The 56,993-nt window shown below is 61.5% G+C and carries 53 protein-coding genes and 1 tRNA gene (1 of these 54 running past the window's edge); 34 read left to right on the forward strand and 20 right to left on the reverse strand.

Annotation, left to right across the window (positions count from 1 at the left end):
• On the reverse strand, positions 1-1,672 hold the 5' portion of the coding sequence (locus IEV38_RS01850; RefSeq protein ID WP_188394461.1) for an NADP-dependent malic enzyme. It extends 647 nt beyond the left edge of the window; 1,672 of the gene's 2,319 nt are visible here — the first part of the coding sequence; the start codon lies at positions 1,670-1,672; its stop codon lies off the left edge, out of view.
• Positions 1,673-2,018: 346 nt separating this feature from the next.
• Here IEV38_RS01850 and IEV38_RS01855 point away from each other — a divergent pair, with 346 nt between their 5' ends.
• The 4 genes from IEV38_RS01855 (at position 2,019) to IEV38_RS01870 (ending at position 5,296) form a co-directional block, all read left to right on the forward strand.
• Complete coding sequence (locus IEV38_RS01855; protein ID WP_188394462.1) at positions 2,019-3,206, forward strand: NAD(P)/FAD-dependent oxidoreductase; 1,188 nt, start codon at positions 2,019-2,021, stop codon at positions 3,204-3,206.
• 84 nt (positions 3,207-3,290) lie between these two features.
• Positions 3,291-4,253: a thiamine-phosphate kinase gene (gene thiL, locus IEV38_RS01860; protein WP_188394463.1), complete on the forward strand. Its 963-nt coding sequence runs from the start codon at positions 3,291-3,293 to the stop codon at positions 4,251-4,253.
• Between the two features lie 4 nt (positions 4,254-4,257).
• Entirely contained in the window at positions 4,258-4,794 is a 537-nt protein-coding gene (locus IEV38_RS01865; RefSeq protein ID WP_229728499.1) for a phosphatidylglycerophosphatase A family protein, read from the forward strand.
• Between the two features lie 13 nt (positions 4,795-4,807).
• A complete protein-coding gene (locus IEV38_RS01870; protein WP_188394464.1) occupies positions 4,808-5,296 on the forward strand; it encodes a CinA family protein in 489 nt (162 codons plus the stop codon).
• A 57-nt stretch (positions 5,297-5,353) separates the two neighbouring features.
• Here the strand turns inward: IEV38_RS01870 and pyrF are convergent, their stop codons facing one another.
• Positions 5,354-6,181 (reverse strand): orotidine-5'-phosphate decarboxylase, encoded by an 828-nt coding sequence (gene pyrF, locus IEV38_RS01875; protein WP_188394465.1) that lies wholly within the window; start codon positions 6,179-6,181, stop codon positions 5,354-5,356.
• 169 nt (positions 6,182-6,350) lie between these two features.
• Here pyrF and IEV38_RS01880 point away from each other — a divergent pair, with 169 nt between their 5' ends.
• From IEV38_RS01880 to IEV38_RS01890, 3 genes are read left to right on the forward strand one after another with little or no spacing between them, the layout of a single operon-like run.
• Complete coding sequence (locus IEV38_RS01880) at positions 6,351-6,944, forward strand: LemA family protein (RefSeq protein ID WP_188394466.1); 594 nt, start codon at positions 6,351-6,353, stop codon at positions 6,942-6,944.
• A gap of 24 nt (positions 6,945-6,968) precedes the next feature.
• Positions 6,969-7,790, forward strand: a complete 822-nt coding sequence (locus IEV38_RS01885) for a TPM domain-containing protein (RefSeq protein ID WP_229728568.1) — start codon at positions 6,969-6,971, stop codon at positions 7,788-7,790.
• Entirely contained in the window at positions 7,790-8,290 is a 501-nt protein-coding gene (locus tag IEV38_RS01890; RefSeq protein WP_188394468.1) for a TPM domain-containing protein, read from the forward strand. Before IEV38_RS01885 ends, IEV38_RS01890 begins: the two co-directional genes overlap by 1 nt.
• 137 nt (positions 8,291-8,427) lie before the next feature.
• Here IEV38_RS01890 and ggt read toward each other — a convergent pair whose 3' ends face one another.
• The 5 genes from ggt to IEV38_RS01915 all read right to left on the reverse strand — a co-directional run bounded on the left by ggt (position 8,428) and on the right by IEV38_RS01915 (position 16,858).
• Positions 8,428-10,029 carry a gamma-glutamyltransferase gene (gene ggt, locus IEV38_RS01895; protein WP_371869829.1) on the reverse strand — a complete coding sequence of 534 codons (1,602 nt, stop codon included), beginning with the start codon at positions 10,027-10,029 and terminating at the stop codon, positions 8,428-8,430.
• Positions 10,030-10,531: 502 nt separating this feature from the next.
• A complete protein-coding gene (gene dacB / locus IEV38_RS01900; RefSeq protein WP_188394469.1) occupies positions 10,532-11,968 on the reverse strand; it encodes a D-alanyl-D-alanine carboxypeptidase/D-alanyl-D-alanine endopeptidase in 1,437 nt (478 codons plus the stop codon).
• Between the two features lie 71 nt (positions 11,969-12,039).
• A complete protein-coding gene (locus tag IEV38_RS01905; protein ID WP_229728572.1) occupies positions 12,040-14,889 on the reverse strand; it encodes a bifunctional diguanylate cyclase/phosphodiesterase in 2,850 nt (949 codons plus the stop codon).
• 253 nt (positions 14,890-15,142) lie between these two features.
• Complete coding sequence (locus IEV38_RS01910) at positions 15,143-16,102, reverse strand: CobD/CbiB family protein (RefSeq protein ID WP_188394471.1); 960 nt, start codon at positions 16,100-16,102, stop codon at positions 15,143-15,145.
• Between the two features lie 90 nt (positions 16,103-16,192).
• Positions 16,193-16,858, reverse strand: a complete 666-nt coding sequence (locus IEV38_RS01915) for a CoA pyrophosphatase (RefSeq protein ID WP_188394472.1) — start codon at positions 16,856-16,858, stop codon at positions 16,193-16,195.
• Between the two features lie 372 nt (positions 16,859-17,230).
• Between IEV38_RS01915 and IEV38_RS01920 the strand changes: the two genes are divergently transcribed.
• The 16 genes from IEV38_RS01920 to IEV38_RS01995 all read left to right on the forward strand — a co-directional run bounded on the left by IEV38_RS01920 (position 17,231) and on the right by IEV38_RS01995 (position 33,819).
• Entirely contained in the window at positions 17,231-18,766 is a 1,536-nt protein-coding gene (locus IEV38_RS01920) for a collagen-like triple helix repeat-containing protein (protein ID WP_229728501.1), read from the forward strand.
• Between the two features lie 256 nt (positions 18,767-19,022).
• Positions 19,023-20,708: a ShlB/FhaC/HecB family hemolysin secretion/activation protein gene (locus IEV38_RS01925; RefSeq protein WP_188394473.1), complete on the forward strand. Its 1,686-nt coding sequence runs from the start codon at positions 19,023-19,025 to the stop codon at positions 20,706-20,708.
• 122 nt (positions 20,709-20,830) lie between these two features.
• Positions 20,831-21,013 carry a Flp family type IVb pilin gene (locus IEV38_RS01930; protein ID WP_188394474.1) on the forward strand — a complete coding sequence of 61 codons (183 nt, stop codon included), beginning with the start codon at positions 20,831-20,833 and terminating at the stop codon, positions 21,011-21,013.
• 31 nt (positions 21,014-21,044) lie between these two features.
• Positions 21,045-21,569, forward strand: a complete 525-nt coding sequence (locus IEV38_RS01935) for an A24 family peptidase (RefSeq protein ID WP_188394475.1) — start codon at positions 21,045-21,047, stop codon at positions 21,567-21,569.
• A gap of 4 nt (positions 21,570-21,573) precedes the next feature.
• Entirely contained in the window at positions 21,574-22,098 is a 525-nt protein-coding gene (locus IEV38_RS01940) for a TadE/TadG family type IV pilus assembly protein (RefSeq protein ID WP_188394476.1), read from the forward strand.
• 24 nt (positions 22,099-22,122) lie between these two features.
• Positions 22,123-23,061, forward strand: a complete 939-nt coding sequence (cpaB, locus tag IEV38_RS01945; protein WP_188394477.1) for a Flp pilus assembly protein CpaB — start codon at positions 22,123-22,125, stop codon at positions 23,059-23,061.
• A 67-nt stretch (positions 23,062-23,128) separates the two neighbouring features.
• Entirely contained in the window at positions 23,129-24,433 is a 1,305-nt protein-coding gene (locus tag IEV38_RS01950; protein ID WP_188394478.1) for a type II and III secretion system protein family protein, read from the forward strand.
• 24 nt (positions 24,434-24,457) lie between these two features.
• Positions 24,458-25,720, forward strand: a complete 1,263-nt coding sequence (locus tag IEV38_RS01955) for a CpaE/TadZ family protein (RefSeq protein WP_188394479.1) — start codon at positions 24,458-24,460, stop codon at positions 25,718-25,720.
• Between the two features lie 12 nt (positions 25,721-25,732).
• Positions 25,733-27,046, forward strand: coding sequence for a TadA family conjugal transfer-associated ATPase (locus IEV38_RS01960; RefSeq protein WP_188394480.1), 1,314 nt, complete (start codon positions 25,733-25,735; stop codon positions 27,044-27,046).
• Complete coding sequence (locus IEV38_RS01965) at positions 27,046-27,975, forward strand: type II secretion system F family protein (protein WP_188394481.1); 930 nt, start codon at positions 27,046-27,048, stop codon at positions 27,973-27,975. Before IEV38_RS01960 ends, IEV38_RS01965 begins: the two co-directional genes overlap by 1 nt.
• A gap of 7 nt (positions 27,976-27,982) precedes the next feature.
• The gene (locus IEV38_RS01970; protein ID WP_188394482.1) at positions 27,983-28,921 is read left to right on the forward strand and encodes a type II secretion system F family protein; all 939 of its coding nucleotides are present in this window, start codon (positions 27,983-27,985) and stop codon (positions 28,919-28,921) included.
• Positions 28,922-28,923: 2 nt separating this feature from the next.
• Positions 28,924-29,754 (forward strand): tetratricopeptide repeat protein, encoded by an 831-nt coding sequence (locus tag IEV38_RS01975; protein WP_188394483.1) that lies wholly within the window; start codon positions 28,924-28,926, stop codon positions 29,752-29,754.
• Positions 29,751-30,110 carry a DUF3613 domain-containing protein gene (locus IEV38_RS01980; RefSeq protein WP_188394484.1) on the forward strand — a complete coding sequence of 120 codons (360 nt, stop codon included), beginning with the start codon at positions 29,751-29,753 and terminating at the stop codon, positions 30,108-30,110. The genes IEV38_RS01975 and IEV38_RS01980 overlap by 4 nt, the downstream gene beginning before the upstream one ends.
• Positions 30,111-30,131: 21 nt before the next feature.
• Positions 30,132-32,015, forward strand: coding sequence for a TadG family pilus assembly protein (locus IEV38_RS01985; protein WP_268234696.1), 1,884 nt, complete (start codon positions 30,132-30,134; stop codon positions 32,013-32,015).
• A gap of 27 nt (positions 32,016-32,042) precedes the next feature.
• The gene (locus IEV38_RS01990) at positions 32,043-32,426 is read left to right on the forward strand and encodes a DUF4282 domain-containing protein (RefSeq protein ID WP_188394486.1); all 384 of its coding nucleotides are present in this window, start codon (positions 32,043-32,045) and stop codon (positions 32,424-32,426) included.
• Positions 32,419-33,819 (forward strand): sigma 54-interacting transcriptional regulator, encoded by a 1,401-nt coding sequence (locus IEV38_RS01995; RefSeq protein WP_188394487.1) that lies wholly within the window; start codon positions 32,419-32,421, stop codon positions 33,817-33,819. Before IEV38_RS01990 ends, IEV38_RS01995 begins: the two co-directional genes overlap by 8 nt.
• Before the next feature lie 96 nt (positions 33,820-33,915).
• Here the strand turns inward: IEV38_RS01995 and rplS are convergent, their stop codons facing one another.
• The 4 genes from rplS to rpsP form a co-directional block, all read right to left on the reverse strand.
• Positions 33,916-34,299 (reverse strand): 50S ribosomal protein L19, encoded by a 384-nt coding sequence (gene rplS / locus IEV38_RS02000; RefSeq protein WP_188394488.1) that lies wholly within the window; start codon positions 34,297-34,299, stop codon positions 33,916-33,918.
• A 108-nt stretch (positions 34,300-34,407) separates the two neighbouring features.
• The gene (trmD, locus tag IEV38_RS02005) at positions 34,408-35,160 is read right to left on the reverse strand and encodes a tRNA (guanosine(37)-N1)-methyltransferase TrmD (RefSeq protein WP_188394489.1); all 753 of its coding nucleotides are present in this window, start codon (positions 35,158-35,160) and stop codon (positions 34,408-34,410) included.
• 26 nt (positions 35,161-35,186) lie between these two features.
• The gene (gene rimM / locus IEV38_RS02010; RefSeq protein ID WP_188394490.1) at positions 35,187-35,711 is read right to left on the reverse strand and encodes a ribosome maturation factor RimM; all 525 of its coding nucleotides are present in this window, start codon (positions 35,709-35,711) and stop codon (positions 35,187-35,189) included.
• A 27-nt stretch (positions 35,712-35,738) separates the two neighbouring features.
• Positions 35,739-35,990, reverse strand: coding sequence for a 30S ribosomal protein S16 (gene rpsP / locus IEV38_RS02015; protein ID WP_188394491.1), 252 nt, complete (start codon positions 35,988-35,990; stop codon positions 35,739-35,741).
• 333 nt (positions 35,991-36,323) lie between these two features.
• Between rpsP and IEV38_RS02020 the strand changes: the two genes are divergently transcribed.
• Both IEV38_RS02020 and IEV38_RS02025 read left to right on the forward strand, forming a co-directional pair.
• Positions 36,324-37,757: an ammonium transporter gene (locus IEV38_RS02020; RefSeq protein WP_188394492.1), complete on the forward strand. Its 1,434-nt coding sequence runs from the start codon at positions 36,324-36,326 to the stop codon at positions 37,755-37,757.
• Positions 37,754-38,155: a hypothetical protein gene (locus tag IEV38_RS02025; RefSeq protein ID WP_188394493.1), complete on the forward strand. Its 402-nt coding sequence runs from the start codon at positions 37,754-37,756 to the stop codon at positions 38,153-38,155. The genes IEV38_RS02020 and IEV38_RS02025 overlap by 4 nt, the downstream gene beginning before the upstream one ends.
• A gap of 20 nt (positions 38,156-38,175) precedes the next feature.
• Here IEV38_RS02025 and IEV38_RS02030 read toward each other — a convergent pair whose 3' ends face one another.
• The 6 genes from IEV38_RS02030 to ugpQ form a co-directional block, all read right to left on the reverse strand.
• Positions 38,176-39,966, reverse strand: coding sequence for an acyl-CoA dehydrogenase (locus tag IEV38_RS02030; RefSeq protein WP_188394494.1), 1,791 nt, complete (start codon positions 39,964-39,966; stop codon positions 38,176-38,178).
• A gap of 112 nt (positions 39,967-40,078) precedes the next feature.
• A complete protein-coding gene (locus IEV38_RS02035; protein WP_188394495.1) occupies positions 40,079-41,008 on the reverse strand; it encodes an electron transfer flavoprotein subunit alpha/FixB family protein in 930 nt (309 codons plus the stop codon).
• A gap of 66 nt (positions 41,009-41,074) precedes the next feature.
• Positions 41,075-41,824, reverse strand: a complete 750-nt coding sequence (locus IEV38_RS02040; RefSeq protein WP_188394496.1) for an electron transfer flavoprotein subunit beta/FixA family protein — start codon at positions 41,822-41,824, stop codon at positions 41,075-41,077.
• 189 nt (positions 41,825-42,013) lie between these two features.
• Positions 42,014-42,241, reverse strand: coding sequence for a sulfurtransferase TusA family protein (locus tag IEV38_RS02045; protein WP_188394788.1), 228 nt, complete (start codon positions 42,239-42,241; stop codon positions 42,014-42,016).
• 137 nt (positions 42,242-42,378) lie between these two features.
• On the reverse strand, positions 42,379-44,988 hold the full coding sequence (alaS, locus tag IEV38_RS02050; RefSeq protein ID WP_188394497.1) for an alanine--tRNA ligase: 2,610 nt from the start codon (positions 44,986-44,988) through the stop codon (positions 42,379-42,381).
• Positions 44,989-45,363: 375 nt separating this feature from the next.
• Positions 45,364-46,131: a glycerophosphodiester phosphodiesterase gene (gene ugpQ / locus IEV38_RS02055; protein ID WP_188394498.1), complete on the reverse strand. Its 768-nt coding sequence runs from the start codon at positions 46,129-46,131 to the stop codon at positions 45,364-45,366.
• A 119-nt stretch (positions 46,132-46,250) separates the two neighbouring features.
• On the opposite strand from ugpQ, the gene IEV38_RS02060 reads away from it, so the two are divergent.
• The 4 genes from IEV38_RS02060 (at position 46,251) to IEV38_RS02075 (ending at position 51,612) form a co-directional block, all read left to right on the forward strand.
• Positions 46,251-47,849, forward strand: coding sequence for a gamma-glutamyltransferase family protein (locus tag IEV38_RS02060; protein WP_188394499.1), 1,599 nt, complete (start codon positions 46,251-46,253; stop codon positions 47,847-47,849).
• A gap of 326 nt (positions 47,850-48,175) precedes the next feature.
• On the forward strand, positions 48,176-48,940 hold the full coding sequence (locus tag IEV38_RS02065; RefSeq protein WP_188394500.1) for a YoaK family protein: 765 nt from the start codon (positions 48,176-48,178) through the stop codon (positions 48,938-48,940).
• A 185-nt stretch (positions 48,941-49,125) separates the two neighbouring features.
• Positions 49,126-49,644: a DUF1499 domain-containing protein gene (locus tag IEV38_RS02070; RefSeq protein ID WP_188394501.1), complete on the forward strand. Its 519-nt coding sequence runs from the start codon at positions 49,126-49,128 to the stop codon at positions 49,642-49,644.
• 207 nt (positions 49,645-49,851) lie between these two features.
• The gene (locus tag IEV38_RS02075) at positions 49,852-51,612 is read left to right on the forward strand and encodes a glutamine--tRNA ligase/YqeY domain fusion protein (RefSeq protein WP_188394502.1); all 1,761 of its coding nucleotides are present in this window, start codon (positions 49,852-49,854) and stop codon (positions 51,610-51,612) included.
• 173 nt (positions 51,613-51,785) lie between these two features.
• Here the strand turns inward: IEV38_RS02075 and IEV38_RS02080 are convergent, their stop codons facing one another.
• Entirely contained in the window at positions 51,786-52,094 is a 309-nt protein-coding gene (locus IEV38_RS02080) for a helix-turn-helix domain-containing protein (protein WP_188394503.1), read from the reverse strand.
• A 94-nt stretch (positions 52,095-52,188) separates the two neighbouring features.
• Between IEV38_RS02080 and IEV38_RS02085 the strand changes: the two genes are divergently transcribed.
• From IEV38_RS02085 to IEV38_RS02095, 3 genes are all read left to right on the forward strand, one after another.
• Complete coding sequence (locus IEV38_RS02085) at positions 52,189-52,821, forward strand: hypothetical protein (RefSeq protein WP_188394504.1); 633 nt, start codon at positions 52,189-52,191, stop codon at positions 52,819-52,821.
• A gap of 116 nt (positions 52,822-52,937) precedes the next feature.
• Entirely contained in the window at positions 52,938-53,471 is a 534-nt protein-coding gene (locus IEV38_RS02090; protein ID WP_229728502.1) for a DUF2214 family protein, read from the forward strand.
• A 46-nt stretch (positions 53,472-53,517) separates the two neighbouring features.
• On the forward strand, positions 53,518-53,901 hold the full coding sequence (locus IEV38_RS02095; RefSeq protein ID WP_188394505.1) for a VOC family protein: 384 nt from the start codon (positions 53,518-53,520) through the stop codon (positions 53,899-53,901).
• 72 nt (positions 53,902-53,973) lie between these two features.
• Here IEV38_RS02095 and IEV38_RS02100 read toward each other — a convergent pair whose 3' ends face one another.
• On the reverse strand, positions 53,974-54,900 hold the full coding sequence (locus tag IEV38_RS02100) for a LysR family transcriptional regulator (protein WP_188394506.1): 927 nt from the start codon (positions 54,898-54,900) through the stop codon (positions 53,974-53,976).
• Between the two features lie 95 nt (positions 54,901-54,995).
• Between IEV38_RS02100 and IEV38_RS02105 the strand changes: the two genes are divergently transcribed.
• Both IEV38_RS02105 and IEV38_RS02110 read left to right on the forward strand, forming a co-directional pair.
• Positions 54,996-56,213: an MFS transporter gene (locus tag IEV38_RS02105; protein ID WP_188394507.1), complete on the forward strand. Its 1,218-nt coding sequence runs from the start codon at positions 54,996-54,998 to the stop codon at positions 56,211-56,213.
• A 136-nt stretch (positions 56,214-56,349) separates the two neighbouring features.
• Positions 56,350-56,739: a cupin domain-containing protein gene (locus IEV38_RS02110; protein ID WP_188394508.1), complete on the forward strand. Its 390-nt coding sequence runs from the start codon at positions 56,350-56,352 to the stop codon at positions 56,737-56,739.
• Between the two features lie 118 nt (positions 56,740-56,857).
• Here the strand turns inward: IEV38_RS02110 and IEV38_RS02115 are convergent.
• Positions 56,858-56,934 (reverse strand) — tRNA-Pro (locus tag IEV38_RS02115).
• Positions 56,935-56,993 lie beyond the last annotated feature (59 nt).

A 56,993-nucleotide genomic window follows, 5' to 3' on the forward strand; every position in this document is an offset into this window, starting at 1 on the left:
TGTGGATCGCCATGGCGCCGATCAGCGTGTGGCGGCGGCGCATCTCGAGCCGCGCGTACTGCTCGTTGACGCCCTTGCGGGAAGTCATCGCCAGATAGGTTTCCCAGAAATCGCGATAGCGCGTGTCGTATTCGGGATTGATGACGGTGAAGTCGATATCGGGCTTGATGCGCAAACCGTAACGCTCGATGCGCTGCGCCAGCACCGCCGGGCGGCCGATCAGGATCGGCGTTGCCAGCCGTTCGTCAACCACCACCTGCACCGCGCGCAGCACGCGCTCTTCCTCTCCTTCGGCAAAGACGATGCGCTTGCGCTCGGCCGGCGCGTTCTTCGCAAGCTGGAAGATCGGTTTCATGAAGGTGCCGCTGCGATAGACGAATTCCTGCAGGCGATCCGCATAGGCTTCCATGTCCTCGATCGGCCGCGCTGCCACGCCGCACTCCTCGGCCGATTTCGCAACCGCCATCGCGATGCGCGTCATCAGGCGCGGATCGAAGGGCATCGGGATGATGTAGTCGGGACCGAAGCTCAGGTTGGTGATGCCGTAGGTGGTGGCGACGATGTCCGACTGCTCGGCCTGCGCCAGTTCGGCGATTGCATGGACGGCGGCGATTTCCATCTCGCGCGTGATCGTCGTGGCGCCGCAGTCGAGCGCGCCGCGGAAGATGTACGGAAAGCACAGCACGTTGTTGACCTGGTTAGGGAAATCCGAACGGCCGGTGGCGATCACGGCGTCCGACCGCACGGCGCGCACTTCGTCCGGCAGGATCTCGGGTGTCGGGTTGGCGAGCGCCAGAATCACCGGGCGGTCGGCCATGGCGGCCACCATCTCGGGCTTGAGCACGCCGCCGGCCGACAGGCCGAGGAACACGTCGGCGCCGCCGATGACGTCGGCCAGCTTGCGCGCCTCGGTCTTCTGCGCGAACTGCGCCTTGTCCGGGTCCATCAGTTCGGTGCGGCCTTCATAGACCACGCCGGCCAGGTCGGTAACGAAGATGTTCTCGCGCGGAAAGCCCAGATCGACCAGCAGCTGCAGGCAGGCCAGCGCCGCCGCGCCCGCGCCCGAGGTCACGAGCCTGGCGTTCCCGATGTCCTTGCCGACCACCTTCAGGCCATTGAGGATGGCGGCCGCGACGATGATGGCGGTGCCGTGCTGGTCGTCGTGGAAGACCGGGATCTTCATGCGTTCGCGCAACTTGCGCTCGATGGTGAAGCACTCCGGTGCCTTGATGTCCTCGAGGTTGATGCCGCCGAAGGTCGGCTCGAGTGAAGCGATGATGTCGCACAGCTTGTCGGGATCGGTCTCGTCGATCTCGATGTCGAAGACGTCGATGCCGGCGAACTTCTTGAACAGCACGCCCTTGCCTTCCATCACCGGCTTGGCCGCCTGCGGACCGATGTTGCCGAGGCCGAGCACGGCGGTGCCGTTGGTGATGACCGCGACCAGGTTGCCGCGCGAGGTGTAGCGATAGGAATTGGCGGGATCGATGGCGATTTCCTCGCACGCCGCCGCCACGCCGGGCGTATAGGCCAGCGCCAGGTCGCGCTGGTTGGTGACCTGCTTGGTCGGGGTCACGCTGATCTTTCCCGGCTTGGGAAATTCGTGGTACTCCAGCGCCGCCTGCCTCAGTTTCTGGCGCGTCTCTTCCTTTTTGTCGAGGTTCGAATCCATCGGTCCAACCCTTTCTTGTCTTTATAAAATGGCGCAATTCATTCTAGCAGAGGCCACCATCGCCGATTTCGGCCCCGGTCCATCATTTCACGGCTTGCTTGCTGCTGCCTGACAAACCACGCCGTCCAGCCGCCATCATTGATCGATAATATGCATATCAACAGCATGATTATTGATAGGTAGTCGATTACAATCCTGCGCACCATGTCGATCCGCCCCGCTTCCCGCGCGCGGATCGCGGCAACGAAAAGACCCCACGGTCAAGCCCTGCAGGACTTGACCGCCCCCCCAGGGGACGCTTTTTTCCTTGGGGCGGCCCAGCGACAAAGAACGGAGAAGAAAGAGCATGAAACCCATCGTCATCATCGGCACCGGCATGGCCGGCTACACCGTCGCGCGCGAATTCCGCCGCCTCAACAAGGATGCGCCTCTGGTGCTGGTCACGGCCGACAGCGGCGGCTCCTACTCCAAGCCCATGCTGTCCAATGCCTTCGCGCAGAACAAGGATGCGCAGCAACTGGTGATGCAGAGCGCCGCCCAGATGAGCGAGCAACTGAATGCCGATATCCGAACCTCGACCACCGTCAGCGCCATCGATACCGCAGCCAGGACCATCGATACCAGCGGCGGCCGCATCGAGTACGACAAGCTGGTGCTGGCAGTCGGCGCGCAGCCGATCCGCCTGGAACTGAAGGGCGACGCCGCGCAGCACGTGCTGTCGGTCAACAACATCGACGACTACGCCGCCTTCCGCGCGCGCATCGCCTCGTCGTCCAATGCCTCGCCGGTGCGCGTGGCGATCATCGGCGCCGGCCTGATCGGCTGCGAATTCGCCGACGACCTCGCAGGTGCCGGCCATGCCGTCACCGTGATCGATCCCAACCACCGCCCGCTGGCGGCACTGGCGGCACCCGCCTTGTCGGAAGGATTGCAGACGGCGCTGCAGGCGCGCGGCGTGCAGTTCCGCTTCGGGACCGTGGCCGAGGCCGTGCATCAGGCCGGCCCCGAGCTTCAGGTACAGCTTGCCGACGGCAGCACCGTAGCGGCGGACATCGTGCTGTCGGCCGTCGGCCTGCGTCCCGATCTGCGCCTCGCGCATCTGGCCGGACTCAAGACCAACCGCGGCATCGTGGTTGACAACGCCGGCCAGACCAGCGCGGCCGACGTCTATGCGCTCGGCGACTGCGCCGAATACACGTTTGCCGACGGCAGCGGCCACACGCTGCCCTACATCGCGCCGATCATGACCGCCGGCCGCGCGATCGCACGCACGCTCAATGGCGAGCGCAGCGAGATCGACCTCAAGCCCTCGCCGGTCCTGATCAAGACGCCGAGCTATCCGCTCGCGCTGATCGCGCCGCTGCCGCACACGGTCGCCAGCGGAACGTGGTGCGTGGAAACCGCCGACAACCGCACCGTCTGCCGCTTCTACGATGCCGACGGCGTGCTGACCGGCTTCGGCACCTCGCCGCACGACAACGCGATCCGCCAGACGCTGCTCGGCGAACTGGGCAAGAAGGCCGAGACCGCCTGACATCGCACCACCGCATTGCCGCCTTTCAACGGCTGGCAATGCGGCAAATCACAGACAGCGCCGCGCTGTCTGTACAATCACGGCATGCTGTCCGAATTCGATCTCATCGCCCGTTACTTCAAGCGCCCCGCGCACCGCTCCCATGCGGCGCTCGGGATCGGCGACGACTGCGCGCTGCTGACGCAGGAAGCCGGCATGCAGCTGGCCATCTCGACCGACATCCTGGTCGAAGGACGCCATTTTTTCACCGATGCCGATCCCTTCATGCTCGGCCACAAGTCGCTGGCGGTGAACCTGTCCGATCTGGCCGCGATGGGCGCCGAACCGGTCGCCTTCACGCTCGCGTTCTCGCTGCCCGGCGTCGATGAACCGTGGCTCGAACGATTCTCCGCCGGTCTGTTCGCGCTGGCCGACGCGCACCGCTGCGAACTGGTCGGCGGCGACACCACCAAAGGCCCGCTCAACATCTGCATCACCGTATTCGGCCGCGTGCCGGTCGGCGAAGCATTGCAGCGCAACGCCGCCCTGCCCGGCGACGACGTCTGGGTCTCCGGCACGCTCGGCGACGCGCGGCTCGCGCTCGGTGCGCTCTACGAAGAATATGCGCTGCCGGCCGATGCGCTGGCCGCCGCTGCGCCGCGCCTGCACATGCCGCAGCCGCGCGTGGCGCTCGGGCTCGCGCTGCGCGGCATTGCGCACGCGGCGCTCGACCTGTCCGATGGGCTGGCCGGCGATCTCGGCCACATCCTCAAGGCATCCGGTGTCGGCGCCACGCTCGAGGTCGATGCGCTGCCGGCAGGTCCGGTGCTCGACGAGCAGCCGATCGAACGGCGCCGCCTGTTCACGCTGGCCGGCGGCGACGACTACGAACTCTGCTTCACCGCGCCGGCGACCAAACGCGATGCCGTGCTCGGCGCGGCGCTGATCGCCAACACGCCGGTCACGCGCGTCGGCCGCATCGACGCCTCGCCGGGCCTGCGCCTGCTCGACGCGCAGGGCCAGCCGCTGAACCTGCACGCTTCCTCCTACGATCATTTCACCTCCTGACCGCATGACCTCGTCCGCGCCGTCTGCCGCTTCCGCAGAAAAGAAACGCATCCATCCGACTTCGGTCTTCATGCGCGCGCATCCGGCGCACCTGCTCGCGCTCGGCTTCGGCAGCGGCCTGCCGCGCATCATGCCCGGCACCTTCGGCACGCTGTTCGGCTGGCTGTCGTTCAACGTGCTGACGTGGCGCTTTCCGGAAGTGTTCACGCCATGGACCTGGGCCTTCCTGATTTCCGTCGGCTTCATGCTCGGCATCTGGGCCTGCAACGTCACCGGCCGCAACCTCGGCGTGGCCGATCACGGCAGCATGGTGTGGGACGAGATCGTCGCGATCTGGCTGGTGCTGCTGTTCGTCACGCCGGCAAGTCCAAGCATGCAGCTCGCCGCCTTCCTGATCTTCCGCCTGTTCGACATGGCCAAGCCGCCGCCGATCAGGCAGATAGAGCGGCGCTTCAAGGATGGCTTCGGCGTCATGATCGACGACCTGATCGCCGCCTTCCTGACGCTGCTGGTGATCGCCATCTGGATTCGCATCGTCTGATCGAGGAGCCGCCATGTCCACGCCCGCCATCGTCGAACTCGCCGCTGAAGTCGGCGCCGCCCTGCGCCGGCGCGGGCTGATGCTCGCCACCGCCGAATCGTGCACGGGCGGCGGCGTGGCGCAGGCCGTCACCGAAATCGCCGGCTCGTCGGCATGGTTCGACTGCGGCTTCGTCACCTATTCGAACGCGGCCAAGATGGACCTGCTGCAGGTGCCGGAAGCCACGCTGGCGCAGCACGGCGCGGTCAGCGACGAAACCGCCGCCGCCATGTGCAGCGGCACGCTCGCCAACAGCCGCGCCCAGGTCGCGGTCTCGACCACCGGCATTGCGGGTCCGGACGGCGCAGTACCGGGCAAGCCAGTCGGCACCGTCTATTTCGGCTGGGCCGTGGATGGCAAGGTGGAAACCCAACGCATGGAATTCGCCGGCGACCGCCAGGCCGTGCGCGAACAGAGCGTGATCCACTCGCTGCGCGGATTGCTGCAAAGACTGCAGGCCTGAAAAAGAAACGGCGGGCACTAGCCCGCCGTTTCTCCTTGCCGCGATCAGATCGGCAGATTAGTTCCGATAAAGATTGATCGCATCGCGCGTTTCCTGTGCCACGCGGCGCGCGGCCTGCGCAAAGTCCTCGCCCTTTTCCTCGTCGGTCTTCGCATACAGGATCGCGCGCGAGGAATTGATCATCATGCCGCCGCCGGCTGCCGTGCGTCCGGCCTTGACCGTTGCCTCGATGTCGCCGCCCTGGGCGCCGATGCCCGGAATCAGCAGCGGCATGTCGCCGACGATCGCACGCACCTGCGCCAGTTCGTTCGGGAAGGTCGCGCCCACCACCAGGCCGCACTGGCCGTTGGTATTCCACTTGTCCGCCACCAGCTGCGCCACGTGCTGGTAGAGCGGCTTGCCGTCCACGTTCAGAAACTGCAGGTCGGAGCCACCGGCGTTCGAGGTGCGGCACAGGATGATGGCGCCGCGATCCTTCCATTCGAGGTAGGGCTGCACCGAATCGAAACCCATGTACGGGTTGACGGTCACGGCGTCCGCGCCATAGCGCTCGAAGGCTTCGCGCGCGTACTGCTCGGCAGTGGCGCCGATGTCGCCACGCTTGGCGTCGAGCACGATCGGAATCGCCGGGTAGTTGGCGCGCAGGTAGTTGCAGATTTCCTCCAGCTGTTCCTCGGCGCGCAGGGCCGCGAAATAGGCGATCTGCGGCTTGAAGGCGCAGGCGGTGTCGGCAGTGGCATCGATGATGCCCTTGCAGAACTGCACGATGGCGTCGGCCTTGCTGCGCAGGTGCGCCGGAAAGCGCGCGGGATCGGGATCGAGGCCGACGCACAGTTGCGAGCGGTTGGCGGCGGCGGCGGCGGAAAATTTGGCGATGAAGGTCACGATTGGCTTTCTCTTTCTGGTTGCCCGCTATTGTAGCGTGCGGCGGTCGTGCGCCGCCCCGTCATGCGCCTGCTGTCAGCCACTTTCGATATCAAATGGGCTACTATTGAGAACGCGCAACGCGCCACCACCTACCTTGCACTCTCGACCTTTCCAGGGATAAACAATCATGAAGAAACTGACCAAATGGCTGGGCATCGCCCTCTTCGCAAGCCTGCTCAGCGCCTGCGGCTACAACGATTTCCAGGTCAAGGACGAAGCCACCAAGGCTGCCTGGGGCGAGGTCGTCAACCAGTACCAGCGCCGTGCCGACCTGATTCCGAACCTGGTCAACACCGTCAAGGGCTATGCCTCGCACGAACGCGAAACGCTGGAAGCCGTGACCAAGGCGCGCGCCGCCGCCACCAGCTTCCAGATCACACCCGAGGTGCTGAACGATCCGCAGGCGTTCAGCAAATTCCAGCAGGTGCAGGGCGAGCTGTCGTCGGCGCTGTCGCGTCTGATGGCGATCTCGGAAAACTATCCGCAACTGAAGGCCGACACCTCCTTCCGCGACCTGCAGTCGCAGCTCGAGGGCACCGAGAACCGCATCGCCGTCGCGCGTCAGCGCTATATTGCGGCCGTGCAGGACTACAACGTGCTGGCGCGCAGCTTCCCGACCAACCTGACGGCGAAAGTGTTCGGCTACCCGGTCAAGCCGTCGTTCACGGTGGAAAACGAGAAAGCCATTTCGACTCCGCCGGCCGTCGATTTCAACAAGTAATCAGCGGATAACTACGCCATGCCCATGAAGCCTTTGCGCGTCCTGTTCGTGCTGTTCCTGCTATGCGCGTCACTGCTGGCGCGCGCGCAGGACTTCGTGCCGGTTCCCAAGCTCGAGGCGCGCGTGACCGACCAGATCGGCATGCTGCAAGCCGAGCAGCGCAACGCGCTCGAGAACGTGCTGGCCGAATACGAACAGCGCACCGGCAACCAGATCGCGATCCTGCTGATCAAGAGCACCGAGCCGGAAACCATCGAGCAGTACAGCATCCGCGTGGCCGATGCGTGGAAGCTCGGTCGCAAGGGCGTGGACGACGGCGTGCTGCTGCTGGTCGCGCGCGACAACTCGGCCGCCTCCGGCCGCCTGCGCATCGAGACCGGCCTCGGCACGCAGGGCGTGCTGACCGATGCGCAATCCAAGCGCATCCTGCAGGACGTGATCGCGCCGCACTTCCGCCAGGGCGATTTCTATGGCGGACTTGCATCCGGCGTCTCCGTCATCACCAGCCTGCTCGACGGCGAAGTCTTTCCCGAGCCGACGCGCCGCAACAACCAGGCGCAGGGCGCCGACGTGTTCGACTGGGCACCCTTCCTGTTCTTCCTGTTCCTGATCGTCATCACGCTCGCGCGCAGCCGCGGCGGACGGCCGCGCCACAGCAATAGCGACTGGGGCAACTCGGCCGGCGTGATCCTCGGCACCGCGATCGGCAACGAGATCGGACGGCGTTCGTCCTCGCGCGGCGGCTGGGGCGGCGGCTTCGGCGGTGGAGGCGGTTTTGGCGGAGGCGGCGGTTTCTCGGGCGGCGGTGGCGGCTTCAACGGCGGCGGCGCATCGGGGAACTGGTGATGAACAAGTTTTCACGCGCGCTGCGCCACCTGACGAGCACCCGCTTCAGCGGCCGCAAGGCGTTTCCATGCGAAGCGCTGCGCGCCATCCAGCACGCCATCGAAGCCGGCGAGGCCAGGCATCGCGCCGAGATCCGCCTGATCGTGGAGGCCGGGCTGTCGTTCTCCGACATCGTGGCCGGCATCGGCGCGCGCGACCGCGCGCACGAACTGTTCTCGCAGTACCGCATCTGGGATACCGAGGAAAACAGCGGCATCCTGATCTACATCGACCTTGCCGACCACCAGGTCGAGATCGTTGCCGATCGCGGCGTTACGCGGCTGATCTCCGAACAGCAGTGGCAATCGGTATGCCGCGCCATGACCGAAGGCTTCGCGCGCGGCGACTATCGCGACGGCGTGATCGCAGGCCTGCGCCAGCTCAACGACCTGCTGCAGGCCTGCCTGCCGGAAGGCGATCCGCAGCCGGATCAGCTGTCGAACAAACCGATCCTGCTGTAGCACGTTGCCGCGTGCAAAAGCGTCTTCCCGTCACCTGAATCCGCAGCCTGCAAGCGGAGTACGTTCTGCATGCGAACCATGCATGAAAAAAGCCGGCAGTCGAAGGACTGCCGGCTTTTTCTGTTTTCCCGTTTCGATCAATAGCCTGCTGCAGTACCGTCACCACGCGGATCGGTAGCGCCGTAACGCACACCGGAAGCCGGATCGATCCAGATCGCACCGGCATGTCCCATGGTGTCGGTGTAGTCGTCCACCACATTGATCGGATGACCGCGCTTCTTCAGTTCATCCGTCACTGCCGATGGCGTGCGTCCCTCGATCTTCAGGTCGTTGGATGCGGCGCCCCAGGTGCGGCCATGCAGCCAGCGCGGACCGTTGATCGCATCCTGCGGCGTCATGCCGAAATCCACCACGCGCGTCACGATCGCTGCCTGTGTTTGCGGCTGCCCTTCGCCGCCCATCGTGCCATAGACCAGCAGCGGTTTGCCGTTCTTGGTCAGCATCGCCGGATTCAGCGTGTGGAAGGTGCGCTTGCCCGGTTCGAGGTGGTTGATGTGGCTCTTGTCCAGCGAGAAGAAACTGCCGCGGTTCTGCAACAGCACACCGGTACCCTCAGGCACGATGGCCGAACCGAAGTCGTGATAGACGCTCTGGATCAGCGAGACCGCGTTGCCGTCCTTGTCGACCACACCGAGCCAGATCGTGTCACCCTTGGGATCGAGCGGCTTGACGGCTGTGGCAGCGGTCTCCATGCGGATGCGCTTGGCCTGATCGACACCATGCTGGCGCGACAGCAGGAAATCGACCGGGATCTGCACGAAGTCCGGATCGGACAGGTAACGGTCGCGATCGGCAAAGGCTTCCTTGGTCGCCTCGATGATCAGGTGGTAATAATCCGCCGTGCCCTCGCCGAGCTTCTTGACGTCGAAGTTGTTCAGCACGTTGAGGATTTCCAGCGCGGCCATGCCCTGCGTATTCGGCGGCAGGTTGTAGGCCACCGTATCGCGGTACGGCACCTTCAGCGGCGTCACCCAGTTCGCCTTGTGCGTGGCGAAATCCTTGCGCGTCAGCACGCCGCCGTTGCGCTGCAGGTCGTCGACGATCTTCTGCGCGATCGGGCCGTCATAGAAGGCTTTGGCGCCATCCTTGGCGATCGTGCGCAAGGTTGATGCGAGCGCCGGCTGACGCAGCACCTCGCCGACCTGGTAGGCACCACCGTCCGGTTTCAGATAGGTCTGACGGAAACCGTCGAAGCGCTGCAGGTTGCGAAATTCCTGATCGGCCGGATCGACGTTGATCTTGCTCCATTTCGCCAGCGAGGGCGTGACCGCGAAACCGTCCTGGGCATAACCGATCGCGCTGTCCAGCAATTGCGACCAGCCGACCTTGCCGCCCATGGATTGCTGGCCGTAGCGATAGGCTTCGTCCCAGCCCGAGATCGCGCCCGGCACCGTGTTGGCCGACAGGTAGCCGCGCGACGGAATCTTGCTCAAGCCCTTCTGCTTGTAGAAATCGATGGTCGCCTTTTCGCCGGCGCGGCCGCTGGCGTTGAGGGCGCGCATGTCGCCGGTCTTGGCGTTGTAGATGAGCCAGAAGTTGTCGCCGCCGATGGTCGTCATCTGCGGATAGACGACCGAGAGCGTGGCGGCCGCCGCGATGGCGGCATCGATGGCGTTGCCGCCATCGCGCAGCACCTTGAGACCGGCCTGCGTGGCCAGATAGTTGGACGTCGTGACCATGCCCTGGGTCGCGGCCGGATTCAGGCAACGCGAGGGCGTGTCGCAGTATTTGCCCGTGGTTTCGAATGCGCCGGCGCTGGAATACGCGAGCCCCAGCAGGATGGCGCCGGCAAGCCGGGCGTGGCGGAAGGTATGTCGCATCATGTCTCTCCTTTTGATGTTGATGATGACCGCTTGGAATCTTCGATTTTTATTCTTTTATAAATAACACGTTACTGACATGTCAGATAGCGCAAAGAAAAGATACCATCGAAATATGCGAATTGAAAAGAAAAATTTGGGGAGGAAGTAACAGTCGTGAAGACAACTCATTTGGACGGCCACTGACGCGCAACCTATCCGGCTTTCGGCCGAACAAACTGCTGTCGAAAAGGCTTCGACCAATGAAAAAGGACCGCATTGCGGCCCCTTTCATTGCACATCGCCCCACTGCTTTTTCGGCATCATCCGCAAAGGGGATGACCGGCAAGGCAAGCGGACATCAACCGGCCTTCAGCGACCGTCAACCGTTGTCATGGACCCAGCGCAGCAGTGCATCCTGCGCCGCGCGGCCCTGTTCCGCATGCGTGTCGTTGATGATGCAGACTACCGCATAGCGCTTGCCCGACAATGCCTGCACGTAGCCAGCCACCGCACGCACGCCGTCGAGCGAACCGGTCTTGATGTGCGCGCGGCCGGCGACGTCGTCATTGACGAGCCGGCGCCGCATGGTGCCGTCGAGCCCGACCACCGGCATCGACGAAATGAACTCGGGCATCATCGGCGACTGGTAAGCCGCCACCAGCATGCGTCCCATGGTGGCCGGCGTGATCTGCTCGATGCGCGACAGGCCAGAACCGTTCTCGACCACGAAGCGCTGGGTATCGATGCCCTTGCGGCTCAGCCACGCGCGCAACAGGTTGGCACCGAACTGCGGGGTGGCCGGCACGTCGCCGTGCTGAGCGGCGATCGTCAACAGCAGGTGACGCGCCATGACGTTATTGCTGAACTTGTTGATGTCGCGCACGATCTCGGGCAGCGGCGGCGATTGCCATTCCGCGATCTGCTGCGCATCGGCGGGCGTCACGCCATCGAGCACTGTGCCGCTGAACGTGCCGCCGATCTCCATCCACAGTTGGCGGAACACCAGACCGAAATAATCGGTGGCGGGCATCGTATAGGGATGCACGTACCAGCCGCGCTCGCCACAGGACGCGGGATAGCTGCCCTCGAACCACAGTCCCTGTGCACCGAACTGCGGGCGCAATGCGCTTTGCCAGTCGCCGCATGCACCGTTCGACAACAGGGGCGTGCGCACCTGGGCCGGCGACCATGCGACCGGCGGATCGAACTGCAGCGAGACGGTGCGCTGTGCCGCGTCCGGCCGGAAGCGCATGGTCAGCACGTTGTAGTTGAGCAGCAGCGCATCGGGACCGACGTTGTAGGGCTTGAACGGTTCGGCATCGAAAGCGCCGGCATCGTGCGCTTCTGCGCGATAGATGCTGCGATCGAGAATCAGGTTGCCCTGTATCTCGCGTATGCCGGCCGCGCGGATCTGTCGCAGAAACTGCCAGAACTTCTCGGTCACCAGCTTGGGATCGCCCTCGCCCCTGATGATCAGGTCTCCCTGTAGCACGTCGCCGTTGAGCGTGCCGCGCGTGTAGGCACGTGTCTTCCAGGTAAAGGCCGGCCCCAGCATCTCGAGCGCGGCGTCGGTGGTGACCAGTTTCATGGTCGAAGCGGGATTGAAGCCGGCTTCCGCATTCCACGCCATCAAGGGCAATGGGCCGTCAACCTGCTGCACATAGACACCGACCGATTGCATGGGAATGGCGTTGCGCACCAGCGCGTCGGCCACCGGAGGAGGCAGAGCTTCGGCTGCCGGCAATGCAGCTGGCGCAAGCCCGAGCATCAGAGGAAAAAAGATATTGGCTGCGGGAAAGAATCTGGAGAGGCGCATGTCTGTCTGGGAGTGTGAACAGACACGATTATTGCATGTGACATGCAGTCGGCGCAGCCGCCTGTTCGCACCTAGACAGGCAGATCGTCCTCCGCCAGAGTCAGGCGCACGCCGTCGCGCAGCATCTGGGTCATGGCATCTGCGGTCAGCGGCCGGCTGAAGAAATATCCCTGCATGTGATCGCAGCCATGCTGGCGCAGATAGCTGAGCTGTTCGGCGGTTTCCACGCCTTCGGCGATGACCTGCAAGCGCAGGCTGTGCGCAAGAGAAATGATGGAGCTGACGATGGCCGCGTCGTCCGGATCGATCGTGATGTCATTGACGAATGAACGATCGATCTTCAGCACATCGATGGGAAAACGCTTGAGATAGCTGAGGCTGGAGTAGCCGGTGCCGAAGTCGTCGATCGAAAGCTGCACGCCCAGCGTCTTCATTTCGCGCAGGATGCCGATCGCATGGTCAACATCCGCCATGACCAGGCTTTCGGTCAACTCGATCTCCAGGCTCGCGCTCGGCAGGCCGCTGCGCTCCAGCGCCGTGGCAATCGATTGCGCGAGGTCTTCCTGCGCAAACTGCCTTGCAGACAGATTGACGGCGGTACGCAAGGGACCGAAGCCCGCATCCAGCCACAATCGGGTCTGGCGGCACGCCTCGGCGATCACCCAGTTGCCGATCGGGACGATCAGGCCGGTTTCCTCGGCTAGGCTGATGAAGCGCACCGGCGGCACCATGCCGAGCTCTGGATGCTGCCATCGGATCAGCGCTTCGACACCCACGATCTCGCGCGTGTTCAGATCCACCTGCGGCTGGTAATAGAGCTGAAACTCGTTGCGCTCCAGCGCAAGCCGCAGATCGCCCTCCAGCCGCAGCCTTTCGAGCGCGCGCTCGTTCATTTCCGAGGTGTAGAACTGGAAGTTGTTGCGTCCCAGCTCCTTGGCGCGATACATCGCAATGTCGGCATGCTTGATCAGTGCCTCCGGCGTGTCGCCGTCAGCCGGATAGACGGCCACGCCGACACTGCAACTGATGAAAAACTCATGTCCCTCGATCGTCATCGGCTGCACGATCGCATCCATGATGCGCCTGACAATGCCGGTGGTCAGCCCGGCATCGGTACGCTCGGGCAGCACGATCACGAACTCGTCGCCGCTCATGCGCGAAATGGTGTCGGTATCGCGCACCGAATCGTTCATGCGCATCGCCACCGCTTTCAGCAACGCGTCGCCTGCCTGATGGCCGAGCGTATCGTTGACGAACTTGAAGCGGTCCAGATCGACGAACAGCACCCAGATCGGATGATCGTATCGGCAGGCATAGGAAATCGCCTGGCCCAGCCGGTCACGCAGCAACGTGCGGTTGGCAAGACCGGTCAGGGCATCGCGATTGGTCTGGAACTCGAGTTCCGACTCGTAGCGTTTGGTTGCGGTGATGTCATATTGCGCGATCACATAGTGACTGACCTGGCCGTGATCGTCGCGCACCGGCGCAATGTACATGTCGCTCCAGAACAGCATGCCGTCCTTGCGATAGGTACGCAGCATCGCATGTCCTTCACGCTGTTCGCCTGCACAGGCGCGAATCTCCTCGATGCCGGGCTGGGCATGGTCATGCCCCCACAGGAAACCGATGTTCCGTCCGATCACTTCGGCTTCTGCGTAACCGGTGATGCGTTCGAATGCCGGGTTGACGTACTCGATACCGTAATCCGGACCTTCGGCACTGGTGATGACAATGGCGTTGGCGCTGGCCTCGATCGCGCGCTCGCGCAGTTGCAAGGCCTGCTCTGCATGACGACGCGCGGCAATGTCGTCGATCAGGTCCTGATTGACGGAACGCAGCTGCATCGTGCGCTCGTTCACCAGCATCTGGATGCGATGCGAACGCGTGACGATGGTCTGCAGATACGTCGCCGCTCCCAGGCTGAACAGAACGCCGGCCAGCAATGCCCACAAGGCGTTGCTGTCGCGCGAGACGAAGAAACGGGCCGGCGTGGAGACGACGATGCTCCACGTCTGCCCGGCCACATCGAAAGTCCGTTCATATATCGCGGGCTGGTCGTAAAACAACCATGTGGGCAGCCCCAGGATCGGCTCCGGCACGGCAGGCAGGCTGCCGCCGCCGAACACCAGCACCTGCGTGTCCGGTTCCGGTGCCGCATAGACGCTGATATCGACATTCGACACGCCGTCATTGCCGACAACCGCCTCGTCGTCGGCTGCCAGCGCCAGCGACTCACGGATCATCGCATTGCCGCGAAATACCGCTGCCGTATCGCCGATCCTGGCCGCGTGGCGGGAAGCCGCATCATGCAGCGATGCACCAGGCCGATAGACCGGCATCGATACGATGAACCCGCGTCGGTCGCCTTCGTCCTGTACCAGCCGCAGCAGACCGGTCGCAGCCGGCTGGCCCGTCTCGACCGCGCGCTGCATGGTTTCGTTCTGCATGGGATGGGAGGCAACGTCGAAACCCAGCGCGGAGCGGTTGGGTTCCAGCGGTTCGATGTAGTCGACGACGTAATACTGGTCACGCTCGGCGGCCGGCACCAGCTTTCCTTCCTGGCGCTCCGTAATGGCGAAATCCGGAAAGATGGAGCGCATGCGGGCCTCATAGGCCGGCCGCTCCTCTCCCGCGATGAAGCGGCGGTATGCGATGGCCTGGATATGCGCATTGCGGGCCAGCAGCGGCGTGGCAAATTCCCGGAACTGCTGGCGGCTGACCTCGCCAAAGGTCGAGAACATCTGATTGATGTTCGCCAGCACATGCATCGAATTCTCGAGCCCGCTCTGGATCGCGCCGACATTCGCCTGGGCACGCTGCTGGAACTCGATATCCACGTTGTCGTGCGCAAGCCGACGCAACGATGTGAACAGGATCGCGCTGATCAGCAAGCCGATCAGCAGCGTCAGCACGGCTGCCATCGACACGGGGGAATGTCTGCAACGCATCAGTTGAATGACCTTGGACCGGCGGCTTACACCATGAAGGATGGAAGAAGAAACGATACGCACCACCTGCAATCACGATGGTGCATTGGCGATTTTGTTGCCGTAGGGTAACTTATTTAAGGCGCTTTGATAAGGAAAACAGTTTCCATGCGGAAACTAAAGACGACACAAAAACAACAATTGCCTTCGTGAAGTTCCTTTCATGGGACGGAAAAGCCGGCGATTCCTACCCCAGCCAGCTCGCGATGGACAACAGCAGAACCAGGAACATCCAGAGCAGAAGCGCGCGCCAGACCAGTCCCACCGTGCTCTGCAGGGCACGCACGGAGGCCTCTTCGCCCAGTGGCGCCTCGGTTTCGATATTGATGGAATCGACGATCCCGGCATCGGACGGGATGATGTCGGCCGCCACTTCCGCCGGTGCGCCCAGCCGTATGCCCATGGCGCCGCCGCCGGAGGACAGGATGATGCCGATGGCCTCGTCCTGCCAGCGTGCGGCGAAATTGCGCCACGCATAGATCGCGTCCTCGAAATTGCCGACCACCGCGAATGCCGCCGCGGTCAGCCGTACCGGGATCCAGTCGATCCAGTAAAAGGCCTTGGAGGCAAAGCGTCCAAACGCCTCGCGCTCGGCGGTCGCGCCCGGTTCGTTCCAGATGCGCGCCAGGTATTCGGCCACGCGATACATCACCGCGCCGATCGGTCCCAGCGGCGTCAGCATCCAGAAGAACACGCCGAACACATTGCGGTGCGTGGTGATCAGGGCCGTTTCCACCGCGATGCGCGCCACCTCGCTGGCATCCATGCCGGCCGTGTCGCGCCGCGTCCATTCGCCGAGCAGCGAACGCGCGGTGGCCTCGTCGCCGTTATTGAGCGCAAGCTGGATCGAGGTGAAGAAATGACTGTAATGACGAAATCCGAGGGTCAGATAGACCACCAGCACGTTCAGGATCAGGACGGCGAGGATGCCGATCTTGATGGCGATCCAGTACAGCAACGCCACCGGCACCGTGAACGCCAGAATCATCAAAAGCCATGCGAGCCGTCCCTGATGCGCCTGCCCCGCATTGAAGGATCGCTCGATCTGCGCCGCCAGTGCACGCGCACCCGCATAGACAGGATTGTCCGCACGCAGCGGTTTCAATTGTTCGATCAGCAGCGCAAAAAGAATGGAAAAAAATGTCATGGGTTGCCCTGCTCACGCGGAAATCGGTCAGGCCATACGATAGCGCAGGGCAAGACGGGAATCAAATCGGCATCGACGGCAAATCCCGTCTCACGCCCTCAGAAAATGGAACAGATTGCGCAGCATGCCGGCAGTCGCGCCCCATATGAAAAAACGTTCGTACGGCATCACATAGAAGGTGCGGCGACCGGTCTGGAATTCCGCAGTACGGCGCTGGTGATGCATGCCGTTCATCAGGAACGAAAGCGGCACTTCGAAAATCTCCGCCACCTCGAACGGCGCCGGCGTCACGTCGAACGGCGGCTCGATGATGCCCACCACCGGCGTCACGCGAAAGCCCGTGCCCGTGTGATATTCAGGCAGGCTGCCGAGCACATCGACATGCCGACGCGCCAGCCCCACCTCTTCCTCCGTCTCGCGCAGTGCCGTATCGATCGGCGAGACATCGTGCCGCTCCATGCGGCCGCCGGGAAAACTGATCTGCCCGGCGTGATCGTTCAGATGCGCAGTCCGCAGCGTGAACAGGAGCGTGGGCCCCTGCTCGCGCAATACCACCGGCACCAGTACAGCAGCCTCCGTCAATGGTCCCGCCATCGGGCGCACCAGACGCTCGGCCGTGATCTCGGGCGTCCACAACGGAGGATGCTGGAAACGACGGCGCAATGCATTCGCCTCCAGCCGGTCTGGCTCCACAGGCGCTTCCCCGCCCAGCGAATCGATCGGTAAAGCCTCAGGGTCGAAATGCAATCTGGCCACGACAGTTCTTTCGGATAAACAAGGAAAGGATCAACACCACACTTTACAGACAAGCGACAAGGCACACATCCGCGACAACCGCGTATTTCAGCTTGATCCGCACGGCCGCTATTCCTCGACAGCAAGACACACTTTCAGAAGAAAAACGAAACATTTTGTTCCCTGTGTAACGTTACAAGTAACACTTTCATGATCGTATCCGATCTTGGCAATTCGTATCAGACCACTCGCAAAAATGATCATAGGCCATTGATTTCAATCAATAATTTTTTCCTCCTCCGTGTCATTTCAAGCCTTTCAGAAAGATGGCACACGGCTTGCCATAGGGTAAGCAAGCATTCCCGCTTTTTGAACTGAACGAGGAGAATCGAGATGAACATCACGAGCAAGAAACTTTCCAGCACCCTGCTTTTGCTTGCAGCACTCTCGCTTGTCGGATGCGCCAGCGGTAGCGGTTCGGGCAGCCTGGCCGGAGGCGGCGGAAACGACGGCGGCGGAAACGGCAATGTTGACGGCGGTGGAGGCAATAACGGTGGCAATAACGGTGGGAACAACGGCGGCAACAATGGTGGAAATAATGGTGGCAACAACGGAGGCAATAACGGCGGCGGAGATGGCGATGGCGGAGGCACTCCCACGGTCCCAGCCACCACCACCGGCCAGCACGTCGATGGCCTGGGCAACATCATTTCCGCTACCGGCAACACCGTTTCTCAAATCGGCGAAACCGTAGGCGACCTCAATCTTCCCGTGGTGCCGGCGCAAGCACAGGACGACCTTTCCAATGTAGTGGTAGAAGCAGGGGGCATCGTCTCAACGCTCGGCGATGGCGTCAGCTCCGGTCTGGGTCAGATGGGCGTCATCGACAATCCCGTCGGCACCACGGTGGCAATCACCGACGACGTCATTGCTCAAACCGGCGTGACCGTCCAGAGCGCAGGCCAGCTTGTGTCAAATCTCGGCACCGGCCAGTTGAGCGTACTGCAGCCTGTCACCGCGCCCGTCGGCGGTCTTGTCAGCCAGGTTGGCGAAACGGTGGTGGGCCTGTCGGAGAAACTGCCCGCCGTCATCGAATCCACGCATGTCGAGCGGATCACGCAAAAGCTGAGCAATACCATCGTCCCGCTGACCAGCACGGTCACCACGCTGACCCAACAGGTCGGCGGCGCCACTGGTCTCGGTCAACCAGTCAACGGCTTGCTGACACGCGTGGGCAATAGCGTGGCTGGCCTTGGCGACAACCTGAGCGCAAGCGGTACGCCGGTCCTCGGCGATGCCGGCGGCCTGGTTACCTCTACCGGAAACATGGTAGCCACACTCGGAACGCTTGTGCACGGTGGCGATGGCACCGGCGCCAATAACGGACTCGGCGCCCTGCTGGCACCGGTCACCGGCATCCTCGGCGGTGGCAATGGCGCCGCCGGCCCGCTCGCTCCGGTAACCGGCCTGGTAGGCGGTCTGACCGGCAACGGCGGTAATGGCACGGGCCCGCTGGCACCCGTGACGAATCTGGTGGGCGGCCTGACCGGTGCCATCGGTGGCGGTAATACCGGCGGCCCCCTGGCTCCGGTAACCGGACTGGTCAGCGGCCTGACCGGCAACGGCAGCGGTCCGCTCGCTCCCGTGACTGGCGTCGTAGGCGGACTGACAGGCGCCCTCGGGAACGGCAATGGCGGCAACGGTGGCAATGGCGTGCTCGCCCCGGTGACCAATCTTGTGAACGGCGTGACCGGCGCGGTAAACGGTACTGTCGGCGGCAACACCGGCGGCCTGTTGGCGCCAGTGACCGTTACCGTTCAGGCACTGGTCGGCGTATCCACCGCGCAACCGGCCAATACCACGACCCAGACCGGCACCAACCCGGTAGGCAATCTCTTGGGCGGCCTGCTCGGCGCCAAGAAAAACTGACTCCTTGCACTTCAGAAACGGGACCTGATTCGTCAGGACCCGTTTTTCTTGGAATGTCGGATAAGCGCCAAAATTGTTAAATAATCTAAACAAATTTCCACTGCAATGTAATATTTGTTAAATTAGTTCATGAATGAAATTCAAATACCATATTTATGGTATGTGCACTTTTCCCACGAGAAGGCATGCTTCAAGACAACATACGCTAAAGCCTCTGATGGTGGAGAACCATCACAATTTTCGGGAAGACAGATTCATGCAGCGATCTACATGCCAGTGGATGCTCTACGTTTCGGCGATGCTCTGCTATCCCATGCTGCCGGGCTCGGCCCTTGCCGATGCGCGCAGTCCCGGCCAGGGCAATCCGCTCGATTCACTGCCTCGCCCCCAGGCGCAACCGACGCCCCCCATTGATATCGAGATCCAGACTCCCGCACCCGACGCCGCGCTGCAACGTCTGCTCACCACACGCATCCGGCCTGCCCGCTTTCAGATCGCCGGTGTGCAATCGATTCCGTTCGAACAGGTTTCCGCAGAGTTCGCAGGACTGGCCAATCGGGAAGTCACCGTTGCCGACATCCTGCGCGCAACCGAAAACGTCACGAAGATCTACCAGGACAAGGGCTACCCTCTGTCCTTTGCATTCGTCCCCAGCCAGACCTTCAAGGACAACATCGTCGTCATCAATGTTGTCGAAGGTTATGTCAGCAAGGTGCGCATAGAAGGCAATCCGGGACCGTCCGAAGAAAGGCTGCGGCAGATCGCAGCGCAACTCTCGGAAGACAGACCTTTGAGCCGGAAGAGCTTCGAACGCATTAGCGGCGTACTCGGCTTGCAGCCCGGCATGCGCATCAAGGCTTCGGTTCAACCGCCTGTCACGACCGACGGCGCCTGCGAAATGGTGCTGGAGGTCACGCGCAAGCCGGTCAGTGCGGCATTCGCTCTCGACACGGCGACCTCGAACCTGCGCGGCGTCTTCAGTGCCAGTACCAATGGTCTGACCTCGCTGGGCGAACAGGTCACCGTCAGCACGCTGCTGCCGCGCGGCCCGGATCGCGAAGAATATTACGCGGTCAATTATGCGCAACCGATTCGCTGGCAAGGCATGCTGCTGCAGGTCAATCTGTCGCGCTACAAGGCCGAACCGGAAAACCGCGCGCTTGAACAAAACCAGTTTCAGGCGCGTCATGAGACAGAAACGGAAAGAGCCAGCATCAATCTCAGTTATCCGCTGGTACTGACAGCCTCCCGCAGCCTGACCCTGAGCGGCGGCGTCTATGCCGTGCACAACGCGGCGCGCTATACCCGCTCCGTGCCGGCAGCCGTTCCTGTGGTCGAACTCAGTTCCGACATTCGCGCGCTCTCCCTCGAAATGACGTCCGTGACGGCAGGCGATGGCAACAACACGCAGTGGATGCTCGGCCTGTATCAGGGCGTGGATGGCGCCGGCGCCAAGCAATTCAACAACAATATCGACCTCGACTTCCTGCGCGCCCGCGGCAGTTTTTCCCATAGTCGTTCGCTTGGCAGCAGCGGTTATGGCCTGGCCGTTCGCGGCAGCGGGCAGTACAGCAGCAATCGCCTGCCGCTGTCGGAGCAGATCAGTTTTGGCGCGCAACAGTTCGGCAGCGCCTATCCGGCGGGGGAAATTGCCGGCGACAAGGGTTGGGGTGTTGCCCTCGAATTCAATCGCGTGTTTTCTTCGCAAGGAAAGTACTTCAAGCAGGTGCAGCCCTATGTGCTGGGTGACGCCGCGCGCACTTCGCTGAACGGCTACGACATTGCCGACAGCGAGATCGCCTCGCTCGGCTTCGGCGTGCGTTTCAGCGATCTGCAGCACTACTCGCTCGATCTCTCGGTAGCGCAACCCGTGGGCGACATTCCCGTCAATGCCCGCAAACGTTCGCCGCGACTGAACATGTCATACGCCTATCAGTTTTAAGAATACTGCCGGCCAGGTCGCAGACACGTCAGCCGGTTGTCATGCAGCAAGGCAGTAGAGCAGAAGTCATTCACAGAAATGACTTTTTTCAATCAGGAGTCTTTTAAGCAAGGAGAAGCGAAATGAAAGCGCAGATCGTTAAATTTATGAAGGATGAAGAGGGTGCGACGGCGATCGAGTATGGATTGATTGCAGGCCTAGTCTCGATCGCAATTATCGCTGGCCTGACTCTAATCAGCCCGGAACTGTCGCGGATCTTTAATGCGATTGCTGCAGCTCTTGCCGCTGCCGTTGCACCGACCTAATGGCTAAGACAGGCAGTCAAGCCAGCAATACATGATGACCGTTCTCGTCATCAGTTTGTGTGCTGCCGTGATTATCTATGACCTGCTATTCCGACGTGTCCCGAATTGGCTACTGCTGGCAGCCTTTATGTCACACGTCGGATGGCTGGTCGTGATGGGAAACGGACTGAATGGCATAGACATCTGGCAATCGCTGATCGGCGGCTTCGTCGGCCTTGTCTTGTTTCTGCCCTTTTACGCCTTGCACGCAATGGGGGCGGGCGACGTCAAGTTCTTTGCATTGCTGGGATTGATGATGGGCGTATCCGCGCTGCTGCCAATATGGCTGATCGGTAGTGTCATCGCAGGCCTGCATGCAGTGGCGTGGCACGTCGCAAGCAGACAGCTCGTCATGCTGCCCGCATGGAATCTGCTCACCGACAAGGTAACCGGAAATAGCTGGTATCAGGCGATGCTGAAGAACAGAAAAGGAAGACGCGGCATTCCGTATGCAGCCTATCTGGCCATCGGGGCCATTGCCATCAGCACAACCAGGACCGTTTTCGCACAAGGATGAAGTCATGCAGGCGAAATATCGGAAACCGACAACAGCAACATGCAAGGTCAAGGCTCTGTCATGCCTCTCCTTGCATACCCGTCTATTGGAAAATCGCTTCCGCATTCGCAGACAACAGGGTGCGTCAGCGATTGAATTCGCGCTCGTGTTTCCCCTGTTCTTCCTGATCTTTTACGCCATCATCACCTATGGCCTGATTCTCGTGGCACAGCAATCCGTCACACTCGCTGCCGCCGAGGGCGCACGTGCAGCACTACGGCATGCCGAAGCCGAGAATATTCGTGACGATCATGCAGAGGCCGCAGCCAAGGGACCCGCAAGCGTCGCAGCGTGGCTTGGGCTCAACAATCTCGACGTCACAAAAACTCTGCTGGATCCCTGCCCCTATACCAACTCAGCACGCTGTTACAGCGTCACTGTCAGTTACCCATACGCAGAACGGCCGTTGGTTCCATTACTGCTCGGACCACTGATGGAATTCGCGGTGCCCACGCAACTATCCAGCACCGCCATCGTGCAACTCGATTGATCACCTCAAGCGACGAGAATAACAATGAACAAGCTGACGAAGATTATCGCCGTACTACTGATTCTGCTGGCCGTCTGCCTGGCGGCACTCGCATGGTGGATGGGCCGCCAGATTCCGGAAAAGGCACCGGTCGCAGTGATGGAGCCAGCACCCGCCTACCCCGCCGTCATCGCCGCCGCACAGCTCGAGAACGGCAAGCGTATCGAGGAACAGAGTCTGCGGCTGATCGAGTCTCCCCGTCCGATCCCCGGCTCCTATCAATCCATCGCGAGCGTGGCGGGACGCATTGCCGCCAACGACATCGCGCCGGAAACCCTCATCACGGAAAGCAATCTGGTGCAGGGCATTGCCCTGCAACTGGCGGACGGCGAACGTGCGTTGGCGCTTCCCGTCGATGAAGTGGTCGGCGTCGGCAACAAGCTCAAACCCGGCGATTACGTCGATGTCTTCATGACCCTGAAAGAGGGATCGCATATCGAGAAGGGACAGGCACGCCTGCTGGCTTCGCGACTGCGCGTACTGTCCTATGGCGCGCTGGTGATCGGCAACAGCGAGTCGGCCGAAGAAAACACCTTGCGCAAATCCTCTTCGTCGTCGCAACCGCGAACCGCGGTACTGGCAACGCCGGTCGAAGAAGTCAATTCGCTGCTGCTGGCCGCCCAGAACGGCAAGCTGGCGCTGGCACTTCGCCATCCGGGAGACACCGGCATGGCCGATGCCGACCTGTTTCCACAAGCGGCGCTGGTCCTGCCTCCAAAGAACGGTCTCACCCAACGCGAGAAAGAAGCTCTGCTTGCGCCCGACAATCGTGCCTTTGCAGGCATCGATGCCGCCACCTGGAGCGCAGACAGGCAACGGCGCGACACGGTGGCACGACCTGCGCCCGTGGCGAAGACCGGCAACGTTCCCCATCGCACCCTGGAAGTGATCAAGGGCACGCAACGCGAGCAGGTTCGCTTCTGATGGCCATGTCCTGCATGACCATCGCATGCAGGCAGTTCAACACCATTTCACCGAGGGCTCCACCAAAATGAAAATAAGACAGCTCCTTGCCATCACCGCCCTGTTGGTCACGCTGCCCACTCTGGCGAACGAGCATCATCTGACCGTTGCGGTCAAGGAACAGCGTCCGCTTCCGGTTCCGGCCGATCTGGAACGCATCGCCGTGGCCGATCCCGACATTGCAGATGTCATGGTGATCGCCGGCAATCGCAACCGTCCCGGCAGCATTCTCCTGACCGGAAAGAGTCCAGGCTCCACCATCGTGACGGCCTGGTCGCGCAACCGCGTCGAAACCGTCTGGCAGATCGATGTGCAAAGCCAGCTGCATGGACAGTTGCCCGAAACCGGTGCCGATCTGCGCATCAGCGGCGGCAATGCCATTCTGCGCGGAGAATCACCATCGACCATTTCCCATGCAGGCACCGCCGCAGTCGCCACCGCTTCGGTCGGCAGCGGCAAGGTGCTCGATGCCGCAACAGTGCGGACCGGCGGCATGGTGCAGATCGACGTCAAGATCGTCGAATTCAGCAAGAACGTTCTGAAGGAAGCCGGTTTCGACTTTCTGATCAACAAGGGACATGGCGCCTTCAGCTTCGGTCTGCTGGAAGGCAACAACCTCGTGAGCCCAAATGCTGCGGGGCGCTACAACTTCGCCTCGCCGGCTTCACGCGCGTTCAACCTTCTCAACCGCGGCGCCATCAACACACGTGTCAGACTGCTCGAAACCAATGGCCTGGCACGCGTGCTGGCGCAGCCATCCCTGATCGCGCTGTCCGGACATACCGCGAGCTTCCTGGCCGGCGGTGAACTGCCGATTCCACAGGCGGGCGGCCTGGGCACCACAACCATTACCTACAAGCCATTCGGCATCGGCATGACGGTCACGCCAACCGTCTTGTCGGCCAACCGCATCGTGCTCAAGGTGGCGCCGGAAGCGAGCGACATCAACAACCAGGACAGCATCGAAGTCAACGGCACCCTTATCCCCGCGATCTCGACGCGCCGTGCGGAAACCACCATGGAACTGGGTGACGGCGAGAGCTTCATCATCGGCGGCCTCGTCTCGCGCGAAACGCGTTCCAATGCCAACAAGGTTCCGCTGCTCGGCGACCTTCCGATCATCGGCACCTTCTTCCGCAGCATGCAGTATTCCCAGGATGAGAAAGAGCTGACCATCATCGTCACGCCCCATCTGGTACGCCCGCTCGCAAAAGGCGTTCAACCTGCGCTGGCCGGCGAGGATCGCGAAAGAATCGACACGCCGGGCAACGCATGGGGCGCCTACCTGATGGGCGTTGCCTATCCGGATGAACTGCCGGGCTTCTCCAGATAGACAGGAAACAACTTGGACAGATACATGGGACACCAATCGTCAGGCAACATGCAGAAAGGCAGCAAGTTCGTGTTCTGCTCGTCGAACGAAGCCCACTTTCACTGGATCAGTGCAGCACTGCATACATGGCAGGTGGTGCAGCAGGAACTCGCGCCCATCGAAAGGCTGGCGGAACAGATCGGCCGCGCGCGGCCGCAACTCGTTCTGCTCGACTTCTCCGGAAATTGCCGCGGCACGGGCGAGGAGTGCGCCCAGGACATGCTGGCCCTGGCCCAAACGCTCAAGATCAGGCACCCCGGCATGCATCTGGTGGCCGTCGGTTCCAGCAGCCATCCGGAAGGAGCGGTAGCCGCCATCAATGCCGGCGTCCATCACTTCATCAACATGCAGGCCGACGGCGCAGAAGCGCGCGACGTGGTCGGCACCATGATTGCAGGACTGCCGTCGGCCGATGCCGACCCATGCAGTGTGATCGCGCTGCTCGGCGCACGCGCAGGTATCGGCACCACCACGCTGGCCGTTCATCTGGCGGATATCCTGCAGCGGCAGGACACCAGCCAAAGCAGCGGACAGCGCGTCGCGCTGCTCGACCTGGGCTGGCCGGCAGCCGATGGACAGCTTTATCTGAACATCAGCAACGGCGACTTCGATCTGCTCGACGCCATCCGAAATCGTCATCGCATGGATGCCACCCTGATCCAGACCGCGCTGGCGCACGACCAGCACGGACTGCGCGTGCTTTCCCTGCCCCATGCGAGTGAAAAAACGCACGCCATCTCCGGCACGGACGCGATCGGATTGCTGACGCACCTGCGCGCCTACTTCGATGTACTGATCGTCGATCTCGGCGGATTTCCGGATGGGGAATTGATCGCGCGCATCGCCAATGCCGCCGACCAGGCCTGGTTGCTGACGGACCAGAGCGTCGGTTCGCTGGTGTCGCTCGACGCACTGATCAAGATGCTCGACAACAGCCAGCTGGCGCGCAGCAAGCGCCATCTCATCGTGAATCGCTACGACGACCGTTCAGGCATGAGTGCCTTGCAGATATCGGAACGATTCAAGACCACATTGAAGACCACCATTCCGGAAAGCCGGGATGCCCTGGTCGCCGCTGCCAATGCCGGCAAACTGCTGCACGAAAACAGCCGTTCACATGCCTACATCAAGGCAGTGACCTCGCTAGCCAGCCAGATCCTTCACAGCGAAGAAGGCAGCCGGCAGCCGGGCGGCCTGTTCGACTGGCTGCAACGCCGCCTGACACGGCAGGCAAAACGACACGCTTAACCCGGGGCACATATGAGCGATCAGATCATGGAAGGCGAGCACGACAAATTCCTCACTTCGCAGGAATTCCAGGACATCAAGGCGGCGGCATACGACAACCTGCTGACGCGCATCGAGGAACTCGGTGCGGAATTCGGCCGCTGGTCGCGCACGGCCATCCAGCAATTCGTCAATCTCGATGTGGATGGCTTTGTGCGACTGCGCCGCATTCCGCTCAATGAGAACGAGGTGCGGCTGATCGCCGATGCGCTGACCAAGGAACTGGCCGGACTCGGTCCGCTGGAAGACCTGCTGGGCGATCCGGAAGTCGAAGACATCCTGATCAACGGTTACAACGACGTCTTCGTGTCACGCCACGGTATGCTGCAGCGCGAGACCTTGCGCTTTACCGACAACAATCACCTGCTGCGCATCGTGCGCCGCATCCTTGCGCCGCTTGGCAGACGTCTCGACGAATCCAATCCGATGGTTGACGCGCGACTGCCGGATGGCGGCCGTCTCAATGTCGTGATCGAACCGCTGGCCGTCGATGGCCCCATGGTCTCCATCCGCAAGTTTCGCAAGGACCCGCTCAAGCCCAGCGATCTGCAGGAGCTCGGCACCTTCAACGACGACCTGTTCACGCTGCTGGAAAGCGCGGTGAAGGCGCGCTGCAACATTCTCGTTTCCGGCGGCACCAGCTCCGGCAAGACCTCGCTGCTCAATGCGCTGGCCTTCTTTCTTCCCGAGAACGAGCGCGTCGTGACCGTCGAGGACACTGCCGAGCTTTCGCTCAATCACCCGCACGTGGTACGACTGGAATCGCGCGTCGGCAGTTTCGAGGGAACCGGCGTGGTCACCATCCGCGACCTGATCCGCAACAGCCTGCGCATGCGCCCCGACCGCATCATCGTTGGCGAGGTGCGTGGCGCCGAGGTACTGGAAATGCTGCAGGCCATGAACACCGGCCATGATGGCTCGATGGCGACCATCCACGCCAACAGTCCGCGCGAATGCCTGCATCGCATCGAAATGCTGGCCGGGTTCGCCGGGTTCCAGGGCAGCGAATCCAGCCTGCGTCGCCAGATTGCCGGCGCCATCGACTTCATCGTGCAGATCGGCCGCCTCTCCAACGGCAGACGGCGCATCGTTTCCGTTACCGAAGTCACCGGCGTGGGTGACAACATCATCACCACGCAGGAGCTGTATCGCCACGAAAGCTATCTGTCGCCCGAAGGGGAAGAGAAGGATCGCTGGGTCTCGCTCGGCATCCAGCCGCACACGCCCAAGCTGCAACGCCGCCGGCAGAATCCATCCACCGCCTTGCCACCACAGGGAAGATACTGATGAACGCCATGATCCTGCTGCTGGGCGCTTTCGCAATCCTGCTGATCGCGCTTGCCATCATTCTCTGGCATGGCGCAGAGGCGCGCATGCGGCAGCAGGCGGCGGGCAATCTGATCGATCGTCATCTGCAGGGAAGCGGCGCAGCGCCTGTCGTCCGCGAACGCGAGCGATCGGCCGCACCGTTCGGCGGACTCAAATCACGCGCATGGAAGAATTTTCTGCTGCGCGCCGGTATCACACCGAACAGGACCTTTCACATCATGCTGGTGCTGCCGGGGCTCGTCCTGACCGCACTGGCCGCCACCATCTTCGGAGCGCTGTCCGCCGCCAGCACTTTGCTGCTCTATGCCCTGCTGCGTTACTTTCATCTGTGGTATCACGCCACCCGGCGCCATCAGAAGGCCGTGCGGCAACTGCCGGGGTTTCTCGACACCATGGTCCGGCTCGCCACCCTGGGCAACAGCATCGAATCCGCTTTCCAGTCCGCCATTCCTACCACGGATGCGCCGCTGCGTGAACTGCTGGACCGCGCCAACAGGCTGATCCAGGCCGGCATGAATCTCGATCAGGCACTGGTCCAGGAAGCGCGCGTGTTCCGCCTGATGGAACTGGAACTGATTGCCTCCGTGATCGGCGTGGCGCTGCGCTTCGGCGGCCGCGCCGACAAGGTGCTGGAGCGCATGAGCGCCTTCATGCGTGATCGCGAACAGGCACAGAACGAACTGGTCGCCCTTTCCGCCGAAACCCGTCTGTCGGCCTGGGTGCTGGCTCTGCTGCCCATCGGCCTGGGCCTTTTCATGATGATTTTCAACAATCGCATGTTCTCGATCATGTTGAACGATCCGGTGGGCTGGAATCTTCTCATGGTCGCGGTACTGCTCGAGATCGTCGGCGCCATCTGGCTGTATCGACTCGCCAAATCGGTATGAGGACGCCATGAACAAGGACTTGCTCTTTATCGCATCGATCGTGCTGCTCGCCTGCGCTGCCGCCCTGCTCGGCTCCGCATTGCTGCGCCGTGTCTGGGACATGATGCACAGCGAACGCTCGCTCAATCGCCGTATCGACACGCAGGAACGTTCTCAACCAGCCGCCGCAGTTCCGCCGCAACGCTGGCTGGATCGACTCACGACCCACGGCGCGCGCTGGCTCGATACCCCGCTCGGCCGCCATCTGGTGGCACTGGAAGATCGCCGCCTGCTGGACCAGTGCGGCGTCAACAACGTGCGTGGGCAAACCATCTTCTTTCTGATGCGCGTGGTGCTCGGCATCGGCCTGCCTGTAATCGGATGGAGCCTTCTCGAAGAACACAGTCTGCGCAACCTCGCACTTGTCCTTTTCTTCGGATTCGGCGTCGGTTACATGGGGCCGAAATGGGCCATGCAACGCGTCGCGGCCGATCGCCGGCGCCAGGCGGCCGAGGAACTGCCGCTGCTGATCGACCTCTTGCGTCTGCTGCAAGGCATCGGCATGTCCATCGACCAAAGCCTGCACATCGTCGAAAACGAGTTTGCCTCCACCATGCCCGTGCTGAATCGCGAACTGCGTTTCGCAAGCCAGCAATATGCCAATGGCCGCAGCCGCGAACAATCGCTGAAGCGGCTGGCCACGATCTTCGACAACGAAGACATCCACGCCATCACCCGGCTGATTATCCAGGTCGATCAGTATGGTGGCGCCGTACAGCAGCCCCTGCAGCAGTTCAGCGACCGCATACGCGAGCAGCGCAAACTCGATATGAAGGAACAGGTCGGCAAGCTGACCGTCAAGATGACTGGCGTCATGGTCCTCACCCTGCTGCCCGCCCTGTTGATCATCACCGGCGGATCGGGCTTTCTCGCCATCGTGCGCACACTGTCCAGTATGGGAAATTGATCATGACGAATCCACCTCTTCCGCGCTTCGGCAAGCTGTTGCTCCTGACTTCGGCACTCTGCGCAGTAGGCGCCTGCACCACCATCAAGGATTCGAATGCCCTGATGCAGCAGCACGAAACCATGATGCGAAAGCAGACCGCCGATAACGCGCAGCCGCAGATCGACAACAAGCAGGTCTATCTCGACATGATCAAGACCATGCAGGGCCGTTCCCTTTATTTTGCTTCGCTGGCGCATATCGATGCCTATGAAGCCGCGCATGGAGCAAGTCCGCAAACCCGCCGCCTGCGTGCGGATGCATTGCGTGCAAGCGGCCAGGAAGACGCCGCACGACAGCAATATCTGTCATTGCTGAACACCGAAGAAGCAGCCGCAGCCCATCATGGGCTAGGCCTGCTGGCAGCGCAGGCCGGCGACTATGCACGTTCCTCCGAACACCTGCGCGAAGCCATCCGCCTCGATCCGCTCGATGCACTGGCTCTCAGCGATCTCGGCTATGCATGCCTGTTGCAAGGCGATATTGCATCCGCCCGTGTGCCATTGATCCAGGCAGCCGAGCTTGCTCCCGACAACCGCAAGGTCATCGGCAACCTCGCGCTGTATCTGATGCTGGCCGGCGACAACGCCAAGGCCGACGCATTGATGAACAAGACCGGTCTGCCGCAGGAAACCCGTGACGGCATCGCACGCCGTGCCCGCGATCTGCAGAACGGCACAAATGATCGGCAAGCAGTTGGTTCCAACGAGGCAAACCGGCAGCACATGAACGGCGGCATGCAATTGCGCCTGCAAACCATGCTGGAACCTTCATTACGCATTCCGCCGCAATGACATCCACGGATCAAAAATACGGAGGCATCATGCCCGCTCTAAATTCCCTCTCCAGCCTGAACAAAAGCATATACCTGCTCGCTTTTTGTACGCTCATGCTTGCCGGCATGGCAGCTCATGCCCAGGAAAGTCCAACGGAAGCCGACAGCACCACCCATGAGCAAGCACCGACGCGGCGCATCGGCGAAGCGACGACAAACGCACTGCAAATGCAGGTGCAAGGCAGCCATGCAGGCGCCAATCTGCCCATCCTTGGCCCGGCAGCCAGTCTGAGCTGGCAGCGCTACCTGGACAGCTACAAGCACCCGATCCCGGAAACCTTCACCCGCACGCTTGACGAGGTCGGCACACGCTGACCGATATAGAAGAGACAGTCCATGCGCATACCGTTGCGAAGCCAACAGACAAATCAGGATGGAAACATCCTGATAATGGCTTCCATCGTCCTGTCGACTGCCATCATCCTGCTGGCATCGATCGATATCGGCTTTCTGTTTTACCAGAAGCGCGAGTTGCAGAAAATTGCGGACATGGCGGCGATTGCGGGGGCGCAGCAGTTGGCAAAAGATGATTGCGCATCCGCTGTTCAGACTGCCATTGGAAATGCGCAACAGCATGGTTTCCCGCTTGCGCCAGAAGTGACGACCGGCTTGTGGGATCCGCAGAACATATCGGATGACACGCAGTATTTTATTCCAGGAAACTGCAGCACATCCCCCAATGCCGTTCAGGTAAACGTCAATCGTAACTTCGGCAGTTTCTTCGGCGCATGGGTCAGCCAGAATGTGCACGCGAGTGCGATTGCAAAAAGCCCGTCATCACCATCCGCGGTCTTCTCGATAGGCTCTTCACTGCTTGAAGTAAATACTAATCAAAGCATTTTGGGGCCGTTGTTAAATAGTCCCCTTGGTATTCGACTTGGACTACGCCTACTGAGCAGTCAAGGCATTGCAGATACCACAGTCAAGCTTCTGGAATTCACAGATTTGGGGCTAAATACTGGTTCAGTTGATGGCCTGTTGGAAAGCCAGATTACCGTTGGCTCCTTACTGGACGCAATCGTTACCGTATTAGGAAATCGAGGAAACGAAGACGTACATATTGATCTTGGTCTTCTAAACGACGAAGTTTCCCAAATAACATCCGCGATTGGCACAGTACAACTAAAAATCAGTGATCTATTGAACGTTGATGCAAATACCATTCAGGCGGAGAGCGTACTTGATAGCGAAATAAAAGTTTCGGATTTGATCGGTGTCGCCCTACAAGCCGCCAACAAACATCAGGCTTTGACAGCCAATAACGCAATCAGCCTAGGTAATCTTGCAACAGTTGGGCTAAAGCTTGCCATCGTTGAGTCAGCCAAAATTGCAGTTGGCGGACCAGGTGTAACAGCGCATACAGCTCAAGTCAGGCTAATGCTCGACTTAAAATTACTCAATGCGACGAACAGCAATAACATTCTGGATCTCAATCTTGGAGTAGCCAGAATTAGATTGGGCCCAACTGCCGGACAAACCTTGTCACTTCCACTTCATCTCGAATTGGCATCTGGAACGGCCACGCTCGATGCACTTCGCTGTTTTCAGCCACCAGATCCACTCAAACATCACACAGAGATCAGCGCATCAACCGGCATCGTCCATGCATTCATGGGGAATCTTGATTCAGCCTATACCAACGTCAGTCTTCCTTGGAACACATTGGTTTCCAATGCGATTGCTGATCGAAGTGCGTTTGCAGATTTACTTGCGCTACGCCTTCGCACCAGCCTTCTTTTCGACATTGTTCCTGTCGCAGATGCCAGCGTAGCACTCAGAGCTTACGCAAATATTCCGATTGACAATAGTCATTCCCCACAATCCATAGAGTACTTAGTTAATCCTGAACGCCCTGTATTAGAACAAAACCTCTACACCGATATATCGTCAAATACGAATCTTCTCCAAAGCATAAGACAAGGTCTTCTTGCTCCAGGAAATTTAGTAATTGATGAGAATGCCATTAAGAATCTCAGTATTCTAGGCATCGATTTATCAGCACTACAAACCATAGTTAACGCTCTGCTAGGTCAAATCAACACGATTACGGCATGGTTAATAGGGTTGCTTGGTACGTTGCTCGGCCCAGTATTCAATCTTCTGGACAGCTTAGTACTGTCACCCTTATTGGATGCGCTTGGCATCAACATTGGTAACGCCCAAGTGCATTTGATCGATGTCAAATGTGGCGCATCAAACAACGTCCGGCTCGTCCATTGACTCTGCTCATCCGTGAACAGGACAACCATGCAAACTAACAGCTTCGCACACAGCACCTTCCGCTATCTCAATCTCGACCATCTGATCGCCCCCTTTCTCATCAAGGCGATCTACTGGCTCGGCATTGTCGTGATTCTCAGTGCGGGCTTCGGCAGTCTGTTTGCCGGACAAGATGGCGGCCCTCGCATCGGTGTGCCCCTGACCGTCATCGGCGTACTGCTGACGCTGCTGCTGTGGCGCCTGTTCAGCGAATTGCTGATCCTCGCCTTCAACCTGCATGCACGCCTGACTGAAATCCGCGATCTGCTCACGCTGCGCCAGACGCGCGTGGAATCGCATCGCAAGGCGGCCAATGCGCCGTCCCTGAAAAGCCCCCGTCTGAATTCGCAAGGCAAAGTACAGCATGATTAAACCGAAAGTCGCTCCGGAAAATATCGACATCTACGTCTGGGAAGGCAAGTCCGATATTTTCGATCGCATTGCGCGCTGCCTGGTCAGCGCCGACGTCGACGTGATTCGCGCCGACGGCATGGATTTCGTGCAGGAACAGGCACCTACCTCGCCTTCGATCGCCATCATTTCGGTCACGGTGATCGACAGCTTCGGCTTCAACACGCAGGAATGGCAGCGCACGCACGGCATGCCGGTGATCTGGGTGGCGGAAGCGCCGCGCGCCTACGATTCGCGCGTCTATCCGCCCGAGTATTCGCACATCCTGATGCTGGATTTCACCTGCGCGGAACTGCGGCGCCAGGTATTCGCCGTGGCCGGCGAACTGCAGCGCAACGGCAGTGCCGGCAATCCGCGCGATCCGCTGATTGCCGAATCCGACGTCATGCGCAATCTGCTCAAGGAAACCCGTGCCTTCGCCGATTGCGATTCCAACGTGCTGATCACGGGCGAGACAGGCGTCGGCAAGGAGCGCATTGCGCGGCTGCTGCATGATCACCACGGCCGCTACGGCAAGGGACCGTTCGTCGCCGTCAACTGCGGTGCGATTCCGGACGGGTTGTTCGAGTCGCACTTCTTCGGCCATGCCAAGGGCGCATTCACCGGCGCCATGCTGGCGCACAAGGGTTACTTCGAACAGGCCGATGGCGGCACGCTGTTTCTCGACGAGATCGGCGACCTGCCGCTCTACCAGCAGGTCAAGCTGCTGCGCGTGCTCGAGCAGAACAAGGTGACAAGACTCGGCTCGACCACCGAGATCGACGTCAACTTCCGTCTCGTCACCGCCACCAACCGCAACCTGCGCGAGCTGGTGCGGCAGGAGATGTTCCGTTCCGACCTCTACTACCGCATGGCCGTCATCGAACTGCGCGTGCCGAATCTGGAAGAACGCGGCGAGGTCGACAAGATCGCGATCTTCAAGGGCATCATCCAGCAGATCTTCAGCAACGAGAAACGCGATGCCGATGCCGCGCCCGAGATACCGGACTGGCTGTTGCGCATGGTGGCCTGCACCCGCTTCCTCGGCAATGTACGCGAACTGCGCAACATCGCCGAACGCGTGACCATCATTCGCCGCCAGTTCGGCGAATGGGATCGCGGCGCCATCGATCGCGTGTTTCTCGCACTGCGCGAATTCCAGGACGATGCACGCGAGGCCGAAAGCAACAGCGGCAAACCCAAGTGGGATGCCGCCGACCGCAAGCGCATCATCGAGGCGCTCGATGCGCACAACTGGCGGCGCCAGGATACGGCCAACTACTTGAAGATGAGCCGCAAGGTACTGTGGGAGAAGATGCGCAAGTTCGAGATCATCAGCGGCGATACCGCGACGCGCGAGGATCTGGACCCTTGACGCAAGCGTGCCGTTCCCAAAAACAAAAACCCCGCGTCATGCAACGCGGGGTTTTTGTTGTGAAGGAAACCGGAGAGCCGGCTTCGCTTCGGCCGATTATTCCGCAGCCTTGGCAGCGGAACGACGGCTCGGCAGTTTTTCCTTGATACGTGCCGACTTGCCCGAACGATCGCGCAGGTAGTACAGCTTGGCACGACGCACGTCACCGCGACGCTTGACTTCGATCGAGGCGATCAGCGGCGAGTACAGCTGGAACGTACGCTCCACGCCTTCGCCCGACGAGATCTTGCGAACGATGAAGTTCGAGTTCAGACCACGGTTGCGGCGCGAGATCACGACGCCTTCGTAAGCCTGTGCACGCTTGCGCGTACCTTCGACGACGTTGACGTTCACCACCACCGTATCGCCAGGGGCGAAGTCGGGGATGTTCTTGCCCAGACGGGCGATTTCTTCCTGCTCGAGTTGCTGGATCAGATCCATTTTTTGCTCCTTGAACCATCATGCCGGCGCCTTGACTGCCTTGCCCGGTAGAGGATGGGGTTACACACATTGCGGAACCGGGACTGCATTCCGCGCGATACTGCTACTTCAAACCTGCAAACTGCTCAAAAACCGTTCGTCGGCCCGCGTCAGCAAACCTGCTTCACGTGCCTTGGCGATCAGGTCGGGGCGCTTGGTCGCCGTGGCTTCCAGTGCGCGCTCGCGTCGCCATTTTTCGATCTCGGCGTGGTTGCCGCCCATCAGCACCGGCGGCACTGCCACGCCTTCGTGCACTTCCGGCCGCGTGTAGTGCGGACAATCGAGCAGGCCGTTGACGAAGCTATCCTCGACTGCCGAGGCATCGTCGTGCAGCACGCCCGGCAGTTGCCGTATCACCGCATCCATCAGCGCCATCGCCGGCAATTCACCGCCCGACAGCACGAAGTCGCCAAGGCTGATTTCCTCATCGACGCAAGCGTCGAGAAAACGCTGATCGACTGCCTCGTAGCGGCCGCACAGCAACACCAGGCCGGGCTCCATCTTCAGCTGCATCACGCGTTCATGCGTGAGCGGCCTGCCTTGCGGCGACAGATAAATCACTTTCGGTATCGGCAGCTCGGCCGCCACCTGCCGTGCCTTGGCTGCCTGCACCGCCGCTTCCAGCGGCTTGACCAGCATCACCATGCCGGGACCGCCGCCATAGGGCCGGTCATCGACGGTGCGATGCCTGTCGCTGGTGAAATCGCGCGGGTTCCACAGCGCGATTTCGCATTTCTTCTGTTCAAACGCCCGCCGGGTGATGCCCGACTGCGTGATCGCGGTGAACATTTCCGGGAACAGCGTGACGACGTCGAATTGCATCCCGTCCACTCCTCACACGGACGCAATCAGTAATCGCGTCCCCAGTCCACCGTGATTTTTCCTGCCTCGCGCTCCACCTTGATGACGAACTGGTCAACAAAGGGAATCAGCGATTCGCGCGGCTTGTCGTCGCCGGCGAACGGCTCCGCCACCTGCAGGATCGGATGCGCGCCGTTGTCCATCAGGCCGCTGACCGCACCGAGCGACTCGCCCTGCAGGTTTTCCACCGTGAGGCCGATCAGATCGACCCAGTAGAATTCGTTGTCCGACAGGGCAGGAAAATGGCTGCGCGCGATCTGCACCGTCGTGCCCTTGAGCGCTTCCGCCGCATCGCGATCGGCCACGCCCATCAACTGGGCCACCACATCGCCGCCGTGCTGCTTGGACTGCATCAGAGAAACGTCGCGCATCTCCGGCTTGTTCAGCCACCACGTCTTCGCATGCAGCAGTGCATCCGCCTCGGCCGAATAAGGCCTCACGCGCACCCAGCCTTTCAGGCCGTATGCGCCGGTGATATGACCGACCAGAACCAGATCTTCAGGAATCTGCATTCCCGATCGCGTCTCTGCAGACAAGACTTACGCAGCAGCTTTCTTGGCGCCGTCAACCAGACGTGCAACGGTCGGGGACAGTTGTGCGCCGTTTTCTTTCCAGTAGGCCAGGCGATCCTGAGCGATGCGGACGCCTTCTTCCTTGCCGGAAGCAACCGGGTTGTAGAAACCGATGCGTTCGATGAAACGGCCATCGCGGCGATTGCGCGAATCGGCTGCAACGATGTTGTAGAAGGGGCGCTTCTTGGCACCACCACGAGCTAAACGAATAACGACCATAATATTTCCAGATAAGTGTCAGAACACGGAAAAAGCCGCAAATTATAGCGCGGGACGACTCTGCACCGCAAGCCGCTTGAGCGGGTTTGCAACGATACGAGCCACCAGTCGCCGATCCGCCCTGCAAAACTTGCCAATTAACTCACACTTGGCGGCAAGCGCCAATCCAGTGCACATACTCGTCCGGCTGAACGTGCGCAGTGCATGCCGGCCGTTTCGCGCGCCCAAATCCCCTGTTTCCTCATGGCATGCAAAGTGCTTTTACGGAAATACAAGATATCTGCGGCAGGAGCCTCCTGTGGCGCAGACTACATCCAGCCTCGGGGAGTTTTCATGGCAACGCGCATTTTATCGAGCCTGCTGGCGACGGCCGTTCTGAGCCTGTGTCTGGTCGCATCCGGCACGGCCCAGGAAATCTCTCCCACGCCAACACCCACCATCTCCGATGCTGCACCCATGATCGTGGAACCGGTCGCCGACGCCGGCCAGACAGACAACGCCGTGGAGCCCGCCGCCGCAGAAACGCTCACGCGCCCCACCCTCGTCGATACATCTCACATCAGTGCCGGCGACACTGCCTGGGTCATGACCTCGACCGCGCTGGTGCTGTTCATGACCCTGCCCGGCCTCGCCCTGTTCTATGCCGGCATGGTCCGCAAGAAGAACGTGCTGGCGACCATGGCGCACAGCTTCGCGGTGGCGGCACTGATTACCGTGATCTGGGTCGTGATCGGCTACAGCCTGGCCTTCACGCCGGGCTCGCCCTATGTCGGCAGCCTGGATCGCATCTTGCTGAGTGGCATGGAATTCCTCAACGAAGGCGGCAAGCTGACGGTCAGCGAGATCGCGCCAACGATCCCCGAGAGCGTCTTCGTCATGTTCCAGATGACCTTCGCCATCATCACGGCGGCACTGATCACGGGCGCCTTTGCCGAACGCATGAAATTCTCGGCGCTGCTGATCTTCATGGCGCTGTGGTCGGTCTGCGTCTATGCGCCGGTCGCGCACTGGGTATGGGAGCCGGGCGGCTGGCTGGCCGGGCGCGGCGTGCTCGACTTTGCCGGCGGTACCGTGGTCCACATCAACGCCGGCGTGTCCGGTCTGGTGGCGGCCATCATCGTCGGCCCGCGCCTGGGCTTCGGGCGCGAACCGATGCCGCCGCACAATCTGGTCCTGACCGTGATCGGTGCCTGCATGCTGTGGGTCGGCTGGTTCGGCTTCAATGCCGGCTCGGCGGTGGCGGCCGATGGCCGCGCCGGCATGGCGATGCTGGTCACGCAGCTGGCTACCGCGGTCGGCGCGCTGGCCTGGATGCTGGCCGAGTGGGCACGGCGCGGCAAACCCTCGGTGCTCGGCATGGTGTCGGGCGCGGTGTCGGGGCTGGTCGCCATCACGCCGGCCTCGGGCTTCGTCGGCATCAACGGCGCGCTGGTCATCGGTGCGGTGGCCGGCGTCGCCTGCTACTGGGGCGCGACCTCCCTCAAGTCCGCGCTCGGCTACGACGATTCGCTCGACGTGTTCGGCGTGCATGCGATCGGCGGCATCGTCGGTGCGCTGCTGACCGGCGTGTTTGCGGTGCCGGCCATCGGTGGTGCCACCAGCAGCTTCGGCAATCAGGCGTTCGGCGTGATCGTGACCGTGGTATTTTCGGGTGTGATGACGGCCGTCATTCTCGGCATCGTCAAGGCGCTGGTCGGGCTGCGCGTGACGCCGGAAGGCGAACGCGAAGGCATGGACATCGAACAGCATGGTGAGCACGTACTATGACGGAGGAACACCACACGCGCGCCGCGCTCGAGAACCAGGCGTTCGCACTGATGGGACGCCTGCACGTCACACTGCGGCGGCAGACCGGACGCGTGACCGACATCGAATACATGCGCATCGATCCCGGCTACTGCCGCTACCTGCTGAAACTGGCCTCGCTGTCGCCAAACGAGGATTTGCAGGACATCGCCGCCAAGCTGCAGGACATCTTCTTCGGCGCAGACGGCCTGTTCGTGCGCCCGGAGCCGCGCCAGCCGCTGCTGAGCAGGCTGTCAGAGAACACCGAAGCACCGCCAGCGCCGTCATCGCCCACTCCCGCCATCCCGGCGGCATCGCCGGCTCCGGCAACGGGCCCCGACGATCCGGTGGATCGCGGCTATATCGGACGTCTGCGCTAGGAACTGCAGCGCTCCCCGCCTCAGAACTGCGCCTCCTCCAGCGCCATGACGCTGGCGCCGCCCTCGACGATCGCGCTGCGATACGCAATCGCCTGCGACAGATAATGATCGGCAAAGAAACGCGCGGTCGCCACTTTCGCCGTCAGGAACGATCGATCGCCTTCGCCCGCCTGCAATTTTTCCTGCGCCCGCAATGCGGCACGCGCCATCTGCCAGCCACCGAGCACGATGCCGGCAAGCTTCAGATACGGCACGCTGCCGGCAAAGACCTGCTTGACTTCGGCTTCCACGTTGCGCACCACATAATCGACCACGGCATCCAGCGCATCGGCAGCCGCACCGAGTTGCGCGGCGATTGCCACCAGATCGGCATTGCCGTCGGCAGCCACTGCCGCCTGCGTGCGGCGAATCTCGGCAAGAATGGCGCGCGCCACCTGGCCGCCGTCGCGCGCCGTCTTGCGACCGACCAGATCGTTGGCCTGGATCGCGGTTGTGCCTTCGTAAATAGTCAGGATGCGCGCGTCGCGGTAATGCTGCGCAGCGCCGGTCTCTTCGATGAAGCCCATGCCGCCGTGTATCTGCACACCGGTGGATGCAACGTCGATCGCCATCTCGGTCGCCCAGCCCTTGATGATCGGCACCATGAATTCGTAAACCGCCTGATTCGTCCTGCGCACCGCCTCATCCGGATGATGATGCGCAATGTCGAAATGCGCCGCGCCGACGCAGGCCAGCGCACGCGCCGCCTCGATCTGCGCTTTCATCGACATCAGCATGCGCCGCACGTCGGGTTGATGGATGATGGATACCGCCTTGTCGGAACCCTCGAGGTCTTTGGACTGCACGCGTTCCTTCGCATACTGCAATGCCTGCTGGTAGGCGCGCTCTGCCAGCCCGATGCCCTGCACGCCGACCGCGAAGCGCGCCGCGTTCATCATGATGAACATGGTTTCCAGCCCGCGATTCTCCTCGCCGACCAGCGTGCCGATCGCACCGCCATGGTCGCCGAACTGCAGCACCGCAGTCGGACTCGCCTTGATGCCGAGCTTGTGTTCGATGGAAACGCACTGGACGTCGTTGCGCTCGCCCAGCGAACCATCGGGATTGACGAGAAATTTCGGCACCAGAAACAGCGAAATGCCCTTCACGCCTTCCGGCGCATCGGGTGTACGCGCCAGCACCAGATGGACGATGTTCTCGGCCATGTCGTGCTCGCCGTAGGTGATGAAAATCTTGGTGCCGGAAATCCTGTAAGTGCCGTCGCCCTGCGGCACCGCGCGCGAGCGTACCATCGCCAGGTCTGAACCGGCCTGCGGCTCCGTCAGGTTCATGGTGCCGGTCCACTTGCCGCTGATGAAGTTGGGCAGGAACGCTTCCTTCTGCTCTGCCGAACCCGCCGTCATCAATGCCTCGATCGCACCATCGGTCAGCAGCGGGCACAGGGCAAACGACAGGTTCGCCGCATTCAGCATTTCCATGCAGGGCGTGGCGACCAGCTTGGGCAAACCCTGGCCGCCGAAATCGGCCGGGTGTTGCACGCCCTGCCAGCCCGCCTCGGCAAACGACCTGAAAGCCTGGCTGAATCCCGGCGTCGTCGTGACCTTGCCGTCCTGCCAATGGCTAGGATGCAGATCGCCTGCGCGGTTGAGCGGCGCAATCACCTCGCTGCAAAAACGCGCATTTTCCTCGAGCACGGCTTCCACCGTTTCCGGCGTGGCGTCGTCGCAACCGGGCAATGCCTGAATCGCCTGCAGGTCGGCCAGCTCGTTCAACGCAAACAGCATGTCCTTCAACGGCGCAACATAACGCATGCACGACTCCTGAAATGAAAATGGGCGGGACGGTGGCGCTTGCAGTGTGCCAGAAAGTTTCCGCGCACCACAACCGCCGCCGTCCCGCCCACTGGCAGAACGCGGAGGAAAATCAGCCGAGCTCTTTGACCAGCGCCGGCACCACCTCGAACAGATCGCCGACGATGCCGTAATCGGCCACCGAGAAGATCGGCGCCTCGGCATCCTTGTTGATGGCGACGATGGTCTTGGAATCCTTCATCCCAGCCAAGTGCTGGATCGCGCCGGATATGCCGACCGCGATGTACAGGTCGGGCGCGACGACCTTGCCGGTCTGGCCGACCTGCCAGTCGTTGGGCACGTAGCCGGCGTCAACCGCCGCGCGCGAGGCGCCGAGCGCCGCACCGAGCTTGTCGGCCAGCGGATCGAGGATCTTGAAGTTTTCTTCCGAGCCGAGGCCGCGTCCACCGGAGACCACCACTTTCGCAGCAGTCAGTTCGGGGCGTGCCGAGGTCGCGATCTCGCGCGAGACGAACGACGACTTGCCGGAATCGGCCACCGCCGTCACGCTCTCGACGGTGGCGCTGCCGCCGTCCGCAGGAGCGTCGAATGCCGTGGTGCGCACGGTGATGACCTTGGTCGCATCCGACGACTGCACCGTAGCGATCGCGTTGCCGGCATAGAACGGACGCTCGAAGGTATCGGCCGCGACGACCTTGGTGATTTCCGAGATTTGCGCGACGTCGAGTTTGGCGGCCACGCGCGGCAGGATGTTCTTGCCGTAGGCGGTGGCCGGCGCCAGGATGTGCGCGTAGCCGGCGGCGAGCGCCAGCGCCTGCGCGGCAACGTTCTCGGCCAGACCGTCGGCAAACTGTGGGCCGTCGGCCACCAGCACCTTGGTCACGCCTGCCACCTTGGCGGCGGCCTGCGCGGCGGCATCGGCCTGGTGGCCGGCGATCAGTACGTGAACGTCGCCGCCGCATTGCGCGGCCGCGGTGATGGTGTGCAGGGTGCTGCCCTTGAGCGAGGCGTTATCGTGTTCTGCGATGACAAGTGCGGTCATGATGTTTTCCTGATGGGGACGGCCTGCGTCGGTGCGCGGCCGGTCGCGCTGAGTAATGTAGGTGAATTAGATGACTTTGGCTTCGTTCCTGAGCTTGTCGACCAGCGTGGCGACGTCCGGCACGATGATGCCGGCGGCGCGGCCCGCAGGTTCGCTGACCTTCAGCGTCTTCAGGCGCGGTGCGACATCGACGCCGAGATCGGCCGGCTTGAGGTTGTCGATGGTCTTCTTCTTCGCCTTCATGATGTTGGGCAGCGTCACGTAGCGCGGCTCGTTCAGGCGCAGATCGGTGGTGACGATGGCCGGCAGCGTCAGCGAGACGACTTCCAGGCCGCCGTCAACTTCGCGCGTGACCTTTGCCTTGTCGCCGTCGATTTCCACTTTCGACGCATAGGTCGCCTGCGGCCAGTCGAGCAGCGCAGCCAGCATCTGGCCGGTCTGGTTGGCATCGTCGTCGATCGCCTGCTTGCCGAGGATGATCAATTGCGGCTGCTCCTTGTCCGCGATCGCCTTCAGCAGCTTGGCCACTGCCAGCGGCTGCAGTTCGATATCGGTCTCGACCAGGACGCTGCGGTCGGCGCCGATCGCCATCGCGGTGCGCAGGGTTTCCTGCGACTGCGGCGCACCGCACGACACGGCGATGATCTCGGTCGCCTTGCCGGCTTCCTTCAGGCGCACGGCTTCTTCCACCGCGATCTCGTCGAACGGGTTCATCGACATCTTGACGTTGGCGATATCGACGCCGGACTGATCCGATTTGACGCGCACCTTGACGTTGTAATCGACGACGCGCTTGACGGGGACCAACACTTTCATGACTTTGTCCTTGAAAAATTCACAATGACGGGAGGCAAACCAAAGGGGAGATTATAACCAGAAGTGATAAACCAACACCAAAACAGGCCGTTGTCCAAATAAGGAGTACAGACGGACAGCCGCCCCTTCAAAAACAAAGGACGACGCAGGTCGTCCTTGAAGGATATTGTAATTGAGAATTGCTCTCGATTACTTGCGGCGCATGAAGAAGGTGAAGACCTCGCCTTCCTTTTCCTGCTGCACCAGCTCGTTGCCGGTCTGCTTGGCGAAGGCCTGGAAATCGCGCACGGAACCGGGATCGGTCGCCTGCACGCGCAGGATCTGGCCACTGCTCAGTTCGGCCAGCGCCTTCTTGGTCTTGAGAATCGGCAAGGGGCAGTTCAAGCCCTTTGCGTCGAGGTCCTTGGCAAATTCGATGGTCGCCATGCTTTACACACCAATACCGTTTTCAATGAGTTAACCGGATTCTAACCTTTCCATCCGGGCCCAGGGCGCAGGCTGCGCTCCTTGTCGCCACCGCCGCGCCGATCACCGGCTGCGACGGCGATTCCCGTTCAGGTCCGCTCGGCCACCCAACCCTGCACCGAAGCCAGCGCCGCCGGCAAAGCTGCGGCATCGGTGCCGCCGGCCATTGCCATGTCGGGCTTGCCGCCGCCCTTGCCGCCGACCTGCTGCGCGACGAAGTTGACGAGCTCGCCGGCCTTGACCCTGGCGATGCTGTCGGCCGTCACGCCGGCCGCGATCTGCACCTTGGCGCCGTCAACGGCGGCCAGCACGATGGCGGCGGTCTTGAGCTTGTCCTTGAGCTTGTCCATCGTCTCGCGCAAGGTCTTGGCGTCGACGCCTTCGAGCCGTGCCGCGAGCACCTTGATGCCGTTGACGTCCACCGCCTGCGTCACCAATTCGTCGCCCTGCGACGACGCCAGCTTGCCCTTGAGCGCGCCGACTTCGCGTTCCAGCAGCTTCACCTGGTCCAGCACCTGCGCCAGGCGCGACTGCAGTTCGGCCGCCGGCGACTTCAGCGTGGCGGCCGCGCTGTGCACGGTGGATTCCAGTTCCTGCAGATAGGCCAGTGCATTGGCGCCGGTGATCGCTTCCACGCGGCGCACGCCGGCCGCGACGCCGCTTTCGACCACGATCTTGAACAGGCCGATGTCGCCGGTGCGCTGCACGTGGGTACCGCCGCACAGTTCGCGGCTGCTGCCGATGTCGAGCACGCGCACGGTCTCGCCGTACTTCTCGCCGAACAGCATGACGGCGCCGGTCTGCTGCGCCGATTCGATATCCATCACGCGCGCCTGTGTGTCGGTGTTCGACAGGATTTCGGCGTTGACGCGCTTTTCGATTTCCAGGATCTGGTCATGCGTGACCGGCGCGTTGTGCGTGAAGTCGAAGCGCGTCTTGTCGGCGTCAACCAGCGACCCCTTCTGCTGCACGTGGTCGCCCAGCACTTCGCGCAGCGCCTTGTGCATGATGTGCGTGACCGAGTGGTTGCGCATGGTGGCGGCGCGGCGTTCGCCATCGACGGCGGCCTTGACCTTGTCGCCAACCTTGAGCGTGCCCTGCGTCTGCGTGCCGTGGTGGCCGAACACGTCGGCCTTGATCTTCTGCGTGTCCTCGACGCCGAACTGCACGCCTTCGGCCGCGATGATGCCCTGGTCGCCGACCTGGCCGCCGCTTTCTGCATAGAACGGCGTGGTGTCGAGCACGACGATACCGGACTGGCCTTCCTTCAGTTCGTTGACGGCGGTGCCTTCGAAATAGAGGCCGACCACGGTTGCCTCCTCTTCCAGATGCTCGTAGCCCGTGAAGACGTTGCCCGCGCCCGTGTATTCGACGGCGCGTTCCATCTTGAACTTGCCGGCGGCACGGCCCGCGGCCTTCTGTTTTTCCATCGCGGCTGCAAAGCCGGCTTCATCGACACTGACGTCGCGCTCGCGGCAGACGTCGGCCGACAGGTCGAGCGGGAAGCCGAAGGTGTCGTGCAGCTTGAAGGCGACTTCACCCGGCAGCACCTTGGCGCCGCCCGCGAGCGCCGCGTCGAGAATGTCCATGCCGTTGGCGAGCGTCTCGAAGAAGCGCTCTTCCTCGGCCTTCAGCACCTCGGTGATGCGTTGCGCGTCGGCCTTGAGCTTGGGATAGGCATCGCCCATCTGTTCGACCAGATCGGCCACCAGCTTGTGGAAGAACGGTTTTTTCTGGCCGAGCTTGTAGCCGTGGCGGATCGCGCGGCGGATGATGCGGCGCTGCACGTAGCCGCGTCCCTCGTTGGACGGGATCACGCCGTCGGCGACCAGGAAAGCGGTGGCGCGGATGTGGTCGGCGATGACCTTCAACGAGTTGTTGTCGAGATCGGCCGTGTTGGTCTCGCGCGCGGCCGCCTTGATCAGCGCCTGGAAGGTATCGATTTCGTAGTTGCTGTGCACGCCCTGCAGGATCGCGGCCAGGCGCTCGAGGCCCATGCCGGTATCCACGCACGGCGCCGGCAGCGGCTTGACCGAGCCGTCCTCGGCCATGTCGAACTGCATGAAGACGTGGTTCCAGATTTCGATGAAGCGGTCGCCATCCTCATCCGGGCTGCCCGGAGGACCGCCGGCGATGTGCGGGCCGTGGTCGTAAAAGATTTCCGAGCAGGGGCCGCAAGGGCCGGTATCGGCCATCATCCAGAAATTGTCGCTCTTGTACTTGCCGCCCTTGTTGTCGCCGATGCGGATCACGCGCTCCGGCGGCAGGCCGATGTCCTTGGTCCAGATGTCGTAGGCTTCGTCATCCTCGTGATAGACGGTCGCCAGCAGCTTTTCCGGCGGCAGGCCATAGACTTTCGTCAGCAGCTCCCAGCCCCAGGCGATCGACTCCTTCTTGAAGTAGTCGCCGAAGGACCAGTTGCCCAGCATTTCGAAGAACGTATGGTGGCGCGCCGTATAGCCGACGTTTTCCAGATCGTTGTGCTTGCCGCCCGCGCGCAGGCAGGCCTGCACCGAGGTCGCGCGCACGTAGGGGCGCTTGTCCGTGCCGAGGAACACGTCCTTGAACTGCACCATTCCCGAGTTGGTGAACATCAGCGTCGGATCGTTGCCCGGCACCAGCGGACTGGACGCCACGATGGCATGCCCCTTCGACTCGAAGAACTTCAGGAATTTTTCGCGGATTTCGGACGATTTCATGTGCGTGTTCTGGAAAAAGCCGGCTGGCTTGGGAAACCGATCATTATACGTGAATGCGGGCGATAACCCTTGAGGCGACAGGGACGAAACGGGGAGGAATGGCGGGGATGCAACGGTTTGCGTTTGTACGTCCGAAGGCGCATATCCGGCCGAAGGATCGGAGCGAGAGAAAGGATAAATTGGCGACGGTGATACGCACTGGATTCCCGCCTGCGCGGGAATGACGAATTTTGAGTCAATGCAAGTTCACGTTTCAAACGTAGGCCAGGTTTCAACCTTCTCCGTCATTCCCGCGCAGGCGGGAATCCAGTTTACTCATCCAACGGAGAAACAACCCATCCACAATCTACGGGAAGCCATCAAACCTCCGCCGCCCTACCGCTCCACCACACTCCCCGCAAACTGCGCCCCGATCAAATCGATCCTGTCCGTGCAAAACCCATCCACGCCCCATTCCAGCAACTGCCGCGCGCGCACCGGATCGTTGACCGTGTAGCAGAACAATCCAAACCCGGCCTCCTTGACCGCGCGCGCCAGCACCGGCGTCAGCCGGCGGTGATTGACGTGCAGCGAGATCGCGCCAAGCTGCCGTAGCTGCGCATGCCAGTCGGCCGGCACTTCGTCGATCAGCAGACCGCGCGGAATCTCCGCCGCAGCGAAGCGCGCCGCCTCCAGCGCCGCGAAGGAAAACGACGACAGCAGCGGCAAGGCCGCCGCGCGGTGATCGGGCTGGCCGGCGAACAGGCGCCAGGTCGCCTGCGCCACGCTCCAGCCGGTCTGTTCCTCGTGGCCCGGCACTGGCTTGATCTCGACGTTCATCCAGATGCCGTGCTGCATGCAGAAGCGCGCGACCTGCTCGTAGGTCGGCACCGGCTCGCCTTCAAATTCCGGGCCGAACCAGATGCCGGCATCGCGCGCCGCCAGTTCCTGCGCGGTGAAATCGGCAATGCTGCCCTCGCCCGCCACCGTGCGCCCGAGCTGCGGATCGTGCATGACCACCGGCACGCCATCCTTTGCCAGCATGACGTCGAACTCGACCGCGCGAAAACCGTGGTCGAGTCCGCAGCGCATCGCCGCGATGGTGTTTTCCGGTGCCAGCGTGCCGCCGCCGCGGTGCGCGACGATTCGGGGATAAGGCCACATGCATTTGCCTCACAGGATGAAGGGATGCGTCCTAGTGTAGCGCAGCCGACGCGCTAGAATGACCGCTCGACGCAGCGCGCCATTGCCGCTCACTTTGCATTTTTCTGCCAGGACCGCACATGACTTCTTTCGACTGGAGCAATCCCTATCCGTCCACCCGCCAGCCGCTGTTCGCGCGCAACGTGGTCGCCACCTCGCAGCCGCTGGCGGCGCAGGCCGGCCTGCGCATGCTGATGAAGGGCGGCAACGCGGTGGATGCCGCGATCGCCGCGGCAGCCGCCATCACGGTGGTAGAACCGTGCTCGTGCGGACTCGGCAGCGATGCCTTCGCGCTGGTGTGGGACGGCACGCAGCTGCACGGTCTCAACAGTTCCGGCCCGGCGCCGGCCGCGTGGGATGTCGAATACTTCCGCCGCAAGCACAACGGCATGATGCCCGAGCGCGGCTGGGACAGCGTGACGGTGCCGGGCGCGATTGCCGGCTGGGTCGCGCTGTCGAAGAAGTTCGGCAAGCTGCCGTTCGCGGACCTGCTGGAACCGGCGATCGACCTCGCCGCGCGCGGCCACATGGTGTCGCGCGTGGTGCAGCAGAAATGGACCAACGCGGTTGCCATCCTGCACGCGCAGCCCGGCTTTGCGCAGGCCTTCATGCCGCACGGCCGCGCGCCGCACGTGGGCGAGAACTTCGTCTTCGCCGATGCCGCGCGCTCGCTGGCGAAGATCGCGCAGACCGAAGGCGAAGCCTTCTATCGCGGCGAACTGGCCGACGCCATCGTCAGCTACGCGAAGGAAAACGGCGCCGCCATGGCGCACGCCGACCTCGCCGCCTTCCAGCCCGAATGGGTGACGCCGATCAGCAAGGATTTCGCCGGCCACACCGTGCACGAGATTCCGCCCAACGGCCAGGGCATCGCCGCGCTGATTGCGCTCGGCATCATCGACAAGCTCGACATCACGCGCTTCGCGCCCGATTCGGTCGAAAGCCGCCACCTGCAGATCGAGGCCATGAAGCTGGCCTTTGCCGACACCTACAAATGGGTCGCCGAGGAACGCCACATGACCGAAGTGAAAGCCGCCGACCTGCTCGACGACGCCTACCTGACCGAACGCGCCAAACTGATCGACCTTAGCAAGGCGCAACGCTTCAACCACGGCACGCCGCCGACCGGCGGCACCATCTATCTGAGCGTGGCCGACGAGAACGGCATGATGGTCAGCTTCATCCAGTCCAACTACATGGGCTTCGGTTCGGGCGTGGTGGTGCCGGGCACCGGCATCAGCCTGCAGAACCGCGGCTACGGTTTCAACACCAGCCCGCGCCACGTCAACTGTGTGGCGCCCGGCAAGCGGCCGTTCCACACCATCATTCCCGGCTTCCTGACCAAGGACGGCCAGCCGCAGATGAGCTTCGGCGTCATGGGCGGCAACATGCAGCCGCAGGGCCACGTGCAGACGCTGGTGCGCATGCTCGCCTACGGCCAGCAGCCGCAGGCTGCGTGCGACGCGGCGCGCTGGAAGGTCAACGTCGGCCTCTCGGTCAATCTCGAAGACACCATGGCAGCCGACGTGCGCGCCGCGCTCGCCGCGCGCGGCCACCAGATCGACAAGGTGGCCGACAACTACATGGACTTCGGCTCCGGCCAGTTCATCTGGAAGACACCCGATGGCTACATCGCCGCCAGCGACGCACGGCGCGACGGACAGGCGGTCGGCTTCTGACCTTCCGAAACTTCCCATGAAAAAACGGCCCATGTGGCCGTTTCTTTTTTGCATTCCACAACGTCGTGCAGCCGGTTCGAACGCTGCGCCACGCATCGCCATATTCATCGCGTTCATGACCGTCATCACCACATCCGCATGACATGGCGATGACAGGTGCATTTGCACAACAGAAATAAGCATATTGCGATTTCGCAAGACGCTATATCTGATATTTACCTGCTTTTCGATGCATGCTTATGCCTACGCAATCGTCATGCCGACGGAGCAGGCACCACCCGGCTTTTCTCCGCGGCCAACCACTCTTCTACCCGGAGAACGCCTACATGAAACGCAGTGAAGTACGTCACAAGATCCAGAACAGCAGCCTCGGCTTCATCGCCGGCTACGTCGATACGCTGGGCTTCGTCGCCCTGTTCGGCCTGTTCACGGCGCACGTGACCGGCAACTTTGTGCTGATCGGCGCCGAAATGGCCAATCCGCAAGGCGGCCCGCTGCTGCTCAAGATCCTGGCCTTCCCCGCCTTCATCTTCGGCATCGTGTTCTCGCGCCTGCTGGTCGCCAGTCTGCAATCAAACGGCCGCCATGCGCTGTTCTATCTCTACATCGTCGAACTGTTCCTGCTGACCGCCTTCATGGCACTCGGCACGCTGGCCGAACCGATCGGTCACGAACCGTCGTTCTACGCGGGCCTGGCCGGCATCGTCGGCGCGATGGCGATGGGCACGCACAGCGGCTACGGCCGCCTGCTGCTGTCGCACCTGGTGCCGACCGCGATGATGACCGGCAACGTCACCCAACTTGTGATCGACGCCGTTGACGTCATGCGCGGCGCGGCCGACGACAACGTCAAACGCCGCTGCAAGAAATTCCTGTGGCCGGTGCTCTCGTTCAGCGTGGGTGCGGTCGGCGCGGCCTTCGCCTACCAATGGTTCGGCTTCGTCGCCCTGCTGTTACCGATCTGCATGATGTTCCACCTCATGTTCATCGAACGCGGCGCGCTGCACAAGAACCAGCATCAGAACGAACACAAGCGCAAGCAGCACAAGCTTGCAAAGCAGAAACGCGAAAGCCAGGCGGTACATCAATAAACAGGAAACGGGCGGCATTGCCGCCCGTTATCTTTTATGCCCCTGGTTAGCGATATGTTAATTTTTGTGAGCAGAATATAAACTTTCCATGCATACCCTTGTCCCACGCACAAGGGCGGATTATCGGCATTCCCAAAAACAACAATGCGCCACGTCCCCCCTCAACCCTCAAAAAGGAGCGAGACATGGGCAAATCCTTTGGCACCCTCACTGTATTGATCCTCCTGGCCTTGCCGGCCATTGTGCTCATCGCCGGTCAATTGAGATTGTTTGCCGGACGCAAGCCGGACGACCTTGGCGTGCACGACGGCCTGCTCAAGGCGCCGATGAAAGACTGGCGCAACGTCGTGTCGAGCCAGGCGGCCTACCATCCGCACGAGCCGCACCACCTGATCGAACCGCTCGAGTACACGGGTGACGGCAGCGGCGCGATGGGGCGCGTGGCCGGCATCGTGCGCACATTGCCGGGTGCCAGCATCATCACATCGACGCCGACCTACCTGCATGCCGAATTTCGCAGCACGCTGCTCGGTTTTGTCGATGACACCGAATTCATGCTCGATCCCAACGAGCGCGTGATCCACATGCGTTCCGGTTCACGCCTGAACCGCAAGGATTTCGGCGCCAACCGCACCCGTCTCGAAACCATCCGCAGCCGCTTCGAACGCCGAGCGGAAAGTCGGCGCGAACCGCTGACAGCCTGAGCCGGAAGAACAACCATGTCCTGCACAGATAAAAATCTGAGCGCGACATGGAGGGCGTTGATACGCCATCCCATCGCAAGCTGAATACCGCGCGTCAAACCCGGCAACCATCGCTTTCCCGCCCGGCTCGCTTTACACCTCTGCTTGCCCATGCCTACGGTAAAATGCCCGATCACCCTCCAGGCATCACCGAGAACACAACAAGACATGAGCAACGATCCAAAGAACGCCAAAGCCGACGCCAACCCGGCCACGCCTAACCCGGCCGGCTCCAATTTCCTGCGCAGCATCATCGACAACGACCTTGCCAACGGCAAGCATGCGGACCGCGCGGACAGCAAGGGCCAGCCGCTGCCGACCGTCATCACGCGCTTCCCGCCCGAGCCCAACGGCTACCTGCACATCGGCCACGCCAAATCGATCTGCCTCAACTTCGGCCTGGCGCGCGATTATGCCGGCCGCTGCAACCTGCGTTTCGACGACACCAATCCGACCAAGGAAGACCAGGAATACGTCGACACCATCATCGATAGCGTCCAGTGGCTCGGCTACGACTGGAAGGACCGGGGCGGCGACCTCTACTTCGCCAGCGACTACTTCGACCGCCTGTACGAAATGGCCGAATACCTGATCACGGCCGGCCACGCCTACGTCGACAGCCAGTCCGCCGACGACATGGCGAAGAACCGCGGCAACTTCTCCGAACCGGGCAAGAACTCACCGTTCCGCGATCGTCCCGCAGCAGAATCGCTGGACCTGTTCCGCCGCATGAAGGCCGGCGAGTTCAAGGACGGCGAACACATCCTGCGCGCGAAGATCGACATGGCCTCGCCCAACATGAACATGCGTGACCCGGCGATTTATCGCATCCGCCACGCGCACCACCATCGCACCGGCGACAAATGGTGCGTCTATCCGATGTACGACTTCGCGCATCCGCTGGAAGACGCGATCGAAAACATCACGCACTCGATCTGCACGCTCGAATTCCAGGACCATCGCCCGTTCTACGACTGGGTGCTCGAACGCCTGGCCGAAGGCGGCTTCTTCCGGAAACCGCTGCCGCACCAGTACGAATTCGCACGCCTCAACCTGACCTACGCCATCACCAGCAAGCGCAAGCTGCTGCAACTGGTCGAGGAAAAGATCGTCGACGGCTGGGACGACCCACGCATGCCCACCATCGTCGGCATCCGCCGCCGTGGCTATACACCGGAAGCGATCCAGCTGTTTGCCGAGCGCATCGGCGTATCGAAGGTCGATAGCTGGATCGACATGAGCACGCTCGAAGGCGCGCTGCGCGACGACCTCGACGACAAGGCACCGCGCGCGATCGCCGTGCTGCGTCCACTCAAGCTCGTCATCGACAACTTCCCCGAAGGCGAAACCGTCGAATGCAACGCCCCCGTCCACCCGCATCATCCGGAACGCGGCAACCGCACCTTCCCGATCAGCAAGGAGTTGTGGATCGAACAGGAAGACTTCATGGAAGAACCGGTCAAGGGCTACTTCCGCCTCTTCCCCGGCAACAAGGTGCGCCTGCGCTACGGCTACGTGGTCGAATGCACGGGCTGCGACAAGGATGCAGACGGCAACGTGATTGCCGTGCACTGCACCTACTTCCCCGACAGCAAATCCGGCACCGAAGGCGCCAACAACTACAAGGTCAAGGGCAATCTGCACTGGGTCAGCGCCGCGCATGCGCTGGAAGCCGAAGTGCGTTTGTACGACCGCCTGTTCTCCGACCCGCATCCGGATGCGGGCGGCAAGGACTTCAAGCAGGCGCTGAATCCGAACTCGAAGGAAGTCATCACCGCCTATCTGGAACCTGGCTTGTCATCGGCACAGCCGGACGACAAGTTCCAGTTCGAGCGGCATGGCTACTTTGTGGCGGATCGGGTGGACAGCAAGGATGGCAAACCCGTGTTCAATCGAGCAGTGACCTTGAAGGACGGTTGGGGAAAATGAGATTCGCCATCGCCTCAAACCCGAGGCTGTGTCCGGCAGGACGCACGCTTGCTCACTTTTGAGCCACAGCCCGTCCGTCGAGCGCGTCACGGCTTCCCACGCCTGCAACTCGCTCGACATGGCCGCCAGCTTTTCCCTGACCAGCCCCGCCAGGCAGAAACTGAGACTTCTGCTTATTTTTTCTCGCCGTACTGCGCAATCAGTTGCGCAACCTGCCGTCGCTCGCTCTGCGGCAAGCGGTACAGCCCGACCAGCATGCTCGCCACGTCGTCTTCGGCAATATAGAAATAGGCGACCGGAACCTTGAGCACATCCGCCAGCCGCTCCACCATCGAGATATCGGGCATGTGCTTGCCGCGCTCGTACTGATTCATCCGCGCGCTGGCCGACATTTCGTCGATCCCCGCCAGGACGCCCAGCCTTTCCTGAGACAACCCTGCCTGCAGGCGCGCCTCCTTCAGCCGCTTTGCGAACGACGACATTCTTAGCTCCCAAAAGCTAAGATATTCTTAGCAATCCATTGACCACACACTAAGGATTGCTTAGTATCGAAAAAGCTCCTTCACAGGTAAGTCAATGGAAACGCTCAAAACCCAACTCTGGCGGCTCCTCCCCGCCCTCCTCCTTGCTTCCGTCATTGCCGTCGCCTTCGCCGGTTTCTTCATCTGGCTGCTGGATCGCCAGTTGCTGGCAAGCAGCTCATCGATGTTCTGGCTGATCCTGTTTGGCGCCTGTTGCGCACTGGTCGGAGCCATGGTGCTTGGAGAACGACCGCAGGTCGCGCTGCAGCGGGCGGCATGCGAACAGGATCAGCAGCGATCGGACAGGCAGCGCGCCGTGTATGCAGCCATGGCGCAGGCAGCGGGAAAAGTCATGGCCGATCTGGCAAACGTGTATTCCAATACGATGGAAGACCGATTGCGCATTCGCGCGGTCTATCACAAGGACACGTTCTCGGCCGTACTGGGCGCATTGAGCAGCATTCCAACGCAAGAACTGAGCAGCGCAGAAGCGGCGATCGCACTGGCCGGACTCAAGCAGAACATGCGCGATGCACAGTACATGATCGATCTCTACATTCCATGGCAGGACCCGGTCTATGGCGATACGCCATCACGCCAGTTTACGCAGATCGACCTGCGCAGTTGCAAGTCCTTCGCGGAAATCCACTGCCGTCAATTGATGCAGGCACTGGCGGCGCGAACTTAAACGAAGCTCCTGCGCCGCAACGTCGGCTGACGCACCACGATATTGCTCCAGGTACGTCCATCGAGCGAACCACCCGCGTTCTTCCCCATCGACATGAAACATGCTCTGGCATTACCATGCCAGTCAAGCATGCTCCGGAACGCGTCACCGAACTGCTGCCGAGAGCCGTCTTTCACACTTCTTTCTTTGCCGGCATGAACGTCCTTTTTGCCTTCCTGCATCACCTGTGCTTCCTCGCGATCATGCTGGTGCTGTCTTTCGAGATGCTTGCACTCAAGCAGCCGCTGACGTTGCAATCGGCCGCGCGCATCCGGCGCTACGACGCGATCTACGGCGTGGCGGCGCTGCTGGTGCTGCTTATCGGCGGACTGCGCGTGATGTACTTCGAGAAAGGCGCGTACTACTACATGCACAGCGCACCCTTCATGGCGAAGATAGCGCTGTTCGTGGCGGTCGGCCTGATCTCGATCTATCCGACCCTGACCTTCCTGAAGTGGAACAAGTCGATCCGGCAGGGCATTGCGCTCGCTCTTTCCGAATCGCAGGGCCGCACGCTGCGCATCGTCATCCACGTTGAACTCACCTTGCTGGCGCTGATGCTCCTGTGCGCGGCGATGATGGCGAAGGGAATCGGCTACATCGATGCATGAACTGGACAATATGCAAGCAATCTCCTGCGACGCGTAAAATCTCCACATGAAACTCGATCACGCCACCGTCTCTACCCCGCATCTGGAAACGATGCGCGATTTTTTCTGCAGTATTGTCGGCCTGAGTGTCGGCCCGCGCCCACCCTTCTCCTTCGAGGGTCATTGGCTGTACCACGACGGTAAAGCGGTAATTCATCTGATCAAGACCAACTCCGATCACCCGTTCACAAAACAGTCCTCGTACATCGACCACGTCGCCTTCCGGGTAGAGAACGAGGTCGATTGGAATGCATTGATCGCTCGCCTGGAAGCCGGCGGCATCGCCTATCGGACCACCACCTTGCCAGATGGTAGCGAGCGACAACTGTTCGTGACACCAATGTCTGGTGTGCGAATCGAGTTTGTGACTGCATCCATCGCGTCGCGCTGATGCACGCTCCAACCAGGCTCGCATTTGCCCCACCGCCATGTCCTGTCCATACGGTCTTTGCAAACAACGCGGTTAGGGCATCACATCCGCAAACGATGGCATGGCACGAATGGTTTCCAGAAACAGCCGTAGACGCGCCGGATAGTAACGCGCATGCGGATACACCAAATATACGGGCAACGGCGGAGCATTCCATTCGGCAGCCAGGTGAAGCAAGCGCCCCTGTGCAATATCATCGGCCACCAGCCATGACGAAACGATTCCCGCCCCCAGACCTGCCAGCGCCGCATTGCGCAACGCGTACAGACTGTCCGTACTCATGCGCGGCTTGATACGGAAACGATGCTCGGCTCCATCCGACTGCCGCGTCAACGTTATTTCATCACGATAGAACGTGCCGAACGCCAACCAGGGCAGCATGTGCAAATCCTCTACCTGCGCTGCCTGCTGCTTGCCAGCCAGCAACTGCGGCGCAACCACCGCTATGCGTGGCACATCGAAAATCTTGATGGCAATTACGGAGGGATTGTCGATGACACCGACCTGAATAGCGCAATCTATACCTTCAGCAATAAAGTCAGGACGACGATCGTGCAGCAGCCATTCCACCGCGACACGCGGATAACGACCAAGGTAGTCGACCAGCGGCGTAATCAGATATTCCTGTCCGAACGCATGCGGCACCAGTACCCTCAAGGTCCCCTCCGGCTCGTCCTGCGTATCGCGCAGGTCTGCCTCCATCTCTTTCCAACTATCCAGAAGATCCTTGGCATGCGCATAACAGCGCTCGCCATCCTCTGTCAGCTTCATCACATGCGTGGAGCGTTGCAGCAAACGCAGGCCGAGACTGCGTTCCAGAGCCTGCAAACGACGACTTACCGTAGGTTGGCTGGTTTTGAGTTGTCCGGCGGCCGCCGACAAGCTGCCCGTCTCGACAATGCGTATGAATGTTTGCAACAGTTCGATGCGGTCGACACCCGGATTTCCAGAATCTTTCATACGAAAATCGTATAACAGATCTACGTTTGGAACCACTACCACACCCTATCCAAGGCACGGAGAATGCATTCTGCCGTCAATTAAAAGGAAATATCATGGCAATTATGCAAACTACACATGCAAAGCTCGGAGCACACATCCTCCCGGCCTCGCTCATCCTGCTGCTTGCCGCCAGCGCCGGATTCAGTGTGGCCTCTCTCTACTACAGCCAGCCCATGCTCGGCGTACTTGGCGCGGACATGCATGCCAGCGATCGCATGGTCGGTCTGGTGCCAACCTTGACCCAACTGGGCTATGCGCTCGGCATCGTGCTGCTGGCCCCCCTCGGTGACCGCTACGACCGTCGCACCATCATCCTGATCAAGGCCGGCCTGCTGACACTGGCCCTGCTCAGCAGTGGGCTGGCTCCCGGCATGCCTTGGCTGCTTGCCGCCAGCCTGGTTATCGGTCTGAGCGCCACCATGGCGCAGGATATCGTGCCAGCAGCGGCAACACTGGCGCCGACAACCGCCCGCGGGAAAATCGTTGGCACCGTCATGACGGGCCTGCTGCTCGGCATTCTGCTCTCGCGCGTAATCAGCGGCCTCGGTGCCGAACAGTTTGGCTGGCGTGCCGTCTATGTTGCTGCCGCAGGAAGTATTGCCTTGATTGCAGTAGCAACGTGGCGCGGCTTGCCACACTTCCAACCAACCACCCAGTTGTCGTACGGCGCCTTGCTCGGCTCGATGACTGGCCTTTGGAGGCAGCATGCCGCACTGCGACAGGCGGCATACGCGCAAGGCTTGCTGGCGGTAGGCTTCAGCGCATTCTGGTCGACGCTGGCAGTGATGCTGCATGGCGAGCCGTTTCACCTGGGCAGTGCGGCCGCTGGCGCATTCGGCCTGGCCGGCGCTGCCGGCGCGCTGGCCGCTCCCCTGGCAGGACGCCTGGCCGACCGGCGCGGCCCCGAACTGGTCACGCGACTCGGTGCCGGTTTGGCGGCCGTATCGTTTGCGACAATGTTTCTGGCACCACTCGTCCCGGCCCATGTGCAGCTGGCGCTGATCGTTGCCAGCGCGGTCGGCTTCGACTTCGGCATCCAAGCGACGCTGGTGGCGCATCAGACCATGGTTTTCGGCATCGATCCCGGCTCACGCAGTCGCCTGAATGCATTGCTGTTCACAGGCATGTTTGTCGGCATGGCTGCAGGCGCAGCCGCCGGCAGCCTGCTGTTCTCGCAGTGGGGATGGACAGGTGTTGTGATGCTGGCGACCACCGCCTCGCTCAGCGCCTTGGGTGTGCGCCTGATCCGCCACCAAACAGGGAAGACGTAAAGCAAGCCTATATACCACGGACAATACGATAACGCTCCACGCGACAGACTGCTTGTGAGACACAACGCCGCACTTCGTCCCAGTCTGTCGCGCTTGCGTTACAGTAGCGACCTCTCTCCGGCAGGCCAATGACATCATGACCACGTTCAAGCACACCATCCTCTACACCGACACCAACGGCTTCGCCCGATTCCGCGAGGAAAACATGCCCCTTCCGGACGGCACACCCAAGGCGTTGCTGTCCAACCTGTTTCCTTCGAGCGGCTTCCAGGTCCGCCACAGCCCGCCGGGTGTGAGCAGCGACTTCCATTGCACGACAACAGCGCAATGGCTGGTAGTGTTAAGCGGCGAAATGGAAATCGGCCTGCGCGACGGCACGTCACGTATCTTCAAGGCAGGCGAGCATTTCTTTTCCAACGATCTGCTGCCGGCAGGCGCAGCATTCGATCCCGCCGTACACGGCCATCGCAGCCAGGTGGTCGGCGATGCTCCATTGACGACCTTGTTTGTCCGAACTGGGGATTAGCTCAGAGCCGCATCTGGTAATGACACAAAGAGCAACCGCCTTGGCTGCGCCAGCACGCAAGTTGAAGCCTTCCTTGACGGAAGCTTGGCAATTTAAAAAAGGGGAATTAGGAAAGGAATGGTCGGGGTGAGAGGATTCGAACCTCCGGCCTCTACGTCCCGAACGTAGCGCTCTACCGGGCTAAGCTACACCCCGACGGTGATGCTTGCAGAAAGATGCATATTTTAAACAATTCCGCCGTTTTTGTCGCGTAC

Origin of the sequence: Oxalicibacterium flavum (genome assembly GCF_014635065.1) — a bacterium.
GTDB classification, from domain to species: domain Bacteria; phylum Pseudomonadota; class Gammaproteobacteria; order Burkholderiales; family Burkholderiaceae_D; genus Oxalicibacterium; species Oxalicibacterium flavum.

Bases quoted from the DNA above. Each gene is read 5' to 3' on its own strand.
- IEV38_RS01855 (WP_188394462.1), top strand. From the start codon at position 2,019: ATGAAACCCATCGTCATCATCGGCACCGGCATGGCCGGCTACACCGTC.
- thiL (WP_188394463.1), top strand. From the start codon at position 3,291: ATGCTGTCCGAATTCGATCTCATCGCCCGTTACTTCAAGCGCCCCGCG.
- IEV38_RS01865 (WP_229728499.1), top strand. From the start codon at position 4,258: ATGACCTCGTCCGCGCCGTCTGCCGCTTCCGCAGAAAAGAAACGCATC.
- IEV38_RS01870 (WP_188394464.1), top strand. From the start codon at position 4,808: ATGTCCACGCCCGCCATCGTCGAACTCGCCGCTGAAGTCGGCGCCGCC.
- IEV38_RS01880 (WP_188394466.1), top strand. From the start codon at position 6,351: ATGAAGAAACTGACCAAATGGCTGGGCATCGCCCTCTTCGCAAGCCTG.
- IEV38_RS01885 (WP_229728568.1), top strand. From the start codon at position 6,969: ATGAAGCCTTTGCGCGTCCTGTTCGTGCTGTTCCTGCTATGCGCGTCA.
- IEV38_RS01890 (WP_188394468.1), top strand. From the start codon at position 7,790: ATGAACAAGTTTTCACGCGCGCTGCGCCACCTGACGAGCACCCGCTTC.
- ggt (WP_371869829.1), bottom strand. From the start codon at position 10,029: ATGGTCACGACGTCCAACTATCTGGCCACGCAGGCCGGTCTCAAGGTG.
- dacB (WP_188394469.1), bottom strand. From the start codon at position 11,968: ATGCGCCTCTCCAGATTCTTTCCCGCAGCCAATATCTTTTTTCCTCTG.
- IEV38_RS01905 (WP_229728572.1), bottom strand. From the start codon at position 14,889: ATGGCAGCCGTGCTGACGCTGCTGATCGGCTTGCTGATCAGCGCGATC.
- IEV38_RS01910 (WP_188394471.1), bottom strand. From the start codon at position 16,102: ATGACATTTTTTTCCATTCTTTTTGCGCTGCTGATCGAACAATTGAAA.
- IEV38_RS01920 (WP_229728501.1), top strand. From the start codon at position 17,231: ATGAACATCACGAGCAAGAAACTTTCCAGCACCCTGCTTTTGCTTGCA.
- IEV38_RS01925 (WP_188394473.1), top strand. From the start codon at position 19,023: ATGCAGCGATCTACATGCCAGTGGATGCTCTACGTTTCGGCGATGCTC.
- IEV38_RS01930 (WP_188394474.1), top strand. From the start codon at position 20,831: ATGAAAGCGCAGATCGTTAAATTTATGAAGGATGAAGAGGGTGCGACG.
- IEV38_RS01935 (WP_188394475.1), top strand. From the start codon at position 21,045: ATGATGACCGTTCTCGTCATCAGTTTGTGTGCTGCCGTGATTATCTAT.
- IEV38_RS01940 (WP_188394476.1), top strand. From the start codon at position 21,574: ATGCAGGCGAAATATCGGAAACCGACAACAGCAACATGCAAGGTCAAG.
- cpaB (WP_188394477.1), top strand. From the start codon at position 22,123: ATGAACAAGCTGACGAAGATTATCGCCGTACTACTGATTCTGCTGGCC.
- IEV38_RS01950 (WP_188394478.1), top strand. From the start codon at position 23,129: ATGAAAATAAGACAGCTCCTTGCCATCACCGCCCTGTTGGTCACGCTG.
- IEV38_RS01955 (WP_188394479.1), top strand. From the start codon at position 24,458: ATGGGACACCAATCGTCAGGCAACATGCAGAAAGGCAGCAAGTTCGTG.
- IEV38_RS01960 (WP_188394480.1), top strand. From the start codon at position 25,733: ATGAGCGATCAGATCATGGAAGGCGAGCACGACAAATTCCTCACTTCG.
- IEV38_RS01965 (WP_188394481.1), top strand. From the start codon at position 27,046: ATGAACGCCATGATCCTGCTGCTGGGCGCTTTCGCAATCCTGCTGATC.
- IEV38_RS01970 (WP_188394482.1), top strand. From the start codon at position 27,983: ATGAACAAGGACTTGCTCTTTATCGCATCGATCGTGCTGCTCGCCTGC.
- IEV38_RS01975 (WP_188394483.1), top strand. From the start codon at position 28,924: ATGACGAATCCACCTCTTCCGCGCTTCGGCAAGCTGTTGCTCCTGACT.
- IEV38_RS01980 (WP_188394484.1), top strand. From the start codon at position 29,751: ATGACATCCACGGATCAAAAATACGGAGGCATCATGCCCGCTCTAAAT.
- IEV38_RS01985 (WP_268234696.1), top strand. From the start codon at position 30,132: ATGCGCATACCGTTGCGAAGCCAACAGACAAATCAGGATGGAAACATC.
- IEV38_RS01990 (WP_188394486.1), top strand. From the start codon at position 32,043: ATGCAAACTAACAGCTTCGCACACAGCACCTTCCGCTATCTCAATCTC.
- IEV38_RS01995 (WP_188394487.1), top strand. From the start codon at position 32,419: ATGATTAAACCGAAAGTCGCTCCGGAAAATATCGACATCTACGTCTGG.
- rplS (WP_188394488.1), bottom strand. From the start codon at position 34,299: ATGGATCTGATCCAGCAACTCGAGCAGGAAGAAATCGCCCGTCTGGGC.
- trmD (WP_188394489.1), bottom strand. From the start codon at position 35,160: ATGCAATTCGACGTCGTCACGCTGTTCCCGGAAATGTTCACCGCGATC.
- rimM (WP_188394490.1), bottom strand. From the start codon at position 35,711: ATGCAGATTCCTGAAGATCTGGTTCTGGTCGGTCATATCACCGGCGCA.
- rpsP (WP_188394491.1), bottom strand. From the start codon at position 35,990: ATGGTCGTTATTCGTTTAGCTCGTGGTGGTGCCAAGAAGCGCCCCTTC.
- IEV38_RS02020 (WP_188394492.1), top strand. From the start codon at position 36,324: ATGGCAACGCGCATTTTATCGAGCCTGCTGGCGACGGCCGTTCTGAGC.
- IEV38_RS02025 (WP_188394493.1), top strand. From the start codon at position 37,754: ATGACGGAGGAACACCACACGCGCGCCGCGCTCGAGAACCAGGCGTTC.
- IEV38_RS02030 (WP_188394494.1), bottom strand. From the start codon at position 39,966: ATGCGTTATGTTGCGCCGTTGAAGGACATGCTGTTTGCGTTGAACGAG.
- IEV38_RS02035 (WP_188394495.1), bottom strand. From the start codon at position 41,008: ATGACCGCACTTGTCATCGCAGAACACGATAACGCCTCGCTCAAGGGC.
- IEV38_RS02040 (WP_188394496.1), bottom strand. From the start codon at position 41,824: ATGAAAGTGTTGGTCCCCGTCAAGCGCGTCGTCGATTACAACGTCAAG.
- alaS (WP_188394497.1), bottom strand. From the start codon at position 44,988: ATGAAATCGTCCGAAATCCGCGAAAAATTCCTGAAGTTCTTCGAGTCG.
- ugpQ (WP_188394498.1), bottom strand. From the start codon at position 46,131: ATGTGGCCTTATCCCCGAATCGTCGCGCACCGCGGCGGCGGCACGCTG.
- IEV38_RS02060 (WP_188394499.1), top strand. From the start codon at position 46,251: ATGACTTCTTTCGACTGGAGCAATCCCTATCCGTCCACCCGCCAGCCG.
- IEV38_RS02065 (WP_188394500.1), top strand. From the start codon at position 48,176: ATGAAACGCAGTGAAGTACGTCACAAGATCCAGAACAGCAGCCTCGGC.
- IEV38_RS02070 (WP_188394501.1), top strand. From the start codon at position 49,126: ATGGGCAAATCCTTTGGCACCCTCACTGTATTGATCCTCCTGGCCTTG.
- IEV38_RS02075 (WP_188394502.1), top strand. From the start codon at position 49,852: ATGAGCAACGATCCAAAGAACGCCAAAGCCGACGCCAACCCGGCCACG.
- IEV38_RS02080 (WP_188394503.1), bottom strand. From the start codon at position 52,094: ATGTCGTCGTTCGCAAAGCGGCTGAAGGAGGCGCGCCTGCAGGCAGGG.
- IEV38_RS02085 (WP_188394504.1), top strand. From the start codon at position 52,189: ATGGAAACGCTCAAAACCCAACTCTGGCGGCTCCTCCCCGCCCTCCTC.
- IEV38_RS02090 (WP_229728502.1), top strand. From the start codon at position 52,938: ATGCCAGTCAAGCATGCTCCGGAACGCGTCACCGAACTGCTGCCGAGA.
- IEV38_RS02095 (WP_188394505.1), top strand. From the start codon at position 53,518: ATGAAACTCGATCACGCCACCGTCTCTACCCCGCATCTGGAAACGATG.
- IEV38_RS02100 (WP_188394506.1), bottom strand. From the start codon at position 54,900: ATGAAAGATTCTGGAAATCCGGGTGTCGACCGCATCGAACTGTTGCAA.
- IEV38_RS02105 (WP_188394507.1), top strand. From the start codon at position 54,996: ATGGCAATTATGCAAACTACACATGCAAAGCTCGGAGCACACATCCTC.
- IEV38_RS02110 (WP_188394508.1), top strand. From the start codon at position 56,350: ATGACCACGTTCAAGCACACCATCCTCTACACCGACACCAACGGCTTC.